The sequence below is a fragment of the Paracidovorax cattleyae genome, assembly GCF_900104515.1.
GTDB classification, from domain to species: domain Bacteria; phylum Pseudomonadota; class Gammaproteobacteria; order Burkholderiales; family Burkholderiaceae_C; genus Paracidovorax; species Paracidovorax cattleyae.
The window spans coordinates 1-55,680 of record NZ_FNJL01000026.1; the positions used below are offsets into that span (position 1 = coordinate 1).

At 70.5% G+C, this 55,680-nt stretch carries 51 protein-coding genes (1 of these 51 only partly in view); 27 read left to right on the forward strand and 24 right to left on the reverse strand.

Translation table 11 applies throughout. The features are described from left to right. Positions 1–1,338 (forward strand): IPTL-CTERM sorting domain-containing protein (locus BLR05_RS18800; protein WP_208606031.1); only part of this gene is annotated, 1,338 nt, incomplete at its 5' end. Between the two features lie 310 nt (positions 1,339–1,648). Here the strand turns inward: BLR05_RS18800 and BLR05_RS18805 are convergent. The 3 genes from BLR05_RS18805 to BLR05_RS18815 form a co-directional block, all read right to left on the reverse strand. Then, on the reverse strand, positions 1,649–2,401 hold the full coding sequence (locus tag BLR05_RS18805; RefSeq protein ID WP_092837276.1) for an OmpW/AlkL family protein: 753 nt from the start codon (positions 2,399–2,401) through the stop codon (positions 1,649–1,651). Between the two features lie 42 nt (positions 2,402–2,443). After that, a complete protein-coding gene (locus BLR05_RS18810; RefSeq protein WP_092837279.1) occupies positions 2,444–3,172 on the reverse strand; it encodes an alpha/beta fold hydrolase in 729 nt (242 codons plus the stop codon). Positions 3,173–3,271: 99 nt separating this feature from the next. Continuing rightward, a complete protein-coding gene (locus tag BLR05_RS18815) occupies positions 3,272–3,904 on the reverse strand; it encodes a helix-turn-helix transcriptional regulator (RefSeq protein WP_092837282.1) in 633 nt (210 codons plus the stop codon). Positions 3,905–4,074: 170 nt separating this feature from the next. On the opposite strand from BLR05_RS18815, the gene BLR05_RS18820 reads away from it, so the two are divergent. Next, a complete protein-coding gene (locus tag BLR05_RS18820) occupies positions 4,075–5,202 on the forward strand; it encodes a threonine synthase (protein ID WP_092837285.1) in 1,128 nt (375 codons plus the stop codon). Further along, positions 5,199–6,182, forward strand: coding sequence for an ornithine cyclodeaminase family protein (locus BLR05_RS18825; RefSeq protein ID WP_092837288.1), 984 nt, complete (start codon positions 5,199–5,201; stop codon positions 6,180–6,182). Before BLR05_RS18820 ends, BLR05_RS18825 begins: the two co-directional genes overlap by 4 nt. Positions 6,183–6,216: 34 nt before the next feature. Here the strand turns inward: BLR05_RS18825 and BLR05_RS18830 are convergent, their stop codons facing one another. The 5 genes from BLR05_RS18830 to gtdA form a co-directional block, all read right to left on the reverse strand. Further along, the gene (locus BLR05_RS18830) at positions 6,217–7,155 is read right to left on the reverse strand and encodes an AraC-like ligand-binding domain-containing protein (RefSeq protein WP_092837291.1); all 939 of its coding nucleotides are present in this window, start codon (positions 7,153–7,155) and stop codon (positions 6,217–6,219) included. A 90-nt stretch (positions 7,156–7,245) separates the two neighbouring features. Continuing rightward, on the reverse strand, positions 7,246–8,571 hold the full coding sequence (locus tag BLR05_RS18835) for an MFS transporter (RefSeq protein WP_092837294.1): 1,326 nt from the start codon (positions 8,569–8,571) through the stop codon (positions 7,246–7,248). Positions 8,572–8,644: 73 nt separating this feature from the next. Then, positions 8,645–9,286: a maleylacetoacetate isomerase gene (maiA, locus tag BLR05_RS18840; RefSeq protein ID WP_092837297.1), complete on the reverse strand. Its 642-nt coding sequence runs from the start codon at positions 9,284–9,286 to the stop codon at positions 8,645–8,647. 19 nt (positions 9,287–9,305) lie between these two features. Continuing rightward, on the reverse strand, positions 9,306–10,004 hold the full coding sequence (locus BLR05_RS18845) for a fumarylacetoacetate hydrolase family protein (RefSeq protein ID WP_092837300.1): 699 nt from the start codon (positions 10,002–10,004) through the stop codon (positions 9,306–9,308). Between the two features lie 160 nt (positions 10,005–10,164). Beyond that, positions 10,165–11,238 carry a gentisate 1,2-dioxygenase gene (gtdA, locus tag BLR05_RS18850; RefSeq protein WP_092837303.1) on the reverse strand — a complete coding sequence of 358 codons (1,074 nt, stop codon included), beginning with the start codon at positions 11,236–11,238 and terminating at the stop codon, positions 10,165–10,167. A 131-nt stretch (positions 11,239–11,369) separates the two neighbouring features. Here gtdA and BLR05_RS18855 point away from each other — a divergent pair, with 131 nt between their 5' ends. The 8 genes from BLR05_RS18855 (at position 11,370) to BLR05_RS18885 (ending at position 24,270) form a co-directional block, all read left to right on the forward strand. Next, a complete protein-coding gene (locus tag BLR05_RS18855; protein WP_092837306.1) occupies positions 11,370–12,293 on the forward strand; it encodes a LysR family transcriptional regulator in 924 nt (307 codons plus the stop codon). An 80-nt stretch (positions 12,294–12,373) separates the two neighbouring features. After that, positions 12,374–14,041 (forward strand): acyl-CoA dehydrogenase family protein, encoded by a 1,668-nt coding sequence (locus BLR05_RS18860; protein WP_092837309.1) that lies wholly within the window; start codon positions 12,374–12,376, stop codon positions 14,039–14,041. Between the two features lie 452 nt (positions 14,042–14,493). After that, positions 14,494–18,096 (forward strand): hypothetical protein, encoded by a 3,603-nt coding sequence (locus BLR05_RS18865; protein WP_092837312.1) that lies wholly within the window; start codon positions 14,494–14,496, stop codon positions 18,094–18,096. A 56-nt stretch (positions 18,097–18,152) separates the two neighbouring features. Further along, entirely contained in the window at positions 18,153–19,352 is a 1,200-nt protein-coding gene (locus BLR05_RS18870; RefSeq protein ID WP_092837466.1) for a threonine ammonia-lyase, read from the forward strand. Between the two features lie 108 nt (positions 19,353–19,460). After that, the gene (locus BLR05_RS18875; RefSeq protein WP_092837315.1) at positions 19,461–21,065 is read left to right on the forward strand and encodes an OpgD/OpgG family glucan biosynthesis protein; all 1,605 of its coding nucleotides are present in this window, start codon (positions 19,461–19,463) and stop codon (positions 21,063–21,065) included. Between the two features lie 120 nt (positions 21,066–21,185). Continuing rightward, on the forward strand, positions 21,186–21,338 hold the full coding sequence (locus BLR05_RS26625) for a hypothetical protein (RefSeq protein WP_013592688.1): 153 nt from the start codon (positions 21,186–21,188) through the stop codon (positions 21,336–21,338). 86 nt (positions 21,339–21,424) lie between these two features. Then, positions 21,425–22,144 carry a 7-cyano-7-deazaguanine synthase QueC gene (gene queC / locus BLR05_RS18880; protein ID WP_092837318.1) on the forward strand — a complete coding sequence of 240 codons (720 nt, stop codon included), beginning with the start codon at positions 21,425–21,427 and terminating at the stop codon, positions 22,142–22,144. Positions 22,145–22,407: 263 nt separating this feature from the next. Then, positions 22,408–24,270, forward strand: coding sequence for a phosphoenolpyruvate carboxykinase (GTP) (locus BLR05_RS18885; protein WP_092837321.1), 1,863 nt, complete (start codon positions 22,408–22,410; stop codon positions 24,268–24,270). Between the two features lie 85 nt (positions 24,271–24,355). On the opposite strand, the gene BLR05_RS18890 is transcribed toward BLR05_RS18885, so the two are convergent. Continuing rightward, positions 24,356–25,264 (reverse strand): LysR substrate-binding domain-containing protein, encoded by a 909-nt coding sequence (locus tag BLR05_RS18890; RefSeq protein WP_092837324.1) that lies wholly within the window; start codon positions 25,262–25,264, stop codon positions 24,356–24,358. Between the two features lie 211 nt (positions 25,265–25,475). Between BLR05_RS18890 and BLR05_RS18895 the strand changes: the two genes are divergently transcribed. The 5 genes from BLR05_RS18895 (at position 25,476) to BLR05_RS18915 (ending at position 29,777) form a co-directional block, all read left to right on the forward strand. After that, the gene (locus BLR05_RS18895; RefSeq protein ID WP_092837469.1) at positions 25,476–26,198 is read left to right on the forward strand and encodes an ABC transporter permease; all 723 of its coding nucleotides are present in this window, start codon (positions 25,476–25,478) and stop codon (positions 26,196–26,198) included. Beyond that, on the forward strand, positions 26,195–27,223 hold the full coding sequence (locus BLR05_RS18900; protein ID WP_092837328.1) for an ABC transporter ATP-binding protein: 1,029 nt from the start codon (positions 26,195–26,197) through the stop codon (positions 27,221–27,223). Before BLR05_RS18895 ends, BLR05_RS18900 begins: the two co-directional genes overlap by 4 nt. A 67-nt stretch (positions 27,224–27,290) precedes the next feature. After that, a complete protein-coding gene (locus BLR05_RS18905) occupies positions 27,291–28,376 on the forward strand; it encodes an extracellular solute-binding protein (protein ID WP_092837331.1) in 1,086 nt (361 codons plus the stop codon). Between the two features lie 8 nt (positions 28,377–28,384). Then, entirely contained in the window at positions 28,385–29,215 is an 831-nt protein-coding gene (locus BLR05_RS18910; RefSeq protein WP_208606032.1) for an ABC transporter permease, read from the forward strand. After that, positions 29,196–29,777: a TIGR00725 family protein gene (locus BLR05_RS18915; protein ID WP_092837334.1), complete on the forward strand. Its 582-nt coding sequence runs from the start codon at positions 29,196–29,198 to the stop codon at positions 29,775–29,777. The genes BLR05_RS18910 and BLR05_RS18915 overlap by 20 nt, the downstream gene beginning before the upstream one ends. Positions 29,778–29,912: 135 nt before the next feature. Here the strand turns inward: BLR05_RS18915 and BLR05_RS18920 are convergent, their stop codons facing one another. Continuing rightward, positions 29,913–30,344 (reverse strand): hypothetical protein, encoded by a 432-nt coding sequence (locus BLR05_RS18920; RefSeq protein ID WP_092837337.1) that lies wholly within the window; start codon positions 30,342–30,344, stop codon positions 29,913–29,915. Between the two features lie 126 nt (positions 30,345–30,470). On the opposite strand from BLR05_RS18920, the gene BLR05_RS18925 reads away from it, so the two are divergent. From BLR05_RS18925 to BLR05_RS18935, 3 genes are all read left to right on the forward strand, one after another. Beyond that, positions 30,471–31,472 (forward strand): LysR family transcriptional regulator, encoded by a 1,002-nt coding sequence (locus BLR05_RS18925; protein ID WP_092837339.1) that lies wholly within the window; start codon positions 30,471–30,473, stop codon positions 31,470–31,472. Beyond that, complete coding sequence (locus BLR05_RS18930; protein WP_092837342.1) at positions 31,469–32,320, forward strand: metallophosphoesterase; 852 nt, start codon at positions 31,469–31,471, stop codon at positions 32,318–32,320. Before BLR05_RS18925 ends, BLR05_RS18930 begins: the two co-directional genes overlap by 4 nt. 124 nt (positions 32,321–32,444) lie before the next feature. After that, on the forward strand, positions 32,445–32,870 hold the full coding sequence (locus BLR05_RS18935) for a universal stress protein (RefSeq protein ID WP_092837345.1): 426 nt from the start codon (positions 32,445–32,447) through the stop codon (positions 32,868–32,870). Between the two features lie 41 nt (positions 32,871–32,911). Here the strand turns inward: BLR05_RS18935 and BLR05_RS18940 are convergent, their stop codons facing one another. Then, the gene (locus tag BLR05_RS18940) at positions 32,912–33,496 is read right to left on the reverse strand and encodes a TetR/AcrR family transcriptional regulator (protein ID WP_196289779.1); all 585 of its coding nucleotides are present in this window, start codon (positions 33,494–33,496) and stop codon (positions 32,912–32,914) included. A 98-nt stretch (positions 33,497–33,594) separates the two neighbouring features. Continuing rightward, positions 33,595–34,509 (reverse strand): LysR family transcriptional regulator ArgP, encoded by a 915-nt coding sequence (locus tag BLR05_RS18945; RefSeq protein ID WP_092837348.1) that lies wholly within the window; start codon positions 34,507–34,509, stop codon positions 33,595–33,597. A gap of 89 nt (positions 34,510–34,598) precedes the next feature. Here BLR05_RS18945 and BLR05_RS18950 point away from each other — a divergent pair, with 89 nt between their 5' ends. Next, on the forward strand, positions 34,599–35,933 hold the full coding sequence (locus BLR05_RS18950) for a D-amino acid dehydrogenase (RefSeq protein ID WP_092837351.1): 1,335 nt from the start codon (positions 34,599–34,601) through the stop codon (positions 35,931–35,933). A gap of 52 nt (positions 35,934–35,985) precedes the next feature. Beyond that, positions 35,986–36,552 (forward strand): flavodoxin family protein, encoded by a 567-nt coding sequence (locus BLR05_RS18955; RefSeq protein ID WP_092837354.1) that lies wholly within the window; start codon positions 35,986–35,988, stop codon positions 36,550–36,552. Between the two features lie 4 nt (positions 36,553–36,556). Here the strand turns inward: BLR05_RS18955 and BLR05_RS18960 are convergent, their stop codons facing one another. Continuing rightward, a complete protein-coding gene (locus tag BLR05_RS18960; protein WP_092837357.1) occupies positions 36,557–37,831 on the reverse strand; it encodes a M14 family zinc carboxypeptidase in 1,275 nt (424 codons plus the stop codon). Continuing rightward, positions 37,831–38,619: an alpha/beta fold hydrolase gene (locus BLR05_RS18965; protein ID WP_092837360.1), complete on the reverse strand. Its 789-nt coding sequence runs from the start codon at positions 38,617–38,619 to the stop codon at positions 37,831–37,833. The genes BLR05_RS18960 and BLR05_RS18965 overlap by 1 nt, the downstream gene beginning before the upstream one ends. A 126-nt stretch (positions 38,620–38,745) precedes the next feature. On the opposite strand from BLR05_RS18965, the gene BLR05_RS18970 reads away from it, so the two are divergent. Further along, the gene (locus tag BLR05_RS18970) at positions 38,746–39,267 is read left to right on the forward strand and encodes a flavin reductase family protein (protein WP_092837363.1); all 522 of its coding nucleotides are present in this window, start codon (positions 38,746–38,748) and stop codon (positions 39,265–39,267) included. A 16-nt stretch (positions 39,268–39,283) separates the two neighbouring features. Here BLR05_RS18970 and minE read toward each other — a convergent pair whose 3' ends face one another. The 5 genes from minE to BLR05_RS18995 all read right to left on the reverse strand — a co-directional run bounded on the left by minE (position 39,284) and on the right by BLR05_RS18995 (position 42,699). Then, the gene (gene minE / locus BLR05_RS18975) at positions 39,284–39,550 is read right to left on the reverse strand and encodes a cell division topological specificity factor MinE (protein ID WP_011793316.1); all 267 of its coding nucleotides are present in this window, start codon (positions 39,548–39,550) and stop codon (positions 39,284–39,286) included. 3 nt (positions 39,551–39,553) lie between these two features. Further along, positions 39,554–40,369, reverse strand: coding sequence for a septum site-determining protein MinD (minD, locus tag BLR05_RS18980; protein ID WP_092837366.1), 816 nt, complete (start codon positions 40,367–40,369; stop codon positions 39,554–39,556). Between the two features lie 40 nt (positions 40,370–40,409). Beyond that, entirely contained in the window at positions 40,410–41,183 is a 774-nt protein-coding gene (minC, locus tag BLR05_RS18985; RefSeq protein WP_092837368.1) for a septum site-determining protein MinC, read from the reverse strand. Between the two features lie 341 nt (positions 41,184–41,524). Next, positions 41,525–42,148 carry a CDP-diacylglycerol--serine O-phosphatidyltransferase gene (gene pssA / locus BLR05_RS18990; protein WP_092837371.1) on the reverse strand — a complete coding sequence of 208 codons (624 nt, stop codon included), beginning with the start codon at positions 42,146–42,148 and terminating at the stop codon, positions 41,525–41,527. Between the two features lie 98 nt (positions 42,149–42,246). Next, positions 42,247–42,699, reverse strand: coding sequence for an Lrp/AsnC family transcriptional regulator (locus BLR05_RS18995; protein WP_092837374.1), 453 nt, complete (start codon positions 42,697–42,699; stop codon positions 42,247–42,249). Between the two features lie 116 nt (positions 42,700–42,815). Here BLR05_RS18995 and ocd point away from each other — a divergent pair, with 116 nt between their 5' ends. Both ocd and rocF read left to right on the forward strand, forming a co-directional pair. After that, positions 42,816–43,964, forward strand: coding sequence for an ornithine cyclodeaminase (ocd, locus tag BLR05_RS19000; protein ID WP_092837376.1), 1,149 nt, complete (start codon positions 42,816–42,818; stop codon positions 43,962–43,964). A gap of 61 nt (positions 43,965–44,025) precedes the next feature. Continuing rightward, positions 44,026–44,985 carry an arginase gene (gene rocF / locus BLR05_RS19005; protein WP_092837379.1) on the forward strand — a complete coding sequence of 320 codons (960 nt, stop codon included), beginning with the start codon at positions 44,026–44,028 and terminating at the stop codon, positions 44,983–44,985. 7 nt (positions 44,986–44,992) lie between these two features. Here the strand turns inward: rocF and BLR05_RS19010 are convergent, their stop codons facing one another. From BLR05_RS19010 to BLR05_RS19025, 4 genes are all read right to left on the reverse strand, one after another. After that, the gene (locus BLR05_RS19010; RefSeq protein WP_092837382.1) at positions 44,993–47,188 is read right to left on the reverse strand and encodes an acetoacetate--CoA ligase; all 2,196 of its coding nucleotides are present in this window, start codon (positions 47,186–47,188) and stop codon (positions 44,993–44,995) included. Positions 47,189–47,263: 75 nt separating this feature from the next. Beyond that, the gene (locus BLR05_RS19015) at positions 47,264–47,503 is read right to left on the reverse strand and encodes a DUF6139 family protein (protein WP_013592665.1); all 240 of its coding nucleotides are present in this window, start codon (positions 47,501–47,503) and stop codon (positions 47,264–47,266) included. A 117-nt stretch (positions 47,504–47,620) separates the two neighbouring features. Beyond that, positions 47,621–48,448, reverse strand: coding sequence for a M48 family metalloprotease (locus BLR05_RS19020; RefSeq protein WP_092837384.1), 828 nt, complete (start codon positions 48,446–48,448; stop codon positions 47,621–47,623). Positions 48,449–48,716: 268 nt separating this feature from the next. Continuing rightward, positions 48,717–50,369 carry an IclR family transcriptional regulator domain-containing protein gene (locus BLR05_RS19025; RefSeq protein WP_092837387.1) on the reverse strand — a complete coding sequence of 551 codons (1,653 nt, stop codon included), beginning with the start codon at positions 50,367–50,369 and terminating at the stop codon, positions 48,717–48,719. Between the two features lie 194 nt (positions 50,370–50,563). Here BLR05_RS19025 and BLR05_RS19030 point away from each other — a divergent pair, with 194 nt between their 5' ends. Further along, positions 50,564–52,051: an aldehyde dehydrogenase (NADP(+)) gene (locus tag BLR05_RS19030; RefSeq protein ID WP_092837390.1), complete on the forward strand. Its 1,488-nt coding sequence runs from the start codon at positions 50,564–50,566 to the stop codon at positions 52,049–52,051. 49 nt (positions 52,052–52,100) lie between these two features. Here BLR05_RS19030 and BLR05_RS19035 read toward each other — a convergent pair whose 3' ends face one another. Beyond that, positions 52,101–53,273, reverse strand: a complete 1,173-nt coding sequence (locus tag BLR05_RS19035) for an MFS transporter (protein ID WP_092837393.1) — start codon at positions 53,271–53,273, stop codon at positions 52,101–52,103. Positions 53,274–53,354: 81 nt separating this feature from the next. Between BLR05_RS19035 and BLR05_RS19040 the strand changes: the two genes are divergently transcribed. After that, positions 53,355–54,236, forward strand: a complete 882-nt coding sequence (locus BLR05_RS19040; protein WP_092837475.1) for a LysR substrate-binding domain-containing protein — start codon at positions 53,355–53,357, stop codon at positions 54,234–54,236. 132 nt (positions 54,237–54,368) lie between these two features. Then, positions 54,369–55,680, forward strand: the 5' portion of a protein-coding gene (ubiM, locus tag BLR05_RS19045) for a 5-demethoxyubiquinol-8 5-hydroxylase UbiM (RefSeq protein ID WP_225979045.1). The gene runs 20 nt beyond the window's last position; the window shows 1,312 of its 1,332 coding nt (coding positions 1–1,312); its start codon is at positions 54,369–54,371; the stop codon falls past the right edge of the window.

The following is a 55,680-nucleotide window of genomic DNA, read 5'->3' on the forward strand; positions in this document are numbered from 1 at the left end:
CAAAGCCTGCAAGCGACCGCCGACGGCAACGGCCTGCGCTGGATGCGCAGCGGCACCGGGCCGGAGGTGAGCGGGGTGCGCTTTGCAATCTCCACCGTGCCGGACGCGCCCGAGTCGGGCTGGACCGATCTGGGCGCAGCCGTGCGCGTGGCCGGCGGCTGGGCCATCGACGGCCTGTCCCTGCAACGCGGCGTGCCGCTGTGGGTGCGCGCGCAGGGCGCGGCCACCGGGGGCATCTACAACGGATCGCAGGCGCTGGTGCGCTCGGTGCTTGGGCTGCAGTTGCCGTCTGTCGCCGGGGCACCAACGGGCGTCAATGCCGTGCCCGGCAACGGCCAGGCGACGGTCTCCTGGACGGCACCGGCCTTCGACGGCGGCAGCCCTGTCACGGGCTACACGGTCACCGGCCACCCCGGCGGCAGCTGTACGCCCGCGCCTGCGACCGCCACCACCTGCACCGTCACAGGGCTGACCAACGGCACGGCCTACACCTTCATGGTGGTGGCTGGCAACGGCGCTGGCCCGAGCGCACCATCGGCGGCATCCAATGCCGTGACGCCCAAGGGTACGCAGACCATCCTCTTCGCACCTCCCGGACCGCAGGACTTTGGCACGTCACCGACCCTGGCAGCAACGGCCGACTCCGGTCTGGCCCCGACCTTCACCTCGGGCTCCCCCAGCGTCTGCGCAATCACCGAGGCCGGGGCCCTGACCTTCCTGACCGCAGGTTCCTGCACTGTCCATGCCGACCAGGCGGGCAGCCCGGCTTATCTGGCGGCGGCGCAGGTCAGCCGCACGTTCGCTGTCGTGGCGCGGCTGTCGGTGGCAGGCGCCGTGCCGGGCATGGCGGGGCTGGCCACGGCCACGCTGTCGGGGGGCGGGGCTGGCTGTACCTTGGCCGCTACGGGTACGGCCTTCGTGACGCCTGGCGGCCTCCCGGCGGGCTACACGCTGCCGCACGGTGGCTTCGCTTTCGTCGCAACGGGGTGCGCCGGCAGCGTCACCCTGGCATTGGTCTATCCTCAGGCATTGCCAGCTGGCGTGCAGTTCTGGAAGTTCGGGCCCGCGGCGCCAGGGGACACCACTTCCACCTGGTTTCAGTGGACGGGCGCGATCCTGAGCCCGGACCACCGTACGGTGACCTACACGGTGGTAGACAACGGCATCGGTGATGCAGACACTGCTGTCGGCACGATTCGTGATCCGTTCGCGCCGATAACTGCAGTAGCAGCCGGCAATGTTTCCCCTATCCCGACGCTGAGCCAATGGGGACTGGTGCTGATGTCGCTTTTGGCGGCCGCTTTGGGCATGACAAGCAGACACCTGCGCGCACCCTGAGGACCTGCCAGCAGAACCATGAAAAGGGGTGAACTTCCTGGGTGGTCAACAGCGCCGTTCAAACAGCGAGCAGACCAGCGCTGCTGGCAGGCGTTGACGCCTGAAGGCATGGCGACGCGCGAGCCACCCAGAGAGGAGAGGCGAGCACCGGGATCCACCACACGGCCGATGCGCCAGGTAACCCGACAGGCTTTCTTCTCATACCGGGCCAGGCCCATGATCTTCAAGGCGCCGATGTTCTGCTCAAGAACACACCCGCACCAGCCGTCATCGCCGACGAGGCTTGCCCGTGCCATTGCCGCCTCTACGCTCAAAACCGATAACTCACCCCCACCATCACCACCAGCGGATCCAGCCGCACCTTCGCATGCGCGGGCGCCCCGCCCAGCGCCGGCAGCGTGCCCGTCGCCGTCGTCTTGAGCCAGATCTTCTTCGCATCGACGAAGAAGCTCCAGCGCCGGTCGATCGGCACCTCGAAGCCAGCCTGCAGCACCGGGCCCGCGCCGTTCTTCACATCCAGGTTCGACACGAAACCGTCGCGGGATTCCAGCACCAAGGTGTAGTTGATGCCCGCGCCGATGTAGGGGCGCACGGGGCCGTCCTCCCACAGGTGGCGGCGCACGGAGAGCACGGCGGGGCCGTATTTCACCTTGCCGAGCGTGCCTGCGCCGGCCAGGGTGTCGGTGCCCTGGAGGGCGGTGGTGGGCGGCAGGCCCAGGGCGATTTCGGCGCTCCAGCCCGGGTGGAAGTCGTAGATGGCGCCGAAGCCGAGGCTGTTGTTGGCGTCGGCGCGGGCGTCGGCGCCGGGCACCAGCTGGCCGCCGGCACGCACTTGGGCCGAGGTGCTGAAGCCGATGTGCGCGGCACCGGCGTAGAGGCGCCAGGGGGATGGCGCAGGCCATTCCGCCGATGGCGTGTGCGCTGCAGCGGGCGGTGTGGATTGTTGCTGCTGCGATTGCGTCTGTGCCTGTGCGGGCAGCGCGGCGATGAGGCTGCCGACGGCGGCAGCGGCTGCGGTGGCAAAGGCAGCGGCGGCGCGTGAATGGCGTGCGATGGCTTGCATGGTGTCGTCTCCTGAATGGTGACCGTGTACTGCTGGTGCGGATCAATCCCGCCCGGCGCGCTCGATGCCGCGCGCGAAGCCTTCGGGGTCGGTGAACAGCGCCTCGTGGCTGCCGCTCGCCTCCACGTAGCGGAACAGGCCCAGCCGCTCCGACAGGCGCGGGTGCCAGGGCAGGCTGTGGGGCAGCGCGGTGTCCTCCCGGCAGTTCAGGTACGACTTGCCCAGCGCCAGCGCGGCGGTGGGTTGCGCCAGGGTGATGGGGTCGGTCAGGCAGCGCAGCGGCTGTGGATGGAGCAGCGCATAGGTGGTGCGCGCCAGCTCCGCATCGGCATCGTTGATGAAGGATTCGCGCCAGACCTCGTAGGGCAGTTGCACCCCGCCGCCGCTGGCGGCAGCGATGCTTTGGAACATCGCCCGGTAGTAGGGCGGCGCCATGTCGCACAGGGCCTCGCCGGGCAGCGGCACGAAGGCGTTCACGTACACCAGCCGCCGGATGCGCTCGGGCACGCGGTCGGCGGTGCCGGACAGCAGCATGCCGCCGTAGCTGTGGCCTACGAGGCGCACGTCCTTCAGGTCGTTCGATGCGAGGAACTGCACCAGCCCGTCGATCGCGTCCTGCAGGCCCAGCGGGGCCGTGCCGTCACCGGGGCGGTTGCCCGGCAGCGTGGGGCAATGCACGGTGTGGCCGCGCGCGCGCAGGTACTTCGCCGTCGCCGCCAGGGTCTCGCCGGTATGCCAGGCGCCGTGGACCAGAACGTAGGTGTCCGCCATGTCGTTGTCTCCTTGTGTGGTGGGAGACCCATGGTGGCCCGGCGGTGGGGCTGCGGATGGCCGCTGCGTGCCAGGCCGGCGGACGGAAGGTGCCAGCGGCTACCGGATGTCGTTGTACACCGTGGCCCGGGACACGCCCAGGTGCTGGGCCACCGTGTCCATGGAGCGCTTGATCTCCAGGAAGCCTTCGCCCTTGAGCGTCTGCAGCAGTTCGCGCCGCTGCTCGGTGCGCAGCGCGCGGGGCGTGGTGGCGAGCGTCATCGCGAAGCGGTCGATACGGTCGCGCAGGGCCTCGGCATTGCCCGTGTCCAGCGTCTCCTTGCGGCCGTCTTCGCCGATGGCGGAGAACTGCTCGATCATGGTGGCGATCCCTCGGAAGACGGTCATGTCCACGTTCAGGCACAGCGCCGCGAAGTAGTGCCCTTCGGAGTCCTTGATGCCGATCGAGGTGCTTTTGGCGCGGCGCCCGTCGGCGAACTGGTTGGCGTAGTTGGCCAGCACCTGGGGGTACTGGTCGTCCGCGATGCGGGCCAGGCCCAGCTCGGTCGCGGGATCGCCGACCTGCCGGCCCGACAGGTTGTTGTGGATCTCCAGGATCGCGTGCCTGGGGGATCGCAGGTCGTGCAGCACGACCTCGGTGAACGGCGCGAACGTCTCTCCCAGCGCGGAGGCGATGTGCTGGACCTGCTCGAGGATGGCCTGCTGCTCCGCGGTATGCGCCTTCTTTTTCATCTGGACATTTTATCCAGCATTGGTCAGTTGCCCAGCGATTCTCCTGCATGTCATGGCCAGCTTCTGTCCAAAATCACACATATTGTCTATTTTTGGATTTATCATCCAATCTCGACGACAGCGTGCGGCCGGCTGCGGCACGCCATGCATTGAAAGCAGGAAACCGAGACATGACGACTTCGCTCTACATCGACCCGGCCAGCGGCCGGACCTATCCCCTGGACGTGCCGCGGTGGTGCTCCGACGACCGCAAGCCGCTGCTGGTCACGCCGCAGCCCGGCATGTCGCGCGACGACATCGACCGCACGTGCCGCTCCCAGTGGCGCTACCGGGCGTCGCTGCCGCTGGACGTCGCGCGTCCGATCTCCATGGGCGAGGGCTGCACGCCCCTCGTGCAGAAGGAATGGGGCGCCCACCGGCCGTATTTCAAGCTGGAGTGGTTCCACCCGACCAGCAGCTTCAAGGACCGCGGCACCACGGTGATGCTCTCCGTGCTGCGCCAGCAGGATATCGACGCGGTGCTGGAGGACAGCTCGGGCAACGGCGGCGCGTCGGTGTCCGCGTACGGCGCCGCGGGCGGCATGCGGGTGAAGATCCTCGCGCCGGCCTATGCCTCGAAACCGAAGATCGCGCAGATGCGTGCCTACGGGGCGGAGGTGCAGCTGGTCGAGGGGCCGCGGCAGGCCTGCGAGGACGAGGCAGTGCGGCAATCGGAACACATCTTCTATTCGAGCCACAACTGGCAGCCCTTCTTCCTCGAAGGCACGAAGGCGATCGGCTACGAAATCTGGGAAGACCTGAACTTCCGCGCGCCGGACAACATCGTCATGCCCGCCGGCGCCGGCAGCAACGTGCTGGGGTGCTTCATGGCGTTTTCCGAGCTGCTGCGCGCGGGCCAGATCGCGAAGATGCCGCGCCTGTTCGTCTGCCAGCCGCTGAACTGCTCGCCGATCGACGCGAGCTTCCAGGCGGGCGTGGCGACGCCGGTGGCGCGCGAGGTGCGCAAGACGGTGGCCGAGGGAACGGCGATTGCGCACCCCCTGCGGCTGCGGGAGCTCGTCTCGGCAGTGCAGGCCACCGGCGGTGCCACCGTGGCGCTGCAGGAGCAGGCCATCGTGGATGCGCTCAAGAAGGCGGCGCGCACGGGCCTTCTGCCCGAACTCACCTCGGCCACGGCGATCGCCGGGCTCGACCACCTGATCCAGGCCGGCACGGTCCGCGAGAGCGAAGAGACGGTGGTGATCCTCACGGCCACCGGCATCAAGAATGCCGATGCCATCGCGGAGATGTTCGCATGACGGCCTCGACCACCCGGGATGCGCGGCTGCTGCTGCTCACCAAGGACCACGTGGAACAGCTGCTGCAGCCGGAGGGCGTGCTGGCCGCCGTGCGCGAGGCTTTCGTCCTGCACAGCGAGCGGGCCGGCCGGGTGTTCCCGGTGGTGCGCGAGCGCCTGGAGACGGGCGGCATCTTCGGCATCAAGTCCGGCGACGTGCCCTCGCAGGGGCTGCTCGGCTTCAAGGCGGCGGGGTTCTGGCCGTCCAACCGCGCGCTCGGCGGCGAGCCGCACCAGGCCACGATCCTGCTGATCGACCCCGCCACCGGCCGGCCCACCTGCCTGATCGACGGCAACGCGATCACCACGGCGCGCACGGGTGCCGCGGGCGGCCACGGCCTGGCGCTGCTGGCGCGCCCGGACAGCCGGCGGCTGTGCCTGTTCGGGACGGGCGTGCAGGCCGGCGTGCAGCTCACCTATGCCCTGCGGCTGCTGCCGCAGCTGCAGGACGTGCGGTACGTGACGGCCGACGGCCGCCCCGACCTGGCGTTCGAGCAGCGGTTCGCAGGGCAATGCCTGCTGCGGCATTCGACCGACCGCAACGCGGACGTGGCAGCGAGCGACGTGGTGATCACCGCGACGCCGGGCGGTGGCCCGCTTTTCGACCTGGACGCCGTGCGCCCCGGCACGCACCTGAACTGCGTGGGTACCGACACCCGCGGCAAGCGGGAAGCGCCGCAGGGCCTGCTGGACAAGGCCCGGATCTACGTCGATGACGAGGCCCAGGCCCGCCAGATCGGCGAGATGCAATGGGCCCCCGGGGCCGCCTGCACGGAAATCGGCGATGTGCTGCGGGGCCGCGTCTGCGTCGGCCGGCAGCCCGAAGACATCACGCTGTTCGACATGACGGGACTGGCCCTGCAGGACCTGACCGTGGCACGGCTGGTACGGCAGCAGGCCGATTCCGCCGGGCTCGGGCTGCCGGTGGCCTGGCCCTGGTGACGCTCACACCCCGCAATGGCATCGCATCGTCCATTCAAGCAGCCCGGGCGCGCTCCTGCGCGGGCGTCCTGCCGCACCACTGCCGGCAGGCGCGGGCGAAGTGCGACGGGTCCAGGAAGCCCGCGCGCCGTCCGATCTCGGCGACGGTCAAATGCCGGTGCGAGGGCGCGTGCAGCATGCGCTGCGCCCCGGCCATGCGCTCGCGCATGAGCAGCACCGCGAAGGTGGTGCCACCCGACGACAGCGCGCGGTGCAAGGTGCGCAGCGACACGCCGGCATCACCGGCCACCTCGGCGGCGGTGAGCCCGGGCTCGCAGAAGCGCTCGCGCACGCATTGCCCGATGCGTTGCAGCAGGCCCGGGTGCGGCGGCTCCCCGTGCACCGAGCCGCAGGCCAGGGACAGCAGGCCGCCCAGGTGCTCGGCCTGCACCGCGGCCAGCCGTTCCGGCCGCTCGGCGCACAGCTGGCACACGTAGGCGCTCAGCACCCTCCCCCAGCCCGTGGCACCGTCCACGCGGCGGCCCAGCCAGCGGTCGGCAGCGGGCAGCCAGGTGTCCAGCCAGCCGATCGGGATCTGGATGGAGACGATGTCCACCGCCTCCGGGAACTCCAGCAGGTAGCGGCGCCGCGAGTCGATCAGCGCCAGGTCGCCGGGCAGCAGGCGCGCGGCGCCGGCATCGTCCTGCGCCACGTGGCAGGGCGCGGAGTCCTTGCAGAGCAGGTAGTAGAAGTTGTCGCCGTCCCCGCGGCGGATGGCCTGCTGCGTGCGGCGCACGCGCTGCCCGCTGCCGCTCACGCGGTTGACGCGCAGGCCGCCGCAGGGCACGGAGGTGAGCGTGGCCGAGAACGCGTGGCGCTGGCCGGGTTCCACCTCCATGTCGAGGAAGCAGTCGCAGACGGCGCCGACCCAGTAGTCGGCACGCTGCGCGGAGGGAACGGCGTCGGTGGTCCAGGTGCGAAGGCCGTCGTGCATGGCATGTCGGGTGCGGTGGGCCGCTGTGGGAATGTCTTTGCCGGGGATGCTGTGTCAGCTCGGCAGTCCGCGGTCTCCGGGCGATCCCTATCAGGCACCGCGCCGCGCGCGCCCCAGCAGCACCACCGCCACGGCCGCCAGCACCGCGGGCACGGCCGCCACCAGGATGATGGAGGACGGCGTCCAGGCCGCGGCCAGCAGCGCGCCGCCGGCCAGCGGGCCGACGATGGCGCCGATGCGGCCCACGCCCAGCGCCCAGCCCACGCCGGTGGCGCGGATGTGGGTGGGGTAGATGGCGGCGGCCAGTGCGTTGCAGCCGATCTGCGCCCCCACCACGCCGAAGCCGGAGAGCGCGGCGCCCACCAGCAGGCCCGTGAGGTTCTGCCCGCTGAAGGCGATGAGGCCGATGAACGCGGCCGAGGCCGCATAGGCGGCTCCCAGCACCGTATAGGCACTGAACCGGTCGATGAGCCGGCCCAGCGCGAGCGCGCCCACGACGCCGCCCAGGTTGAGCATGGCGGTGGAGAGAATGGCTTTTTCCAGCGGCAGGCCGGCGTTCTTGAGCAGCGTGGGCAGCCAGTTGACCAGGAAGTACATGACCAGCAGGTTCATGAAGAACGCCAGCCACAGCAGCACGGTGGTGGGCCGGCGGCCGTGGCGGAACAGCTCGAATACCGAGAAGCCGCCCTGCACACCCGCGGCCTCGCCGCGCAGGCCGGCCATCACCGTGGCGGGGTCCTCACCCGGGTAGGCGCTCTTCACGATGGGTCCGTAGCGCGCGGGCGCCGCGCCGCTGGCGGCCAGGTAGCGCAGCGATTCGGGCAGCAGCGCGGCCAGCACGGGCAGTAGCAGCAGCGGCAGCACGCCGCCCAGCACGAACACCGAGTGCCAGTCGAAATGCGCGATGAGCCAGCTGGAGACCAGCCCGCCCAGCGTGGAGCCCAGCGGAAATCCGCAGAACATCACCGTGACCAGCGTGGCGCGCAGGCGCTGCGGCGCGTATTCGCTGGTCAGCGCGATGATGTTGGGCATGGCCGCGCCCAGGCCCACGCCGGTGATGAAGCGGTAGCCCAGCAGCGCGTTCATGCTCGTGGCCCAGGCGGTGAGCAGCGCGAACAGGCCGAAGATGCAGGTGGACAGCAGGATCACCTTCTTGCGGCCCCAGCGGTCCGCCGCCGGGCTGAGCAGGAAGGCGCCGGCCATGAGGCCGAACAGGCCCGCCGCGAAGATGGGGCCGAACTCGGATGCCTTGAGGCCCCAGTCTTCCGCGATGCGCGGCGCCACGTAGGCGATGGACTGGGTATCGAAGCCATCGAGCATGGCGACGATGGCGCACAGCAGCGTCACGCGCAGCTGCAGCGGCCCGAAGGCGGCGCGGTCTGCCGCCGGGATGCCGGCGGCCATGGATGGGGTCATTTTTGTCTCACTCCGTTCTTATGGATGGAAGCCCGGCCTGCGGCCTGGGCCCGTGGGGTGGCGGCCTGTCAACTCATGGCTGGTAATCCGGTTGCGCCTGCGGCCGCGCCGCGATGAAAGCAGGGTGCTGCTGCGCATGCGCGTGCACGGCCCGCACGCGCTGGTAAGGCGCGAGGTCGCAGCCCGCGCGCAGGGCGTTGGCCACCTGCGGCACCAGGCACACGTCGGCCAGCGTGGGCGCATCGCCGAAGCACCAGGGCCCTTCGCCGCCATGCCGCGCCAGCAGCCGCTCAACGGCCTCGAAACCCTCGGCGGCCCAGTGGGCGTACCACGCGTCCTTCTGCGCCGCGCTCAAGGCCAGCGGGCCCTGCAGGTATTTCAGGATGCGCAGGTTGTTGACCGGGTGCATGTCGCACGCGATCACATTCGCCAGCTCCAGCACGCGGGCGCGCAGGCCGGGTTCCAGCGGGATCAGCCGCGGCTCGGGATGGCGCTGGTCCAGGTAGTCCAGGATGGCCATCGACTGGCCCAGGGCGAAATCGCCGTCCATCAGCGTGGGCACCACGCGCGCGGCGTTCAGCCCGGCATAGTCCGCGGCGCGGTGCTCGCCGGTGCGGATGTTCACGCCGTGGTAGGCGGCCGGCAGCCCCTTGAGCGCCAGCGCGATGCGCACCCGGTACGAGGTGGAGCTGTTGAAGAAGCTGTAGAGCTGCATGGTGCCGCTGTCTGTCGCTTCAGACCACGTCCACCGCCAGCTCGCCCAGGCGATCCACGCCCACTACCATGCGGTCGCCGCGCACCACCGGGCCCACGCCTTCGGGCGTGCCGGTGTAGATCAGGTCGCCGGGCTCCAGGCGGAAGTACGTGGAGAGGTCCGCGATGGTCTCGGCCACCGACCAGATCAGGTGCGACACGTCGCTGCGCTGGCGGTCGGCGCCGTTCACGGTGAGCCAGAGGCCGGCCTGCTCGAAGTGGCCCACGTCGCTCGCGCGGTGGATCGGACCGATCGGCGCGGAGGCGTCGAAGGCCTTGCCGATCTCCCACGGGCGGCCCATCTGGCGCATCTCCATCTGCCGGTCGCGGCGGGTCATGTCCAGGCCAACGGCATAGCCCCAGGCATGCTCCAGCGCGTTCTCGCGGGCGATGTCGCTTCCGGCCTTGCCGATGGCGACGACCAGCTCCGCTTCATAGTGGAAGTTGTCGGTGCGCACCGGATACGGCAGCCGCAGCGTCTCGCCGTAGGCCACCGGAATCACGGCATCGGCCGGCTTGCAGAAGAAGAACGGCGGCTCGCGGTCCGGATCGAACCCCATCTCCCGCGCATGGGCCGCGTAGTTGCGCCCCACGCAATAGACACGGCGCACGGCGAAGGAATCAGAGCTGCCCACGACAGGCACGGCAACGGTGGGAGGAACGGGAAACACGAAAGCCATGGTGTTTTTCTTTCTGGAGTTGAATCATTTGAAAGGGAAGCGGGTCGCGCTCGTGAGCGGTCCACAGAGCCTTTCTGGCAAGGCGCCGCATCGCAGACAGTGGCAACGCCACGGCAAGATGCGGCAACGCCGCCAGGGAGGCTCTGTGGACCGCGCCCCTTCACATGCGGTGTTCGCGGTGGAGGTGGAGTGCGTCCTGCACCGGCCGGTCGGAGTAGCTGAACAGCACAGCGTCCTGCGTGGCGGCCAACTGCACCGGCGCCCACGACGGGGCGACGAAGGTGTCGCGCGGGCCGAACTGGAAGGTGCTGCCGCCGATGCGCGCCGTGCCCTGGCCCTCGACCACGCTGAACACGGTGGCATCGGTGCCGCGGTAGGTGCGGCCCTGGAAGCCCGCAGGCAGCAACTGCAGGAAGGTGGCCATGGTGGGCATGGGCCAGCCGCCGGTGGCGGGGTTCACGTAGCGCAGCTTCACGCCGTCCCACGCGTCGAGTTCGCCCTGGCGGAACAGCCGGTCCAGCGCCTCGCGGCTGCGGTCGTAGGGGTAGCTGAAGATCGGCGAGGTCGGGTCCGCCGCGCGATGGCGCACGGGCGCCATGTTGTGGCCGAAGGTGGCGAAGCTGTGGCCTTCGGCACGGCTCACCGGCTGCACGGCCTCGGGATAGTTCTCGGCAAAGCCGGCGTCCAGGTGGCCGACCAGGGGAATGTCCAGGCCGTCCAGCCACACCACGGGCTCGCCCCCCTCGTCCACCGCGGGGTTGCCGTGGTCGTGCCACGTCCAAGAGGGGGTGATGATGAAGTCGCCCGGGTGCATGGTGGTGCGCTCGCCATTGACGGCCGTGTAGGCCCCCTTGCCTTCCACGATGAAGCGCAGCGCCGATTGCGTGTGGCGGTGGCTGGGCGCCACCTCGCCGGGCAGGATCAGCTGCAGGCCCGCGTACAGGGTGGAGGTAATGCTGGAGCGGCCCGGCAGGCCCGGGTTCTCCAGGATCAGCACGCGGCGCACGGCCTCTTCGGCGCTGATGAGCTCGCCGGCCTGCATGACCAGCGGGCGCACCTCCTCGTAGCGCCAGAAGGCGGGCACGGCCTGCGGGCGCGGCTCGCGCGGCACCAGGCTGTGCAGCGACTCCCACAAAGGCGCCATGCCGTGCCGCGCGATGCGGTCGTAGTAGGCCTGGCGTCCGGACGTCCGGGCGCCGTCCGCGGCGGGCCGGGCGAGGGTAGTGGTGTCCATGCGTTGTCTCCTGTTCTGGCGGGCGGCCATGCCCTGGGTGAAGAAATTATTCGGCGCCAGCGATAATTCGCAAAATCATTTATTGATCTTATTCATAATCTTTTGTATATACCTTCTTCCAGGATACCGCCATGGATTGGACCCACCGATTGCGGCTGCGCCAGCTGCAGATGCTCCTGAGCCTCGCGCAGACCGGCAATATGAGCCAGTCGGCCCAGCAGCTGCACACCGCGCAGCCCGCCCTCTCCAAGTGGCTCAAGGAACTGGAGGACGACCTGGGGCTGGTGCTGTTCGAGCGCCATGCGCGCGGCCTGCGCCCCACGCCGCAGGGCGAGGCGCTGATCGCGCACGCCCGGCGCATCGAGGCCCACCTGGACAGCGCCCGCGACGATATGCAGGCCCTGCGCGACGGCGGCAGCGGCCTGGTGGTGGTGGGCACCTCGGGCGCATCCGCCTCCGACGTGGTGCCCATGGCCGTGCTGCGCCTGCTGGAATGGCTGCCCCGCGCGCAGATCCGCCTGGCCGAGAGCACCATGAACGTGCTCATGCAGCAACTGGCCAACGGCGAGCTGGACGTGGTGGTGGGTCGCTCCGCTCCGGAGCTGCACGACACCCACATCCACGCCGAGACGCTCTATATGGAGCCCATCCACCTGGTGGCGCGCCCGCAGCACCCGCTGCTGCAGCGCCCGGAAGACCCGCCAGACTGGTCCGACCTGATGGCCTACCGCTGGCTGGTCTGGCCGCGCGGCACGCCCATCCGCAACGCGCTGGAGAACGCGCTCGTCGCCGCCGGCCACGCGCTGCCGCCGGGCAGCGTGGAATCCAACTCCGTCACGCTCAACCTCACCCTGCTGGGCCACAGCGACATGATCGGGCTGGCCTCGCACCGTGCGGCGCTGCGCTTCTCGCACATGGGCGCGCTGCGCGTGCTGCCGGTGCGGCTGTCGGGCTTCGGCTCGGTATCGATGTACTGGCGCGAGAACACCACCGACCGCACGGCCGTGGCCACCATGCTGCGCGCCCTGCGCGAAGTCTCCGCGCCGGTGTCCTGAAGGCGCGTGCAGGCCCGGGCGAGTGCGGGCACCATGCGGGTTTTGGCGCACGCCGCCGCATCCCTGTGGAGGAGACACCCATGGCCCAGGCCACCCACGAAGTTTTCAACCAGTTCGCCGAGCTGGCCGACTACGACCTGCTCGCCACCGACGCCGCGCTGCAGGAGGCGCTGCGGCGCGCCGGCGCCGGCCACGCCCTGCCCGCGCTGGGCGACTACGCTCGCCGGCTCGGCAGCGCCGAAACCCATGCCCTGGCCCAGCTGGCCAACCGCCACACGCCCACGCTGCACCGCTTCGACAGCCGCGGCCGGCGCATCGACCGGGTGGAGTTCCACCCCGCCTGGGACGCCCTCATGGCGCTCTACCGCCGCGAAGGGCTGGTCTCCATGCCCTTCGACAGCGACCGGCCCGGCCGCTGGTCCGCCTGGGCTGCCGGCTTCTACCTGCACGGGCAGGTGGAACAGGGCACGCTCTGCCCCGCGACGATGACGCAGGCCGCGATTCCGCTGCTGCGCAAGGAGCCCGCGCTCTGGGCGCAGCTGGGCGACCGGCTCCACAGCCGCACCCATGACCCGCGAGAGTTGCCCGCGCATGAAAAAGCCGGCATCTGGCTGGGCATGGGCATGACGGAAAAACAGGGCGGCTCCGACGTGCGCGCCAACACCACCGCGGCCACGCCGCTCGGCGCGGGCGGGCGCGGCGGCGCATACCGGCTGCGCGGCCACAAGTGGTTCTTCTCCACCCCGCAAAGCGATGCGCACCTCGTGGTGGCGCGCATCGGCGAGGGGGGGCCCTTCGCCTGCTTCTACGTGCCGCGCCGCCTGGAGGACGGCACGCTCAATGGCGTGCATGTGCAGCGCCTGAAGGACAAGGTGGGCAACCGCAGCAATGCCAGCGGCGAGGTCGAGTTCGACGATGCCTGGGGCGTGCTCATGGGCGAAGAGGGCCGCGGCATTCCCACCATCATCGAGATGGCCACCTATACCCGCCTCAACTGCGTGGCCGGCAGCGCCGCCATCCTGCGGCAGGCCACGGTGCAGGCCATCGCGTACGCACGCCGGCGCCACGCCTTCGGCAAGGCCCTGGCCGAGCAGCCCCTCATGCGCACCGTGCTCGCCGACCTGGCGCTGGAGAGCGAAGCCGCGCTCGCCCTGCTGATGCGCCTGGCCGAAGCCTTCGAGCGGGACGACGACGGCACCGCCAGCCCGGCCGACCGCGCCTGGAAGCGCGTGATGACGCCGGCCGCAAAGTTCTGGGTCTGCAAGCGCGGCGTGGAGATGTCGGGCGAGGCGATGGAAGTGTTCGGCGGCAACGGCTACGTGCAGGAAGGAGTGATGGCCCGCCTCTTCCTCGAAGCCCCCGTCAACTCCATCTGGGAGGGGTCGGGCAATGTGATGTGCCTGGACGTGCTGCGGGCGCTGGCCCGCGACCCCGAGGCCGCCCGTGCGCTGCTGGAAGAGCTCTCGCCCACCGCGCAGGGCGAACCGCGCATCGCAGTCGCCCTGCGCGAACTGGATGTCCTGCTGACGCTGCCGCCGCACGAGCTGGAAGCCATGGGCCGCCTCGCCGTCCAGCGCCTCGTGCTGGTCGCCCAGGCCTGCCTGCTGCGCCAGCATGCGCCCGCGGCCGTGGCCGACGCCTTCATCGCCACCCGCCTCGGCGACGCGGGCGGCGGGCGCGTGGCGGGCGCGGTCGATGCGCGCATTCTGGACGTGGACGCCATCCTGCGGCGGTCCTGCCCCGCATAAGCGTGGGCGCGGCCTGCATGTCGGAGGCATGGCAGGGCCATGCCAAGGCCGGGTCCGGGCATCCCTTCGTGCCATCGCGCGGGACTTCGCGGACCCTGCCGCCGGAGGGCCGGTACGGCCCCACCATGGGTGGGAGGCCAGCCGCCAGCCGCACCACCACGCGTCCTCTCCAGCGCTCCATGCATTCCATTTCCGCACGCCCCTCCTCGCCTTACGTACGGCTGGATGTCTCCGGCACCGCCTCACCGCAAGGGACACCACGCGGTGCCCGCTCGCCCTCGCCCTCGTCCCTCCATGCACCAGGTGGCCTGCCCTGCCGTTCTTCACCGCCCGCGCCGGACAGCCCGATGGCACCCCGCCCCCCGTCGCCTTCTGCGTCCACAGCCCATGAAAGGCTGCAAGCGCTGCTGCGGCAACGGGCCGAGGGAGCGGTCGGTCCGGAGCACGCAGGGATGGACCAGGACCCGGACACCGGCTGGGACTCGGACACGGATTCCGAGGCCAGCTTCGATGTCATCGTGGATGATGGCCCGATCCAGGCCGCGCGCCGGGCACGGATCTCGGATATCACGAATGCACTGGCCAACACTCACACAACCGAGGCCCTGAATGCCATGGTGGCCCAGGCCACGGAAATGGCCTGGGCTGCCCAAGGCAGCCCGCTGCCTACCGGAGAGGAAATTTCCCAAGCCCTGCTGCCCACGTACAACCATCGGTCCAGCGGCTTCATGCAGGTAAAGCAGGCCCTGGGGCATATCGAGGCCGCCGCAAACGCCTGGGAAGCCGCAGCGGAGCACCATGAGGCCGCGCTGTCCGCACGCGAAATGCTGCTGCCCCAGGCAGGCCCCGACCCGCTCGACCAGCAACTCTGGCAGCTGCAGACCGTGGCCGGCCGCCTGCGCGCGCAGGAAAAAGCCTTGAAGGGACTGCTCCTGCTGCGGCAGATACCACCCCGCGCTGGAGCGGCAGGCAAAAGCCGGATGCACGAAGAAGCCGCAGCCCGACTGCGCGAGGCCTGCAGTCTGCGGACGAACGAAACGCTGGCAGACCTGCCGACCGCCGTCCTGGATATCGACGCGGCGCTCCACCAGGAACTGGCCGGTATCGGCCCATGGATGAAAGATTTGCTGGACGCGATCGGCCCGGAGGGCAAGTTGCCCGGAGTCCCGTCGCGCCTGCCGCCGCCGGGCAGCGATGCCCGCGACGCCGAAGCCATCGAGGAAGCCTGGCTCACCGCCTACACGCACTCCTGCGCCGCGCTGGAAGACGCTGCACGCGCCTTGCTTGCGGCCTGGTCGCATCCCCCCGATGGCTCCGGCCCCGAGGCTGCCGTGAAAGCAAGCGCCCTCACCCACCCCGAAGCCCGGGAAAGCCGCGCCACTCTGCGGCGGGAAGCGGCACTGCACAAAACCATGGCCCCCCTGCTGGCCGGCCTGCAGCCACCGCAGGAAGGTGCCGCCGCATGGCAAGGCACGCGACAGGACGCGCAGCCCCAGGCGCCCTGGCGGCAGGCGCTGGAGACGTTCGGCGAACAGAGCCTCGTCTTGCAGCGCGCCGAGAATGCCGACCGCACGCTCCAGGCCCACACCGCGCCGTGGAGCCCCGCGCAGCGCGAGGCTTCGCGCGATGCCATCGGCAGCCTGCAGGCGCGCATTGCCGCCGCGCAAGCGAACGCATCGGGCCAGGGCCGAGCAGCGCTTCTCCAATTGCTGGGCCAACTGGCCAGGCAAGGCCTGCACGCAGCGCAGGGAATGCCCCATGACGACCCGGCCACAGCCCGGCACGCGCTGGCCGGCGCGGCCGATGCCGCCCGGCGCGCCCGGGATGCGCTGGAACGTTCAGGAGTGCATGCGAGCATGGCCCCCCTCACCCTGGAGCGGTGCAGTGCGGTATGCGCCGCCATCGCCCAGGCATGCGAAGACATGTCGCACACCCCCCGCACGCAGACGGAGGCGAGAGACCACGCGGCGCGCCTGCAGGCCGCCGGACAACAGGCCCGGGCGGCGGCATGGGGGGACATGGCCCCGGCCATGCACCAGCTGGCGTACCTCTGCGGCACGGCCTGCAACGGCGCGCTGCGCAGCGCTGCGGAAATGGAAGCGGAGGTCGCCACCCAGGCCCGGACCCAGCGCGAAGGCGCATTGCAGACCGCAATGGAGGCCGCGCTCCTGGCGATGGACCGGCCACATCGGCCTACCGCCGGCACCAGCGACGGGCAACCGCCACCGGTACCATGGCCGCTGCCCGGCGATCTTATCGAACCGCTGCGCGAGGAACTGGAGGCCACGCAACAGGCCCGGTCCACGCTCGACGAACACCTCGCCGGCTGGACCGTGGCGCAACGCCAGGAATCCAGCAGGACCATCGGCGCGCTGCAGGAACGCATCGACACTGCCCGTGCCGCCACGCTCGAGAAAGCGCTCTCGGCACTGGAACAGTCCTTCGAGGAGATCTGGAGGGCCGCTGCGCCGGTGCTGTCCGCAGGTACAGAGGCAGGGCCGTTGCCTTCCGGCACAGCAGACCTGGCCGTCCAGGCCCTGGACGCGGCCGGGGAATTCCACCGGTCGCTCCATGGCATCGATGGGCCAGACCTGCCCGAGCGCGCACGCATCGGCGCCATCGCCGGGGCATTCGCCGCCTTGTCCACCACCGGCACCGCCCTGCGCATGCCGCAGGACACCCCCGCGCAAGCCCTGGCACGTGCCGATGTTCTGGACACAGCGGCCCGCCAGGCCCGCGAAACCGCGCCTTCAGACTTCAAGGTTCCATTGCAGGTTTGGGCGCGCTGGTGCGACGGCCTCCGGACGGATGCCATCGGCTTCGCCTTGCTTCACGGCATGAAGGCCATCGAAACCCTGTACGAGGCCAGCGAGGCAGACCTCTACGCCGCGACGTCCCAACTCAGGGACCGGATGCTGTCCATCCATGAGCTGGCCTTCGACCTGCCGCTGCATTTCGCGGCCGACGGGTCGGTCGTGGCATCGGCACAGGCATCACCCGCCCCGGCAGTCCCGCCCGAAGACCTGGAGATGGCAGCACGCGCGGCGGCCATCGCGCAACGCGCCACCGACCTGCGCGCCGACCTGCTGCCGGTGCTGCCGCCCGGCACCTCGCCGGAGATGGCGCGGGACTACCAGACCTCCCGCAACACCCTCAGCGAGACGGCCTATGCCGCACGGGTCGCATCAGGCCTGCTGCAGCTCTTCCACGAAGCCTCGCGGGCCATCGCCCAGGCGCCGGCAGACCAGCAGCCACGGGTGGCGCAGCAGTTCGCCAGCAGGGCCCTCACCTATCACCAGGACGCGGCCGATGCCCTGGGCGACTACCTGGAGGCCAGCATGCAGCTGTCGTCCCGCAGCGGCCGCCAGGTCGCCATGATCGACGGCGCGAACGTCCGCCAGAGCGAACGGCTGGTGACCCTGATGCAGCGGAGCCTCGATGGGCTGGGCCACCTCCTGGAGTGCCGGACGATCGCGATCGGCATCCACGCCCGGGAGGCCAACCGGCCCCGCGAAGTTCGGAATGGCCTGATGACCATCGCGGACCGCTATGAACGCGCGACGCAGAAATTCGAAGACAGCCTGGAGCACATGGAGCAGCGGCTGGACGTGGAAAGCCGGCTCCCGGGCTATGCGGACATCGCGCAGGCCGAGAAGGCCAGCATCGAGGGCGCATTCGGCATGCTGATGTGGCGCGGCCAGTTCGAAAGCACCATCGTCCAGGTCCAGGTGGCCGCGCACTGGCTCGCCAGATACCTGGGGCCGGACCTGCCGCTGCGCACGGCGACGGACCTGAAGGACTGCACCGAAGTCATCCAGCACCTCCACAACGCGCTCTCCGAGAAGAACCGGTTCGCACTCCGCGAGCTACGCGATGACAGCAACGCCCACCTGGTCAGGAAGATGCTCAAGGCATCGCTGGAGTGCATGCAGCGGCTCGAGGCGTTCAAAGCGCCGATCGCCACCCGTGCGCAGGCGCTCGCCGCCGCGGCAGCGACGGCGTCTTCCAGCACGACACCAGTCCCCGCGAAGACGCGCCACCGCCGCAGGCGCTGAAAGCGCGGACCAGGGCCGACCGGAATGCCAGCCCGGCACGCGCGACAATGGCGCCCATGCTCACCCTCCCCGACATCCAGGCCGCCGCCGCCCGCCTCCAGGGCCAGGTGCTCGACACCCCCTGCGTCGAATCCCGCACGCTCTCGCAGATCGTGGGCACGCAGGTGTTCCTCAAATTCGAGAACCTGCAGTTCACCGCCTCCTTCAAGGAGCGCGGCGCCTGCAACAAGCTGAGCCAGCTCTCGCCCGAGGAGCAGCGGCGCGGCGTGATCGCCATGAGCGCCGGCAACCACGCCCAGGGCGTGGCCTACCACGCGCAGCGCCTGGGCCTCGTGGCCGTGATCGTGATGCCGCGCTTCACGCCCGGCGTGAAGGTGGAGCGCACGCGCGGCTTCGGCGCCGAAGTCGTGCTGCACGGAGACACCCTGGAGGAAGCACGCGCGCATGCCTATGTCCTGGCCGAGGAGCGGGGGCTCACTTTCGTGCATCCCTACGACGACGAGGCTGTCGCCGCGGGCCAGGGCACGGTCGGCCTGGAGATGCTCCAGGCGGTGCCGGACCTGGACTGCCTGGCCATCGCCGTGGGCGGGGGCGGCCTCATCGCCGGCATCGCCACCGCCGCCAGGGCCCTGAAACCGGGCATCGAGATCATCGGCGTGCAGACCTCGCGCTTTCCCGCCATGGTCAATGCGGTCAAGGGCACGCGCCACCCGCAGGGCACTTCCACCATTGCCGAGGGGATCGCCGTGGGCACACCCGGCCAGATCACACGCGAGGTGATCGCGCGGCTGGTGGACGACCTGCTGCTCGTGGACGAAGGCGACATCGAGCAGGCGGTGCTGATGCTGCTGGAAATCGAGAAGACCCTCGTCGAGGGCGCCGGAGCCGCCGGCCTGGCGGCACTGCTGCGGCATCCGGAGCGCTTCCGGGGCAAGCGGGTGGGCCTGGTGCTGTGCGGCGGCAATATCGACCCCCTGCTGCTGGCGGCCATCATCGAGCGCGGCATGGTGCGCTCCGGGCGCCTGGCGCGCGTGAAGGTGAGCGCGCGCGACATCCCGGGCGTGCTCGCGCGCATCACCGCCACCGTGGCCGAGGCAGGCGCCAACATCGAGGAAGTCCACCACCAGCGCGCCTTCACCATGCTGGCCGCTCAGAACGTGGAGATCGAACTCGTGCTGCAGACGCGCGGCCGCGAGCATGTGCAGCAGGTGCTGGCCTGCCTGCGTGCAGCGTCCATGGAAGCCGATCTCCTGTGATTCCTCGCCCCGCCGCGTTGTAGGACTGGAGCGGCTTTTGCGGGCAATGCCCACAGAGTCACACGGCGTTGCATCACCGCCGCGTCGTTTTCGGCACACTGCTGCCCCATGCAGAAACCCCAACGACGCCATTTCCTCCGCACCCTCGGCCACGGCGCCGCGCTGGCCACCGCTGGAGGACTGGGCCTGAACTGGACCCAGGCCTTCGCCACCCTCAAGCCCCTGGGCGAGGCCCAGCCCTTCGATTTCGCGGCGCTCAAGGGCCAGGCACGCGCTCTCGCGGCCAAGGCCTACGAACCACCGAAGGACACCATCCCCCCCTCGGTATCCAAGCTCGACTGGGACCAGTACCAGTCCATCCAGTTCCGCGGCGACCACGCCCTCTGGGCCGACGAGAAACTGCGCTTCCAGGCCAAGTTCTTCCACCTGGGCCTGTTCTTCAAGAAGCCGGTGCGCATGTTCGAACTGGCCGACGGCAAGGCCCAGGAACTGGCCTATGACCCCGAGATGTTCAACTACGGCAAGAGCGGTCTGAAGCCCGGCGACCTGCCGCCGGACCTGGGCTTCGCGGGCTTCCGCCTCAACTTCCACACCGACCCGGTGCGCGACGTGGCCGCCTTCCTGGGCGCCAGCTACTTCCGGGCCGTGGGCGGCGAATGGCAGTACGGCCTCTCCGCCCGGGGCCTGGCCATCGATACCGGCATGCAGCGCCCGGAGGAATTCCCGGACTTCACCGCCTTCTACCTGGAGCGCCCCGCGCCCGGCTCCAACACCGTCGTCGTGCTGGCCCTGCTGGATTCGCCCAGCATCGCCGGCGCCTACCGCTTCGCGATCACGCCGGGCGACACGCAGGTGATGGAGATCGATGCCGCCCTCTATCCGCGCAAGGCCATCGAGCGCCTGGGGATCGCGCCCTGCACCAGCATGTTCCAGCACGGCGAGAACGACCGCCGCATGGCCAACGACTGGCGCCCCGAGATTCACGACTCCGACGGCCTGCAGATGTGGCGAGGCAACGGCGAATGGGTCTGGCGGCCGCTCACCAATCCGCCGGCGCTGCAGTTCAACGCCTTCGCAGACCAGGGCCCGCGCGGCTTCGGCCTCGTGCAGCGCGACCGCAATTTCGACCACTACCAGGACGACGGCGTCTTCTACGAGCGCCGGCCCTCGCTCTGGGTGGAGCCGAAGTCCGACTGGGGCGCGGGCTCCGTCCAGCTCGTGGAGATCCCCACCATCGACGAGACCTTCGACAACATCGTCGCCTTCTGGAACCCCGACCGCAAGCCGCAGCCCGGCGAGGAACTGCTGATCGGCTACCGCCTGTTCTGGGGCGCCCACCCGCCGGAGCAGTCCCCGCTGGCGCGCTGCGTGGCCACGTGGACGGGCCTGGGTGGCGTGGTCGGCCAGCCGCGCAAGTACTTCTCCTGGCGTTTCGCGGTCGATTTCGCCGGGGAGAACCTCGTGGCACTGGGCCGCGGCGCCAAGGTCGAGCCCGTGATCACCGCGAGCCGCGGCACGATCGAGATCACCTCCGCCCGGCCGCAGGACGCCATCCAGGGCTGGCGCGCCATGTTCGACATCAAGCCCGAGGACGACAGCACCGCGCCCATCACCATCCGCATGTTCCTGCGCGGCGAGAACGGCGCGCCGCTCACCGAGACATGGCTCTACCAGTGGGTGCCGCCCGCCCCGGCGGACCGGAAGCTGACCTGAGCCCGTGAACACGTGTTGCGTCAATACTGAGGTTTGTACCGAGGGCAAGGCGGGCCGGTTGCGGGAAAGCCGTGGCTAGAATGGTCCATCCCATCCGCAACCCCGCACAAGGAGACTGCCATGGCCCATGACACCACCACCACACCGCACGCCGGCGAGCAGCACGCACCCGACGGCGTGGAGGCCGTGGTGCCCTACATGCCCATCGTGCTGCCCATCGCGGGCGGCATCCTGATGCTGCTGCTGGCGTTCATCGCCATCTACATGGCCTGAAATCCTCCCGACCGTCCGGCAGCCGGCCCCGCGCATGCGGGGCTTTTTCTTTCCGCTCCCCTCTTTTTTCCTCAAGGACCCATCCCATGCGAGCCGGCCACGCCCTCGTCCTCTTCTCCGGTGGCCAGGACTCCACCACCTGCCTGGCCTGGGCGCTCGAGCGCTTCGAACGTGTGGAGACCATCGGCTTCGACTACGGCCAGCGCCACCATGTGGAGCTGGAGGCTCGCACCGCAGTGCTGGCCGCGCTGCGCGAGCATTTTCCGCAGTGGCGCGAACGGCTGGGCGAGGACCACATGGTCGACCTCGCCGTGCTCGGGCAGATCAGCGACACGGCGCTCACCCGCGACACCGCCATCCAGATGACCGAGGCCGGCCTGCCCAACACCTTCGTGCCCGGCCGCAACCTGCTGTTCTTCCAGCTGGCCGCGGCCGTGGGCTGCCGGCGCGGCCTGCACACGCTCGTGGGCGGCATGTGCGAGACGGACTTCTCCGGCTACCCCGACTGCCGCGACGACACGCTCAAGGCCCTGCAGGTGGCGCTCTCGCTGGGCATGGGCCAGCGCTTCACGATCGATACGCCGCTCATGTGGATCGACAAGGCCGCCACCTGGGAAATGGCCCGCCAGCTCGGCGGCAACGACCTGGTGCGTATCATCGTCGAGGACACCCACACCTGCTACCACGGCGAGCGCGGCGCCCTGTACGCCTGGGGCCACGGTTGCGGCGAATGCCCGGCTTGCGAACTGCGGCGCGCCGGTTTCGAGCGCTGGACCGCTGGAGCCAACGCCCGACCATACGCATAACCCCATGCATCTTTTGCATGAATTTCCCCCCTGTCTGACAGACAGGAGGGGGGTGGATTCATAAAATCGTCATCCCAGCCGACCTGCGGATGACGGATCGCCACCAGTTGCGCCGCATCCTTCGCGCCCACCGCGCCGCCCTTCCGCCCGCCGACTGAGCCGCAAGACGTTTTTTCAAAGACAGCGCTCAGGAGCCAGCGCGGCATTGCCGCATCCCGGCCGCTTCCTTTGAAAAGACCGTTTTCAACTTCAGGAAGCCCGCGATGAACGCACCCACCATGCAAGGCCTCGACCTCCAGGCCCCCGCATACGTCAAGAACGCCCGCCTGCTCGCCTGGGTGGCCGACATGGCCGCCCTCTGCAAGCCCGACCGCATCCACTGGTGCGACGGTTCGCAGGAAGAGTACGACCACCTCTGCCAGCAGCTGGTGGACACCGGCACCTTCAAGAAGCTCAACCCCGCCAAGCGCCCCGGCAGCTACCTGGCCTGGTCCGATCCGTCGGACGTGGCCCGCGTGGAAGACCGCACCTACATCTGCTGCGAGAAGAAGGAAGACGCCGGCCCGACCAACAACTGGATGGCCCCGGCCGAGATGCGCAGCACGCTGCAGCCCCTGTTCGACGGCTGCATGAAGGGCCGCACGATGTACGTCGTGCCGTTCAGCATGGGCCCGCTGGGCTCGCCCATCGCCCACATCGGCATCGAGCTCTCCGACAGCCCCTACGTGGCCGTCAACATGAAGATCATGACCCGCATGGGCCGCGCCGTGTACGACGTGCTGGGCGTGCAAGGCGACTTCGTGCCCTGCGTGCACACCGTGGGCGCGCCGCTGCAGGCCGGCCAGCAGGATGTGTCCTGGCCCTGCAACAAGACCAAGTACATCGTGCACTACCCCGAGACGCGCGAGATCTGGTCGTACGGCTCCGGCTACGGCGGCAACGCGCTGCTGGGCAAGAAGTGCTTCGCGCTGCGCATCGCCTCCACGATGGGCCGCGACCAGGGCTGGCTGGCCGAGCACATGCTGATCCTGGGCGTGAGCAATCCCGAGGGCAAGAAGTACCACGTGGCCGCCGCCTTCCCGAGCGCCTGCGGCAAGACCAACTTTTCGATGCTGGTGCCACCGAAGGCCTTCGAAGGCTGGAAGGTCACCACCATCGGCGACGACATCGCCTGGATCAAGCCCCAGGCCGACGGCTCGCTGCGCGCCATCAACCCCGAGGCCGGCTACTTCGGCGTGGCCCCCGGCACCAACTACCACACCAACCCCAACTGCATGGCCAGCCTGGACCGTGACGTGATCTTCACGAACGTCGCGCTGACCGACGACGGCGATGTGTGGTGGGAAGGCATGGAGAAGGATACCGGCAGGCTGCCGGACCACCTGATCGACTGGCAGGGCAAGGACTGGACGCCCCAGATCGCCAGGGAAACCGGCGCCAAGGCCGCCCACCCCAATGCCCGCTTCACCGTGGCCGCCACCAACAACCCCGCACTGGACGAAGCCTGGGACGACCCCAAGGGCGTGAAGATCGATGCCTTCATCTTCGGCGGCCGCCGCTCCACCACCGTGCCGCTGGTGACCGAAGCCCGCGACTGGACCGAGGGCGTGTACATGGCCGCCACCATGGGCTCCGAGACCACCGCCGCCGCCTTCGGCGCGCAGGGCGTGGTGCGCCGCGACCCGTTCGCCATGCTGCCCTTCATGGGCTACAACATGAGCGACTACTTCCAGCACTGGCTGGATCTGGGCGAGAAGCTCGCTGCCTCCGGCGCCACGCTGCCGCGCATCTATACGACCAACTGGTTCCGCAAGGACGAGGCCGGCAAGTTCGTCTGGCCCGGCTACGGCGAGAACATGCGCGTGCTCAAGTGGATGATCGACCGCATCGAAGGCCGCGCCACCGGCCGCGAGACCGCCTTCGGCGTGGCGCCGCAGTACGGCGAGATCAACTGGACGGGCCTGGACTTCTCGGGCGAGCAGTTCGACACCGTGACCCGCATCGACCAGGCCGCCTGGGCGGACGAGCTGAAGCTGCACACCGCGCACTTCGACCAGCTGGCCTACCACCTGCCGGCGCAGATGCTCAAGACCAAGGCTGCGCTGGAAGAACGCCTGGGCGCCTGACCCCGGACCACCCCGCCCGCCAGGGCGGGCAGCCCCCTGAAAGCCCCGCACCACGCCCGTGGCCGGGGCTTTTTGCTGCGCGTCCCTACCCCAGCGGCCCGCGCGACCGCACTGCCTCGTCCAGCAGCCAGGCGCGGAAGGCCGCGAAGGCCGGCAGGTGCATGCGGTCGGGCCGGTAGCAGAGATAGTGGCCCTGCTCCACCGCCACCGGCTCGCCGCAGGGCACGCGGAGCGAGCCTTCTGCCAGCTCGTCCTCCACCAGGATGCGCGGCACCAGGGCCAGGCCCAGGCCGCTGCGCGCCGCCTGGACCAGCGCCGAGTACTGGGCGAAGCGCGGCCCGGCCGCCACCCAGCTCCCGGCCACGCCGTGCTGGCCCGCCCAGCGCGGCCAGGCGGTGGCCGCCTCCTCGTGGTGCAGCAGGGTGTGGCCCAGCAGGTCGGCGGGTGCGTGGATGCGGTGCGGCCCCTCCAGCAGCGCAGGCGAGGCGACGGGCACGAATTCGCGCCCGGCGAGGTATTCGGCCACCACGCCGGGCAGCTCGGCCGGGCTGTAGCGGATGGCGGCATCCACCTGCGGCGGCAGGCTTTCGGTGGGTGCAAGGTGCCGGCTGAAACCCAGCGTCACCTGCGGATGGCGGCGGCTGAAGGCCGGCAGGCGCGGGATCAGCCAGCGCGTGAGGAAAGTGGGCACGCTCGCCAGCGTGACCACGCCCGCATCGCCGCCGCCCGCACGCGCCTCGAAGCTCGCGGCCTCCAGCGCGCGCAGCGGCCCGGCGATCTTCTGCCAGTATGCACGCCCCTGCGGCGTGAGCTGCACGCCGCGCCCCTGCTTGCGCAGCAGCGGCACACCCAGGAAGGCCTCCAGCCCGGAGACCTGCTTGCTGACCGCGCTCACCGTAAGGCACAGCGTTTGCGCCGCGCGGGTCAGGCCCTCGTGCCGGACCACGGCATCGAAGGCCAGCAGTTCCTGGATGGTGGGGCAATCGCGCTTCATGGGGCGAATGATACTTTCCAAAAGCTCAAACTTTGTCACGGAAGCTTCACGCAAGCCCGCGCCACGATTTCTAGAATTCCGGCATATTCCCCGCCGCCCAGTCGTATCCGGAAAACATCCGGGCCATCCGTGCGGTCCTCCTTCCTGCACGAAAGCGGCGCCCTTGGTTCGCGGCATCACCCTCTTCTACGGTCTCTACCTGCTGCTGCCCATGGGCCTGCTGGTGCTCGGCAGCTTCGGCCAGGGCTGGACCAACACCCTGCTGCCCACCGGCACCACCGGCCGGTGGTATGCCGAGCTGTGGCAGGACCCGTCCTTCCGCAAGGCCTTCGGCAGCAGCCTGGTGGTGGCACTCTCGGCCTGCGCCATCGACGCGCTGCTGGCGCTGCCGCTGGCCTGTGCGCTCTACCACGGCGCGCGTCGCGGGGGCGGCATGGCAGCGCGGCTGGTGTCGGCCATGCCGGTGGCGGTGCCGGCCATCACGCTGGGCTTCGGCTACCTGCTGGTCTTCAACACCGACACCCTGCCCTGGCTGGGCAGCACGCCGCTGCTGGTGGCCGCCCACGCCATCGCCACCCTGCCCTACCTCACCAACACCCTGCTGACCGACCTGCGCCACCTGAGCCTGGAACGGCTGGAACAGGCCGCCGCCACCCTGGGCGCCAGCGAATGGCAGCGCTTCACGGGCATCGTGCTGCCCAGCCTGCGGCAGAGCCTGCTGTCGGGCCTGGTAATGGTCGCGGCGCTCTCGATCGGCGAATTCAACCTCTCCAACCTGCTGGCGGGCTTCCAGAACCGCACCTATCCGGTGGTGCTGCTGCAGGCCTTCTACGGCGCCACGGGCTTCGCCTGCGCCGCCACCGTGGTGCTGCTGCTGCTCGCGGGCATCGCTGCGCTGCTGTCCTCCACCGTTTTCCGCAAGCCGTCCCCATGAGCCTCGTTTTCGATCAGGTCAGCTACCGCTATCCCGGCACCACGCAGGGGCTGCACGCGGTGTCGTTCGATGTCGCCGCCGGCGAGCTGGTGGCCGTCATCGGGCCCAGCGGCTCGGGCAAGTCCACCCTGCTCAAACTGGTGGCGGGGCTGGAGACGGGACATGCCGGCCGCATCGTGCTGGGCGGGCAGGACATGGCGGGCACGTCCGTCCACCAGCGCGGCATCGGCATGGTGTTCCAGAGCTATGCCCTCTTTCCGCACCTGAGCGTGCAGGACAACGTGGCCTACGGCCTCACGCTGCGCAAGGTGCCCGCGGCCGAACGGCGCCGCCGCGCGCTGGAATTGCTGGAGGTGGTGGGCCTGGCCGGGCACGCCCAGCGCGCCGTCACGCAGCTGTCGGGCGGACAGCAGCAGCGCGTGGCGCTGGCGCGGGCCCTGGCCATCGACCCGCGCGCGCTGCTGCTCGATGAACCCCTCTCCGCCCTGGACGCCAGCGTGCGCGGCCACCTGCGCGACCAGATCCGCAGCCTGCAGCAGCGCTTCGGCGCCACCACGCTGCTGGTCACGCACGACCAGGAAGAGGCCCTGGCCATGGCCGACCGCGTGGCGGTGCTCAAGGACGGCCGCCTGCTGCAGATGGCCGCACCCCGCGCGCTGTACGAACGGCCGGCCTGCCGCGCGGTGGCCGAATTCGTGGGCCTTTCCACCCTGCTTCCCGCCCGCGTGAACGCCGAAGGCCGCGTGGACACGGGCTTTGCCGAACTGGCCGTGTCCACCGCCGGCCGCACCGTCGGCCAGGCCGTGCATGTGCTGGTGCGCCCCGAACACGTGCAGGCCGATCCGCCTGCCGGCGCCCCCAACCGCCTGGCCGGCCAGGCCGGCGCGCAGCGCTACCTGGGTGCGGTCACCCGCTACGACTTCGCCGTGGCCGGCGCACCCTGCCCCCTGCTGTGCGAAGGCGCAAGGCCAGCCCGCGAGGCCGTCGCCATCGCGCCCGAGCACCTGCAGCTGCTGGACGAGTGACCGGCTCCCGCCTTCCGCTGCCTTGCTTTCATTCATCCGCCTTCTCCCTTCCTCCAGGAGCCTTTCCATGCACCGCAGACATCTCCTCCAGGCCGCCGGCACCCTGCCCCTGACCTCCCTGCTCACGACCCGCGCCGCCTTCGCCTTCGAAGGTGCCGAGCTCTACGCCGGCGAGCGCGCCCTCTACGACGAGGCGAAAAAGGAGGGCCTGTGCGTCTCCTTCGACACCGGCCCCGAATGGGCGAACTGGAAATCGCTGTTCCGCGACTTCAAGAAGCGCTACCCCGAGATCGAGCTGACCTACAACGACCTGGGCTCGGCCGCCACCGTGGTCGCGCTGGAGAAGATGCGCCGCCGCCCGCAGGCCGACACCGCCTATTACTTCGCCGCCTCGGCCGTCGATGCGGTGAAGAAGGACGTGGTCGCCCCCTTCAAGCCGCTGCACTTCGACAAGCTCCCCGACGTCTTCCGCGACGCCGAAGGCCGCTGGTTCACCATCCACACCCTGAACATCGCCTTCCTGGTCAACAGGAAGCTGGTCAGGAACGTGCCCGCCGGCTGGGCCGACCTGCTCAAGCCCGAATACAAGGGCGCCGTCACGTACCTCGACCCGCGCAGCACCGGCGTGGGCCAGGTGATGGCCTTCGCCGCCGCCTATGCCAACGGCGGCAGCGTGGACGACATCAAGCCCGGCATCGACTACCTGGGCCGCCTGCATGCGGCCGGCAACGTGCAGCGCGTGGAAGGCACCACGCCTTACGCCAAGTTCCTCAAGGGCGAGATCCCCGTCTGGATCGGCTACGAGAACGACGGCCTCAAGGCCAAGTTCAGCGACGGCATGGGCGACGACTGCGCCGTGGTCATCCCCCGGGAGGCCAGCGTGGCCGCGCCCTACGCCATCAGCCTGGTCAAAAACGGCCCCAACCCCAACGCCGGCAAGCTGTGGCTCAACTTCATCATGAGCACTGCCGGCCAGCAACTCTTCGCCCAGGGCTTCGTGCGCCCGGCCGTGCCCGGCACGCCGCTGCCCGCCGACATCGCCGCCAGGATGCCCGCCGCACCGCAGATCCGCCCGCTGGACGTGGTCAAGGCCGCCGCCCGCAAGGCCGAGGTGGACCAGCTCTGGGCCCAGGTGGCGCTGGCCGCCAAGTAAGTCCATCCATGATCCGCCGCTTCGGTGCCTGGCCCGCCTGGGCCTTCATGGCGCTCTTCTTCGCGCTGCCGCTGGCCGCGCTGGTGCCCGAGGCGTTTGCCGAACGCGGCAGCGCCTTCGGCCGGCTCTTCGCGAACCCGCTGCTGCCCGCCGCGCTGCGCAACACGCTGGCGCTGGGGCTGACGGCCGGCAGCGTGTCGGCCCTGGTGGGCACGGCAGTGGCCATCGAGCTGGCGCGCCAGCCGGCCGCGCGCCGGCGCTGGATGATGGCCCTGCTGGGCCTGCCGCTGGCGTTCTCGGGCCTGGTAATCGCCTACGGCTTCATCCTGGCCTTCGGCCGTGCAGGCTTCGTCACCCAGCTGCTGGCCCGGCTGGGCGCCGACCCGGCGCAGGTGGGCGGCTGGATCTACGGTGCGGGCGGCCTGGGGCTGGCCTATGCCTATTACCTGGTGCCGCGGGTGGCGCTGTCGCTCTACCCCGTGTTCGCCAACCTCGACCTGCGCCCCATGCTGGCAGCGCGCACCCTGGGCGCCACGCGCTGGCGCGCCTTCAACGACACGGTGGTGGCCGAGGTCGCGCCCTCGGTGCTGTCCAACGCCTGCCTGGTGGCGGCCATCGCCATGGGCACCTATGGCACGGCCCTGGCCCTGGCGGGAACGCAACTCAACATCCTGCCGCTGATGCTCTATGCCCAGGTGGGCGACGGCGGATCGGACTTCGGCGTGGCCGCGGCCCTGTCGCTGCTGCTGATGGCGCTGTGCGTCATCGTGATGGGCGCGGGCGACGCGCTGGCGCGCAGGCGCGAGCGGAATACGACACATGCAAGCACGACGCACTGACACCCAGCAAGGCAGCGAAGACGGCGGCCCGGCCCCCACCACCCTGCCGCCCGCAGTGCGCACGGCCCTGCAACAGCTGGCCGGGCACCAGCGCGGCCCCCGGCGTCACCGGCGGCCGGTGGGCATCATCGGCCCGGGCGACGGCGGCGAGCGCGAATGCAGTGCCGCCCGGCAAGTGGCCCGGGCGCTGGCCGGCGCGGGCATCGCCATCGTGTGTGGCGGGCGCGGCGGTGTGATGGCCGCCGCATCGCAGGGCGCGGCCGAGGCCGGGGGCCTCGCCATCGGCATCCTGCCCGAAGAGGACGAGCGCAATGCCAACGACTGGCTGGGCGTGGCGCTGCCCACCGGCATGGGGGAAATGCGCAACGCCCTCATCGCCCGCAGCGCCGTCTGCCTGGTCGCCATCGGCGGCAACATGGGCACGCTGTCGGAAATGGCGCTGGGCCTGAAATGGGGCACACCCGTCTTCGTGATGCACGGCGACGTGGCCCTGCCGGGCGCCGTGCCCGTGGCGGACGTGGCGGAGATGCTGGCCCGCGTGGCGGCATGCCTGCTGGAATGAGGCGCCGGCGCGGCGGGGCAGCAGCGCACACCCGCGTGCCGCGCGCGCACGAAAAAGGGCACCTTGCGGTGCCCTGAAAAAGGTGCCGGGTCGCGGCCCCGGCCGGCCGGTCCCGGCCGATGGCCCGGAGCCTGATCAGTAGTAGCGGCGGATGTTGTCCACGGCGATACCGTTCATGGCGCGGCTCAGATCGGCCATGATGCGGGCATCGTGCAGGGCGGCATTCCAGGTCTTTTCGTCCTCGGCCTCACGGCGGCGGGCTTCCTTCCAGGCGTGGAAGCCGGCGCGCAGCATGGACGCGGTGCGGCGGACGGGGCCGGCCAGCAGGGCCAGAGCGGCGAAGGCGATCAGCCAGAGCACCATCCAGGCGGCGAGCGTGTGGCCTTCGCCCCACATGTCGATGACCTGGTTGGCCACCACCAGCACGGCAGCCACGATGGCGGCCAGCAGCAGGGAGGAGGCGCCGCGTGCGCCGTCGAAGGCGCTCTTCAGGGTGGCGGCAGCCTGTTCGGCGCGTGCCACGCCGGGATGTTCGGTACGGTAGTCGATGTGTACAAAGTTCGTCATGATGCAGACCCTCTCAAACGCTTGTGGCGAAGTTGCCGGGCGAATGGAGGTATCTTAGGGTTTACCCCAGGGTTGTTCCACTTTATATTTTGAATCCCAGACATTCACAACGATGATGGTTCAGGCATGCAGCCCGTCAATTTCCGCTCGCTCGACCTGAACCTCCTGCGTGTATTCGACGAGATCATGGCCGAGCGCAACCTCACCCGCGCCGCCGCCAAGCTCGCCCTGACCCAGCCCGCGGTGAGCAATGCCCTGCGCCGCCTGCGCGAAGTGCTGGGCGACGACCTCGTGGTGCGCAGCGGACAGGGGGTGGAGCCCACGCCCCGCGCTCTGGCCCTCTGGCCCCCGGTACGGCAGGCGCTCGCCCAGCTGCAGCAGTCGCTCGCCCCCGGCGCCTTCGATCCGGGGTCGGCCAACTCCACCTTCGTGCTCGCCATGGCCGACGCCACGGGCGCCACGCTGATCCCCCCGCTGGTGGAGATCGTGGAGCGCGAGGCGCCCGGCGTGTCGCTGCGGGTGGTGCCGCTCACCACGCGCGACCCGCGCGGCCTGCTGGACGATGAATCCACCGACATGGCCGTGGGCTACTTCCCCGCCGTGATGGCCGACCTCACGGCACGGGCGCAGACCGACAGCGTCATCGCCTATGAAAGCCTGCGGCTCTACGACGGCGAATATGTCTGCGTGATGCGCCAGGGCCATCCCCTCGCCCGCGAGCCGCTCACGCTGGACCAATACTGCGCGGCGCGCCATCTGCTGGTGAGCTTTTCGGGCAAGCCCTACGGCTTCATCGACGAGGCCCTGGCCGCGCTCGGCCGCGAACGGCGCATCGTGCTCACGGTGAACCAGTTTTTCACTGCCGGCCGGGTGGTGGCGACCACCGACCTGCTTACCGTGCTGCCGCGCCACTTCGTCGGCGTGGCGAGCCTGGGCGGGGAACTCGTCTGGCGTCCGCTGCCCATGCCGCTGCCCACCGTGCATGTGGATGCGCTCTGGCACCGCCGCAAGCTCCACGATGCCGCCCACCTCTGGCTGCGGGGCGCCATGGCGCGGTCGGCCCAGCACACGGCGGCGCGCCCTCCGGCAGCCGCGGCAGCGTCCGCACCGGAGAATCCGGGGGCATGAAGATCCAATTGCTGTCCGACCTGCACCTGGAGGCCCATCCCGCATTTCAGCCCAGCCCCGCACCGGGGGCCGACCTGCTCGTCCTGGCCGGGGACATCGGCTCCTACCAGACCGGCTCCCGCCTCGCGGACGACGACGTCGGACTGGCGCGCTTTTCCCCGCTGCCGCAGCATGCGGGCTGGCCGGTGCCGGTGCTGTTCGTGCCGGGCAACCATGAATACGACCTGCACGACTTCGACGCGGCGCGGGACCGCCTGCGCGCCACCTGCGAACGGCTGGGCCTGCAATGGCTCGACCGCGAGACGATGGTGCTGCAGGGCGTGCGCTTCGTGGGCACCACGCTCTGGAGCGACTTCGATGCACTGGCCCTGGACAAGAGCGACGGGGGCGCCGACATGGCGCGGCTGCTGCGCCACCGGGACAAGGCCTTCCGCGCCGCCAACTTCTACCTGAGCAAGACCGGAGGCACGCGCGGCGGCGAGCCCTTCCTGGCCGAGACGATGCGCGAAGAGGCGCTGCACTGCCAGGACTGGCTGCGCAGCGCCCTGCAGGCCCCCTTCGACGGACCCACGGCAGTGGTCACCCACTTCGCCCCCAGCCTGCGCAGCGCCGACCCCCGCTATGGCCTGGTACCCGGCACGGCAGGCTTTTGCAACGCGCTGGACGACCTGCTGCCCCTGGCGCAGGTCTGGATGCACGGCCACCTGCATGCCCCCAGCGACTACACCGCGCAGGGCACCCGCCCGGACGGCAGCGCCTGGGCCTGCCGCGTGGTCGCCAACCCGCTGGGCTATGCGGGCAAGGGCGAGCAGGAGACTTTCCGGCCACATTTCACCGTGACCGTATGATGGCGCCACGGGGAGCACCCACCCCGGCCCGCACGCGCACGGCAGCACAAAGATGACCCAGGTCAAGACAACAGGCACAGGCGCGCTTTAGCCTTTCCACCCCCTTTGTGAAGTCATCCCAAGCATGAAAATCCTCCTCGCCGTCGACGGCAGCGCCTACACCAAGAAGATGCTGGCCTACCTCGCCACGCATGACGAACTGCTCGCGGGCGGTGCGCACGACGTGACCGCCATCACCGTGCAATCGCCGCTGCCGCCCCGGGCCCGCGCGGCGCTGGGCAAGGACGTGGTCGAGAAGTACTACGCCGACGAGGCCGAGAAGGTCATCGGCCCCGTCGCCAAGTTCCTCTCCCGCCACGGCATCACCGCCAAGCGCCTCGTGAAGACCGGCCCCGTGGGCGAGACCATCGCCAAGGCCGCCGATGCGGGCAAGTTCGACCTGCTGGTCATGGGCTCCCACGGCCACGGCGCCCTGGGCCAGCTCGTCATGGGCTCGGTCAGCACCCAGGTGCTGGCCAGCAGCCGCGTCCCCGTGCTGCTGGTGCGCTGAAGCAGCGGCTTGCCATCAGAAGGCCGCGGAGCAGGCCGCGCTCAGGGGGATGCCCTGCTTTTCAATCCGTCGAAGCAGGTCTGCACCGCCCAGTCCACGATCTGTTCATCGGTATAGCCGCCCTGCTCCCGCAGCATGGACAGCAGCGGATCGGCGCTGCGGGCATAGATGGAGTAGAGAATCACCTCGGCCGGCAGCACCCGGCTCAGCAGGCCTTCGCCCTGCGCGGCGGTGATCCATTCCATGACCCGTGCACTCACGCATTGCAGGGCGCTCTGGTAGGCCGCGCATTCCTTGAGCGGCCGCTGCAGGCCCGAATTGCGGCTGAGCAGCAGCGGCAGCTCGTCGGTGAGCTGCAGCGAGAGCAGCCAGCGCAGCAGCCGCTGGAGGCAGTCGAGCGGCGGAAGGCCCGGAGGCAGCCCTTCGAGGAACTCGCTCAGGCGCTCGACCGCGCGCGCCATGGCCGTCGCGCAGAGATCTTCCTTGCCGGCGAAATGCTTGTAGAGACTGGCCTTGGCCACGCCCACCTCGGCGGCGACCTCGTCGAGCGTCATGGCCTCGAAGCCCTTTTCGCCCAGCAGCCGGCCTGCGGCGGCGACGATGGCCTGGGCGCGGGCCTCGTGCATCTGTGCCCTGAAGGAGCGGCGGGGTGGCGGGGAAGGCGTATTCATGTACACATCTTAGGGCCTGCGTCAAGGCTCCATCACCACGGTCGAGTTGCCGGTCACGCGGCGGCGAGCGAGCGCGCGGCGGTGGCCATCAGCGCGTCGGTGAGCGAGTCCAGCACTTCGGACTCCAGGTTCCAGCAATGCCAGTAAAGCTGGATCGGCAGGGCGTGGCCGGGCGCGAGATCCACCAGCGCCCCGCTGGCGAGGGCGGGACGCGCGAGCAGCTCGGGAACCACTCCAGCCCCCCAGCCGGCGATGACCGCGCGCACCTGGCCTTCGGAACTGGGCACGAAGAGGTGGTGCAGCGCCACGCGCTTGAGACCGAACGTCCGCATGATGAACTCCGACTGCATGTCGTCCTTGCGGTTGAACGACAGGAACGGCACGTCGCGGAAGTTGTGCGGCGTCAGGCCCTGGGGCAGGTGCCGGGCCGCCAGGCCCGGGGAGGCCACCGCCACGTAGCGCATGGCGCCCAGCGGCACGACCTTGCAGCCCCGCAGCGCCTGCTTGAGCGTGGTCACGCAGCCCAGCACCTGGCCCGAGCGCAGCCACTCCTGGGTGAAGTCCTGGTCGTCCACGATGATTTCGATGGGCAGGCGCTGGCGGGCCAGGTCGTGCAGCGCGTCCAGCGCCCAGGTGGCGATGCTGTCGGCATTGATGGCGATGGCGATGCGCTCGTCCTCGCGGGCGCCGCCGGGCGCGCTGGGGGCGAGCTCCTGCAGGTCGCGCTCCAGGTCGGCGCGCAGCAGGCGCAGCTGCTTGGTGTGCTTGAGCAGCAGCTGCCCTGCGCTGGTGGGCTTGAGGGGCCGGCTGCGCACGATCAGCACGGAGCCCACCTGCGCCTCCAGCGCCCGCAGGCGCTGCGAGACGGCCGACTGGGTGACGTTCAGGCGCTGCGCCGCACGCTCGAAGCCCCCCTCTTCCACGATGGCGGCCAGGCATTCCAGGGCGGCAGGATCGAAGGTGCTCATGGCGGGTGGCCCATTAGACGAACTGATGAATTTGGAGGAAGTTTAATTCCTCTTCAAAAAAACCAGGCGCCGCAGCACACTGCGGAGCCATGAAAACCATCGTCCTCGGAGCCGGCATCATCGGCATCAGCACCGCGTGGCACCTGCTCGAGCGCGGACATGAAGTCATCGTCGTCGATCGCCAGCCCGATGCGTCGCTGGAGACCAGCTACGCCAATGCGGCGCAGATCTCGGTGAGCTATTGCGAGCCCTGGGCGAACCGCGAGGCGCCCTGGAAGGCGCTCAAGTGGATGTTCGACAAGGAGGCTCCGCTGCTGTTGCGCCCCCAGCTGGACTGGGAGCAGTGGCGCTGGAGCCTGAAGTTCCTCGCGCAGTGCAACGACGCCGCCTTCGCCCGCAACGTGCAGCAGATCGTGGCACTGGGGGCGTACAGCCATGCCGCGCTCAAGGACATGGTGCGCGCCACCGGCATCGGGTACCACCGGCTCGAGCGCGGCATCGCCCACTTCTACACCGACCAGAAATCCTTCGATGCGGCCGGCAAGGCCGTGGACCTGATGCGCCAGTACGGCGTGCAGCGCCGCATCGTGAGCCGCGACGAACTGCTGCAGATCGAGCCGGCGTTCCGCGCCTATGGCGACCGCATCACCGGCGGCACCTACACCAGCACCGACGAGAGCGGCGATGCCCGGGTGTTCACCCAGGCGCTGGCACGCCGCTGCGCAGAGCGGGGCGCCCGGTTCCTCTTCGGGCACGACGTGCTGCGGCTGCAGCGCACGGGCGACGCGATCGACGCCGTCACGGTGCGCTCCCGCGAGCCCGGCTCGGCCGCGCAGGAACTGCGTGCCGACGCGTTCGTGGTGGCCTGCGGCTCCTACACGGCGCCGCTGCTGCGCACGGTGGGCGTGGACCTGCCCATCTACCCCGGCAAGGGCTACAGCGCCACCTTCCCGCTGCTCAAGCCCGAGGGCGCGCCCATGGTCTCCACCATCGACGACGGCAAGAAGATCGCTATGAGCCGCCTTGGCAATTTCCTGCGCGTGGCCGGCACGATCGAACTGGGGGGCTATGACCTCTCCCTGGACAGCCCCGTGGCCCGCGCGCGCTGCCACATGCTCTCGCGCCGCATCGCCGAGATCCTGCCCGGCGTGTGCGACACGCGCACGCCCGAGGAAGGCGGCAATCCGCAATACTGGACCGGGCTGCGCCCTGCCACGCCGACCAACATCCCGTTCATCGGCCGCACGCGCGTGGGCAAGCTCTGGGTGAACGCAGGCCACGGCACGCTGGGCTGGACGCACGGCGCGGGCTCGGGCAAGGCGATGGCCGAGCTGCTGAGCGGCGAGCGGCCCGCGATGGATTTCGGCTTCCTCGGCTGCGGCGCGCAGGGCCGCCAGGCGAGCGGCACCCCCGTCGCCGCCTGACACGGGCGGCCCCAGGCCCGGCTGGCGGGCGTGCAGCGCTACCATCTCGCGCATGCCGTCCTCCTCCCATCTTCTCTTCCTGAACGCCTCCACCCGCGAGCCGGGCCACATCGGCAACACCGAGTGGCTGGCGCAGCAGGCCGCGGCCGCGCTGCCTGCAGACACCGCCCGAAGCTGGCTGCACCTCGCCCGCCTCGATCTGCCGCCCTTCGTGGACCTGCGCCACACCACCGGCACGTACCCCGCGCCCGAAGACGATCTGCGCACGCTGCTGGACGCCACGCTCGCGGCCACCGAAATCGTGTTCGTGTCGCCCGTGTACTGGTTCAGCATTCCCTCGACGCTCAAGACCTACCTGGACCACTGGAGCGCCTGGATGCGCGTGCCGGGCCTGGGGTTCAAGGAGCGCATGGCCGGCAAGGCGCTCAGCCTGGTCACGACCAGCGGCGACCGCGCCAAGGCCCAGCCGATGATCGATTCGGTGCAGCTGTGCGCTCAGTTCCTGGGCATGCGCTTCCGGGGCGCGCTCTGGGGCAAGGGCGGGCCACCGGGCGCGGTGCAGGCGGATGCGGCAGCCCTGCGGGAGGCTGCGGGCTTCCTGGCCGCACCTCTCTCCTGAGGCCCTACCGCCCGGGAGTGCCGGCGGCCGGCGTATCGGTGGCGGCCAGGTGGGTGTCCATCCACCGCAGCAGGTCCACCCACATCTGGCGCACCTGGCTGTCTTCGGGCATGCGCAGTTCGTGCTGCAGCTCGATGGTGACGACGGGCATGCCCTGGCGCACGCTGCCATAGTGGCCGAGCGAGCCCGGGAAGATGCCGAGCTGGTCGAGCCGCAGGCGGCCCAGCCGGCTGGGCGGCGGCAGCGGGCCATCGTAGTCGAGCACCCCGTACGGGGCGTGGATGCTCACCACCAGGTCGGGCCGGAAGCCGTCCATCTGCTCGTGCAGGAAGCGCGACTCGGGCTCGGACAGGGGCGTGGGGCCCGGCCAGCGGCGCGGATCGCGGTGGGTGCGCTTTTCCCAGTACACCGGGGCATCGCGCTCCCAGTTCGGCGTGGGGAAGTTGCGATTCAGGTCCACGCCCCGTGCATTCACGCGCGTCGCCGGACGGGCCAGCATGCCGTCGGGGTTGAGCGCCGGAATGAAGCGCCAGTGCACGGGCTGCCGCAGCGCCGGCTGCGGCTGGGCCGCGAAACCGATCCAGCGCATGGCCAGCGACGCAGAGGTGGGCTCGTCGCCATGGATTGCACCCAGCACCAGCACGCGCAGGGGCTCCGGCCCCGCGGCACCACCGGCCGCCGGTGCAGGAGGCACGTCCCGCCAGTAGATCGGCACCCCCTTGCGGGAATGCGCGCCGCTTTCGGACAGGCGCGTGGATTCGCAGAGCGGCCGGTCCACCGTGGGCAGGCGCGGCAGCAACAGCTTGCAGGCGGCCACCGATTCCGCCGCGCCGGGCGACGGCAAGGGTATGGGGACCTGGGCGGGCGCCACGGCACGGTCAGCCATGGCGCCGGCTGCGGACGCTGCGCCTCCATCGCCACGCCCCGGTGCGGATGCGGCCCCTCTTCGGAGCAGGGCCGTGCCGGACGCCCGGGGCAGGGCCGGGATGGCTGCGGCGTCACCCGAGCGCTCGGCAGGCGCGCCGAGCACGACCACCGAGTGGTAGCCTGCACCGGCTTCCCCCGTGCCCAGGTGCCCCCGCCCGACGGCGACCACCGCGTCGGAGGCCGTGCCCGCGCCAGCCTGTCCGCCGGCCTGGAAGGCACGGGGATCCCACAGGGAAGCACCGAACAGCGCCAGCGCCAGCGCGGCCGCCGGAGGCATCAGCCATGGGGACGGGAAACCCGGACGGCGCGGGATGGCGGGCACCCCGGGAGTGCCGTTCGTGCGCGCCGCCATCAGTGGATGGTCCGCGGAGCGGAGGAGCCGAGGAAGTCCAGCAGCGCGCCATCGAAGCCGTCCGGGTCTTCCAGCTGCGGCCAGTGCCCCACGTTCGGCAGGCTCAGGTGCCGCGCATCGGGCAGCACGTGGGCCAGGGCCTGCAGGGCCTCGGGCGGCATGCAGCGGTCCTGGGCACCGCTCACGAGCAGAGTGGGCATCGACAGGTGGGCGAGATCCGCGGCATCGCGCGCGAACGCGGGCAGCAGCTCCAGCGCGCGGCGAAAGGCGGAACGGTGGACCTGGCCCATGGCATGGCCCGCCAGGCGCGCGCCTTCGGGCAGCGCACCGGTACCGGTCTGGCGCGGCACCAGCAGTTCGGCCACGCGCTCCATGGCCTGGTCGCCCTCCAGTGCGGCGACGCGGGGCGCCACCCAGGTGTCCAGGCCTTCGCCGTCCAGGGCGGGGCCGCCCGCGCAGAGCACCAACCGGCCCACGCGGCGGGGTGCCCGCACGGCGACCTCCACCGCCACCATGGCGCCCAGCCCGTGGCCGACGAGGGTGGTGCCCTGCGTGCACTGCAGGGCATCGAGCAGGGCGATGCAGCTCTGCGCCAGGCCCTTGAAGCTGTAGGGCTCGATGGGCGCGCTGCGGCCGTAGCCCGGCATGTCCCAGGCCACGGCACGGTAGCCGGCGCCCGCGAGGGTCTCGACCTGGGGAGCGAAAGTCAGGTGGCCGCCGTCCGCATCGTGCAGCATGAGCACGGTGGGGCCGGCGCCGAGGGTGGTGAAAGTGGGAAGCAGGACCATGGAAGGGAGGGGCAACGACAACGCGCCGGGTGAGGATTCGGCCCCTGGCGGCAGTGGGGGCGCGGGTACCGGACCATAATAGCCGACCCCTTCCTCCGCCCGGCGCGCGCCGCGCCTCCGCCTTCCGTGACACGACCCCTGCCCCGGCCCGCACTGGCCAGTCCGCCGAGCTTTTCCCCCCGCGAGTTCCGCGACGCGCTCGGCATGTTCGCCACCGGCGTGACCATCGTCACCGCGCAGGACGCCGCCGGCGGCCTCGTGGGCCTCACGGCCAGTTCGTTCAATTCAGTGTCGCTCGCGCCGCCGCTGGTGCTCTGGAGCCTGGGGCGCTCGGCCGGCTCGATGGGAGCGCTGGCCGCCGGTTCGCACTATGCGATCAACGTGCTGGCGGCCGACCAGAAGGCGCTGGCCGAGCGCTTCGCAAGCCGTGGCGTGGACCGCTTCGCGGGCGTCGCCTACACGCCGGGCGTGGCGGGCGCGCCGCTGATCGAGGGCGCGGTGGCCACGTTCGAATGCTTCAACCGCAGCCGCTACGACGAGGGCGACCACGTCATCTTCGTCGGAGAGGTGGAGCGCTGCGCGCACCGCCCGGGCGTCCCGCCGCTGCTCTACCACGGCGGGCGCTTCTATACCGAACACCCCCTCTGAGCAGCCGCCGGACCGGTCAGCGCACCGTGTCGGGCAACTCGATCTTGACCTCGAGCACCTCGAGGTTGTCCTGGCGTTCCAGCTGCACCTTCAGGTCCTCGGGGCTGATCTTGACGTACTTGGAGATCACGGCGACGAGTTCGCGCTGGAGCGCGGGCAGGTAGTCCGGTTCGGAGGCGTTGCGGCCGTTGCGCTCGTGCGCGAGGATGATCTGCAGCCGCTCCTTGGCGACGCTGGCGGTCTTCTTCTTTTCGCCGAGCAGGAATGAGAGAAAGGATGCCATGCGTTACCTCCCGCCGAAGATGCGCTTGAAGAAGCCGGGCTTCTGCGCGTCGATGAAACGCAGGGGCTTGTCCTCGCCCAGGAAGCGCGCCACCACGTCCTTGTAGGCCTCGGACACGTCCGTGCCCTGCAGGTGGATGGCGGGCGTGCCCTGGTTGGACGCCTGCAGCACACTCTCGGACTCCGGCACCACGCCGATGAGTTCGATGCGCAGGATGTCCTGGATGTCCTCCAGGCTCAGCATCTGCCCGTCCTGCACGCGGCCGGGGTTGTAGCGCGTGATGAGCAGGTGTTCCTTGATGGGTTCCTTGCCCTCGATCGCACGCTTGGTCTTGCTGCCCAGCATGCCCAGGATGCGGTCCGAATCGCGCACCGAGGAGACCTCGGGGTTGGTCACCAGCAGCGCTTCGTCGGCGAAGTGCATGGCCATAAGCGCGCCGCTCTCGATGCCGGCGGGCGAGTCGCAGACGATGTATTCGAAGTCCATCGCAGCGAGGTCGTTCAGCACCTTCTCGACGCCTTCCTGCGTAAGCGCATCCTTGTCGCGCGTCTGGCTGGCGGCCAGCACGAACAGGTTCTCGCACTGCTTGTCCTTGATGAGGGCCTGGTTCAGATTGGCCTCGCCATGGATCACGTTGATGAGGTCATACACGACGCGGCGCTCGCAGCCCATGATGAGGTCGAGGTTGCGCAGGCCGACGTCGAAGTCGATCACGGCGGTCTTGTGGCCGCGCAGCGCGAGGCCCGATGCGAAGCTGGCGCTGGTGGTGGTCTTTCCCACGCCTCCCTTGCCGGAGGTCACGACGACGATTTTGGCCATTTCTGCAAATTCCTTGGGGCGTTGGTCTGGTGTTCTGGGGTCAGGCGAGCGGCTCGATGATCAGCTTCTCGCCGTCGAGCCGCACCTGCGCGGGCTTGCCGCGCACGTTGTCGGGCAGCTCGGTGTCGGTGGTGCGGTAGATGCCGGCCACCGAGACGAGCTGCGGTTCCAGGCAGGTACTGAAGATGCGGGCAGAGGTATCGCCCCGCGCACCGGCGATGGCGCGGCCGCGCAGCGGCGCATAGACGTGGATGTTGCCGTCGGCGATCACTTCGGCGCCGAAGCTCACGACGGCCATCACCACGAGGTCGGAGCCGCGCGCATAGACCTGCTGGCCCGAGCGCAGCGGTTTGTCCACCACGACGGTGCCGGGCGCGGGAGCGGGCACTTCGCGCACCACCTCGACCTCGCGCACGACTTCGCGGACGACCTCCTGCGCGGGCGATTCGGCCGCGGCGGGCGGCTGGGCAGCGCGGGCAGGCGGGGCTTCCGGCGCGGCCACGAGCCCGGCGGCGAGCGCGGCCTCCATCTGCGCGGGGCTGCCGCCGCGCACGGCCACGGGCTGGGTGCGGTGCTGGCGCAGCAGGGCCATGAGGGCGGGGAAATCGATGGGCGCAGCCTCTTCGCGCACGGCGGCGAGGTCGATCAGCACCGGATCGTTATCGAAGAAACCGGGATCCTCCCCGAGGCGCGCGGCCAGATCGGCGGCGAACGCGTCGGCGTCGGTGGTCCGCAGCGCCACGGCCACCACGGGCAGTTGGGCGCTCTTGAGGTCAAAGCTGGTGCGGGCCTGGCCCACCGTGTCAACGGCCATGGAAGGAAGGAGTGCGAACGACGCGGCTCAAAGCGGCGGAGTTTACCGTTACCGGGGCCAGCGCATGTATCGCGCGGGGATTCCGCAGGGGAAACGTACCGGCCCTCCACGCCAGTGCAGGGCGCGCCCCATCAAAAGGCCGCGGAGCAGGCCACGCCAGCAGACGCCGTGGAACCGGCTCCGCCGGGCCACCGGCGTCGTCCCCCTGGGGGCTGAAGGCCGCGGCTCCGGGCCTGCCTGCGCAGGCCTGGACGTGCCTGAAGGGCTGCCGACTCTGGCGGCTGCACGGAGGCGCCGAAGGCGACTCAGGGGGACAGCATGTTCTGCGACTCAGGGGAGGATCAGAACTTCGGTATGCGGATCCGGCTGATCATGAGCGAGCCGGACACCGCGAACAGCAGCACGAAGGGGTGCAGCGTGAAGCCCCCCACCAGCAGCTTGCCGAACCACAGGTTCTCGCGCACGGCGCCGAGCGATGCGGCCAGCGCCATGAGCCCCACGAGCACGATGGACGTGGGGATCGGCGTGCCCTCGAAGTACTTCACCTTGCCCGAGCCTTCGGAGAGCGTTTCCGCCGTGACGTTGTAGCGCGCCAGGCGCGAGACGCCGCAGGCCACGAAGAAGGCCAGCACGATGCGGTCGTAGAGGCCCTGCATGCCGCAGGCGTAGGCGATGATGGCCGGCGCCACGCCGAAGGAGATCACGTCGGCCAGCGAATCCAGCTCGCGGCCCATGGCGGAAGACTTCTGCCGCCAGCGCGCGACGCGGCCGTCGAGCACGTCGAAGATCAGCGCTGCCAATACCAGCGCGGCGGCGAAGTACACGTGGCGCACGTCGCCCGTCTCCATGAACGTCATGGAGGAGAACAGTGCCCCCACGCCGCACACGGCATTGCCCAGCGTGAACCAGTCGGCCAGGTGGAACTCGCGGATCATCGAAAAACGCTTGGGGGCTTGCGGGGTCATGGGCGGTCTTTCCTTCCTGGCGGTTCCTGCGGATGCTGCGGCGCGGGGCCGTCGGCCGATTATGGGACGGGGCCGGCGCCGGCCTCGTCAGGTATGTCCTACCGGCGTGCACCCGGACCCTGCTGGGGCGGCGAGCGCAAGGTCTCCAGATGGATGCTCGTTTCCGTATTGCGGATGCCCTTGATGAGCCGGATGCGCTCCAGCGCCTGTGCCAGCTCGGCCAGGGACGCGACCTGCAGCTCGGCCAGCAGATCCCACTGGCCGTTGGTGGCGTGCAGGGACAGCACGCTCGGCTCGCCCAGCAGGGAGGCCGTGACGCGGCGTGCGTCGTTGCCCTCGATGGAAATGCTCATCCAGGCCTGCAGCCCGCCGGTCTCGCCCTCCGGCCGCAATCGCACCGTGTAGCCGACGATCGTTCCCGCGTCTTCCAGCTTGCGGATGCGGTTGGTGACGGTGCCGCGCGACACGCCCAGGCGCGTTGCCAGCGTCGCCACGCTGGCGCGGGCGTTGTGGCGCAGGGCAGCGATGAGTTGCTGGTCGATATTGTCCATAGTGGCAACAGATGCTGCCATAACGGCAGCTTTCTGTGCAATTGCGGTCAATCCTGGCGATTTGGATTGATGCGCGCCTGTGGGAACCTCGGATATCCGCACCGAGGAGATCTGCCATGGACCGCAACCACGCCTTCCGATCCACCCTGCGCCGCGCCGGATCCACCGAATTCCTGGACGCGCCGCGTGCCGCCGAACTGGTGGGCCGCACGGGCGTCATCGCCTGCCTGCGCGCCATCGCCCAGGCCATCGAGGCCGACTTCGCGCGGTGGAACGATTTCGACAAGACCGCCCGCACGGCCGCCCATTCGCCGCGCGGCGTGATCGAGCTCATGCCCGTGGCCGACACCCGCCCCGGCGGCGGCTACGCCTTCAAGTACGTCAACGGCCACCCGGCCAACACGCAGGACGGGCTGCCCACGGTGATGGCCTTCGGCGCCCTGGCGGACGTGGACACGGGTCTGCCGGTGTTCCTGGGGGAACTCACCCTGACGACCGCGCTGCGCACGGCCGCCACCTCTGCCGTGGCGGCCCGGCGGCTGGCCCGGCCGGACAGCCGCCGCATGGCGCTGATCGGCAACGGCTCGCAGGCCGAGTTCCAGGCACTGGCGTTCTTCGGGCTGCTGGGCGTGCGTGAACTGCGGCTATACGACACCGACCCCGCGGCCACGCGCAAGCTGGTGCGTAACCTCGGGCCCTATGCCCGCGAGGGGCTGCGCTGCGTGCCCTGCGCGAGCGCGCGCGAAGCGGTGCGCGGCGCCGACATCGTGACCACGGCGACGGCCGACAAGGCCCGCGCCGCCATCGTGCAGGCCGACATGCTGGAGCCGGGCATGCACCTGAACGCCGTGGGCGGCGACTGCCCGGGCAAGACCGAGCTGGCGCCGGAGGTGCTGCGGGCCGGTGCGGTCTTCGTGGAATACGAGCCGCAGACCCGCGTCGAGGGCGACCTGCAGCAGATGCCGGAGGATTTCCCCGTCACCGAGCTCTGGCGCGTGCTGGCAGGCACGGCGCCGGGGCGCGTGTCGCCCGGGCAGGTGACGGTGTTCGATTCGGTGGGCTTCGCGCTGGAGGATTACGCCGCCCTGCGCACCATGCGGACCCTGGGCCAGGCGGCGGGCCTGCTGGACCGCATCGCCCTGGTGCCGGACCTGGCCGACCCGAAGGACCTGTACGCGCAACTGCGCCCCTGGCTGCCGGAAGGTACCCCCGGCGCGGACGCGTCGGCGCCGCACGCACCCACGTTCTTGCACGAGGCGGCCTGATCTCCGGCACCCGCGCACCGGCCCGCACCGCACAATGCCCGCACCAAGAGAGCCACCCACCATGGACAACGCCCCCTTTCCACGCCCGGTCACGCTGATCGGCGTTCCTACCGATGTCGGCGCAGCCCGCCTGGGCGCGGCCATGGGCCCGGACGCACTGCGCGTCGCCCAGCTCGGCCCGGCGCTCGAGCGGCTGGGCCTGGAGGTCGAGGACCTGGGCAACCTGCACGGACCGCCGAATCCGCGCGGCGAGCGCACGGCCGAGGGCCTGCGCAACCTGGCCGAATGCGAGGCCTGGAACCGGTCCACCCACGATGCGGTGTTCGCCCAGCTGCAGACCGGGCGCCTGCCGGTGATGCTGGGCGGCGACCACAACCTCGCCATCGGATCGATCAGCGCCGTGGCGCGCCACTGCCGCGATACCGGCAAGCGGCTGCGCGTGCTCTGGCTGGACGCGCACTCCGACAGCAATACGCCGGAAATCTCGCCCAGCGGCAATGTGCATGGCGTGCCGGTGGCCAGCCTCTGCGGGCTGGGCCCGCCCGCGCTCGCAGAGCTCGGCGGCCCCGGGCCGGCACTGCGCGGCGCGCAGATGTGCCAGATCGGGCTGCGCAGCGTCGATGCGGCCGAGAAGCGCATGATCCATGAGCTCGGGCTGGAGGTGTATGACATGCGCGCGATCGACGAACTGGGCATGCGAGAAGTCATGCACCGTGCGCTCGCCGGGCTGGAGGACGACGCCGACGCGCACCTGCACCTGAGCTTCGACGTGGACTTTCTCGACCCGGAGATCGCGCCCGGCACGGGCACCACGGTGCGCGGCGGGCCGAACTACCGCGAGGCGCAGCTGTGCATGGAGATGATCGCTGACACAGGGCGCCTCGCCTCGCTCGACATCGTGGAACTCAACCCCGCGCTCGACATCCGCAACCAGACCGCCGAACTCGTGGTGGATCTGGTGGAAAGCCTGTTCGGCAAGAGCACGCTGGTGCGCACGCCGGCCCCGGCCGGGCGGCGCTAGCCGCCGTTCACGCCCCCGGGGCGGCGGCGATGGCCGCAGTGCGCGCCAAGTGCCTCCGCGCGAAATCCTCGTACCAGGGAAGGCAGCCCGGGTTGGCCATGGCGTCGCGGTTCACCACCTTCTCCAGCGGCTGGCCGAGCAGCAGCTTCTTGATGGGCAGCTCCTGCTTCTTGCCCGTGAGGGTCCGCGGCACCTCGGCCACCTGCACGATCTCGTCAGGCACGAAGCGCGGCGAGAGCGCGGTGCGGATGGCACCCGCGATGCGCTCGCGCAGCGCGTCGTCCAGCACGGCGCCCTCGCGCAGCGCCACGAAGAGCGGCATGTGGCTTTCCCGGCCCAGGTATTCCAGGTCCACCACCAGGCTGTCGAGCACCTCGGGCAAGGCCTCCACTGCGCGGTAGAGCTCGCTGGTGCCCATGCGCAGGCCGTGGCGGTTGATGGTGGCGTCGCTGCGGCCATAGATCACGCATCGGCCTTCCGGGCCGACACGCAGCCAGTCGCCATGGCGCCAGACCGCACCCATGGAGGCCGGGCCGTCGCCGCCGCCGGGACGGCGGCCGTGGCCGGGCGGATACATGTCGAAGTAGCTCGCGAGGTAGCGCGGGCCCTGCGGATCGCCGGGCAGTGCCGGCACCCCTGCCGGTGCATCGCCCCAGAAGTAGAGCGGCATGGAGGGAATGGGCTGCGTGCAGACCAGCTCGCCCACCGAGCCGGTGACGGGCCGGCCCTCCTCGTCCCAGGCTTCGACGGCCGCGCCCAGCATGCGGCATTGCATCTCGCCGGGCACCTGGGGCAGCTCGCGGTGGCCGCCGATGAAGGCGCCGCAGAAATCGGTGCCGCCGGAGATGTTGTCCCACCAGACCGGCTCGCTCCCGTTCCCGCCCCCTGCATCCCGGCCCGTACCGGCCTGCGCACGGATGCGGGCAAACTGCGCCGTACCCCACTCCTGCACCTCCGGCGAGAGCGGCGAACCGGTGGCGCCCAGGGCGCGGATGCGCGAGAGGTCGCCGCAGGCCGCCAGATCGAGCCCCGCCTTCATGCAGTTGGCGTAGAACGCGGCGCCGGCACCGAAGAAGGTCACGCCGGTCTCGGCGGCGAAGCGCCAGAGCGTGCCCCAGTCGGGGCGCTCCCGGCTGCCGCCCGGGTTGCCGTCGTAGATGACGCAGGTCGTGCCGGAGAGCAGCCCGCTGGCCTGTGCGTTCCACATGACCCAGCCGGTGGAGCTGTACCAGTGGTAGCGCTCGCCAAAGGAGTTGGGCACGTGGCTCGGACCGATGTCGTTGTGCAGCCCCTTGAGCAGCAGTGCCACCAGCACCATGCCGCCGTGGCCGTGCACGATGGGCTTGGGCAGGCCGGTGGTGCCGCTGGAATACACGATCCAGAGCGGATGGTCGAACGGCAGCCAGAGCGGCTCGAAGGACGCCACCCCGGCATCGTCGCGCGCAGCGGCCTGGGCGTATTCCACGCAGCCCGCGATGCCGCCGGCCGTGCCGAGCTGGTCCACGACGACCACGTGCTCCAGCGTGGGCAGGGCCGCACGCAGTTCGGCGAGCACGCCGCGGCGGTCGAGGTTTCGGCCGCCGTAGGTCACGCCGTCCACGGCGATCAGCGCCTTCGGTTCGATCTGCCGGAACCGGTCCAGCACCGCGGCCGTGCCCATGTCGGGCGCGCACACGCTCCAGATGGCACCCAGGCTGGCCGTGGCCAGCAGGGCCACCATCGCCTCGGGGATGTTGGGCAGGTAGGCCGCGACGCGGTCGCCCGGCCCCACGCCCTGCGCGCGCAGGTGCAGCGCCAGCGCGGCCACCTGCCGGCGCAGTTCGGGCCAGGACAATTCACGGTGCTCGCCGCGCTCGTTGCGGCTGATGATGGCCGGCTGACCGGCCGCGTGCGCGGCGTCGGCGTGCCGCAGTGCCTGGTGCGCGTAATTCACCTGGGCACCGGGGAACCATTCGGCGCCCGGCATGGCGTTGCGTGCCAGCACGGCCGTGTGCGGGGTGGGCGATTCGAGGCCGAAGTAATCCCAGAGGCTCTGCCAGAAGGCGTCCAGCTCCGTCACGGACCAGCGCCACAGGGCGTCGTAATCGTCGAAATGCAGGCCGCGCGTGTCGCGCAGCCAGTCCTGGTAGAGCCGGATCTGCGGAACGAAGGGGGTGTGCGCTCCGGCAGCCGCGTTGCGCGGCGAAAGGGTGGTTGTCTCCATGGCCACGCAGCGTACTGCGTGGGGCCCCGGCGTGTCACCGCCGGGGCGTCCCGGGCTTGACAGGCAGGCGCCCGGTCAGTCTTCCTTGAGTTCCTTCACGCTGGTGATCGCGTAGCGCTTCTCGCTCAGCTGCCGGGCCGGTTCGGGAATGCCGTAGTCGTTCCAGTGCGCGGCGCTCTCGTCCAGTTCGTGGCCCCGCTCCTGGCAGCTCCAGTCGGTGTTGATGGCCTCCTGCGGAATGGGACGGCCTTCGGGAACCACGAGATAGGAATGCTTGCCGTCAGCTTCGGGCCGGCGGTAGATGTCGACGCGCATGGGAGGGATCCTTTGCTGTGGGAAGAGAAGTCCCCACTCTAGCCAACGCTCCGCAGCACTCCCGTAGGAAAAATCCCCCGCCCCTGGCGGGAACGGAGGGAGGTCTCCGAAGCGCGATTACTTCGCGGCCATGTCGCGCATGCGGTCGGCGCGGCCGGCCGGGTCCGGATGGGACGAGAGCATCTCGTCGAGCGCGCCGCCCTTGCCGCCGCCCTGGGCCGCCAGCTTGCGGAAGGCCGACTCCATCGCGCTCACCTTGTACTTGTGCTTCTTCATGAAGGCCAGGCCGTAGTCGTCGGCGGCCGTCTCCTGGCTCTGCGAGAACTGGCTGTTGACCAGTTTTTCCCCCAAAGCGCCCAGGTCGCTGTCGGCCAGGGCGCCGACGCCGCCCGCAGCGGAGGCGGCCTTGCGGCCGGCGGAGGCGAGATAGGCCGTGCGCATGGCGGACAGCGAATGCTGCAGCTTGACATGGCCGATCTCGTGCCCGATGACGCCCAGCAGTTCCTGGTCGTTCATCATGTCCATCAGGCCGCTGTACACGCGGATCGAACCGTCGGCCGTCGCGTCGGCATTGACCTCGTTGGCGAGATAGACCTTGAAGTTGAGCTTCATGCCGTCTTCGTTGACGTGCTTTTTCGTGAGGCGGGCCAGGCGCTGCGCGTACTTGTTGCCGGCCGGCGCGACCTTCTCCGTGCGCTCCTCGTAGGCACGCAGTTGCTGCGATACGGACTTGAGCTCGTCGTCCGAGACCGTGGCCGCCTTGAACACGTCCGCGGCCGCGCCGATCTTGCTGTCGGTGCCGGAGCCGGCGCCGCCGGCGCCCGCGGCTCCCAGCACGGAACCGAGCGCTGAACCGGCCGACGATGGAGACCCCGTGGAGCCATTGGTGGCGCAACCGGCCAGGATCAGGGAGAGCGCAAGCGCGCCCAGGCGGAACGTATTCATGGTTTTTTACCCTCGTTGGAATGATGCGCCGCCCGGAACAGGCCGGGCGGGACCCGGCCCGATACCGTCGCAAGGCTGCGACGTCGGGACGGCGGGCGCATTCTCTCCAGGGACGGGGCGCCGTGCGCCGGTGGCCCGCACGCACTTGCATCCATTTGTATTTACCGCTTCATGACAGTAACACCCGGCATCCCGGGGAACTTTTTGCTATTTCACCGCGCACCAGCTACCCACCAGATGCCACATCTTGTTGCAAAAAACCGCCTGTTCAGAGCGGAAGCGCGAACAGGCGGCCGGACAGGGGCGCGTTCGCCAGCATGTCCAGCGCCACAGGCTGGCGCGCAGTGGTCACGAACAGCGTGCGGCCGTCCGGTCCGCCGACCGCCACGTCGGTAGGGCAGGGCACGGGCAAAGCGGCCACGCGGTCGAGGCTGCCATCCGGCAGGAAACGCATCACGCTCCAGCCGTCGCGCAACGCGGTCCACACGCCGCCCTCGGCGTCGAAGGCGAGCCCGCTCACGCGCCCCGAACCCTTGGGTACGGTGACCAGCCTGCGCACCACGCCGGGGCTGCCGGGGTGCATGTGCAGGATGGCACCGGTGTCGGGCGCGGTGGCCAGCAGGGCGCCGTCCCCCGCGCGCCAGCGCAGGCACTGCAGGGCTTCGGCCAGGCGCCAGAGCACCTCGACATGCCCCGTGGCCTGCAGGCGCCCCACCGCGCTGCCACCCTCGGCGGTCTCCACAGCGATCCAGACGCCGTCGTCGCCGCTGGCGGACGCACCCAGGCACACGGTCCGCACGGCGGTGCCCTCCGGCCAGACGGGCCATGGCTCGGGATCGGCGGCGCCCGGGCGCCAGCGCACGGCGCCCCGCAAGCTGACGAGCGACACATCCTGGGGGCCGTGCACGAGCACGCCGGCAATGGGCTCTTCGCAACCCACCAGGGCCTGGTCGGTACCGACCGGCAGTGCAGCCGCTTCGGCCTCGCGCGGCTCTGCATCCTGGGCCGCCTGCGGCGACCAGGCGCGCAGCGCCGGGGCGAGGCTGTCCGCCCAGTACAGCAGGCCGGCGTCCGCGCACCAATGGGGATGCGCGCCATGGAACGCCCAGGGCCCGGCCAGGGCGCGCGCCACGGTATCGGACACGGGGGCGCGGGTGCGTCCGAGCTGGGCGCCCACGCGCCGGGCGGCTTCGGCCACCTCGGGCCCGAGCAGTTCCAGCCGCTCGGGCGTGAGGCGCCAGGCAGGGCCGGCCACGCTGAGCGCTCCCCGCACCTCGCCCTGGCCGTCCACGATGGGCGCGCCGACACAGCGCACGCCGGGCACGATCTCTTCATCGTCGATGGCGTAGCCACGCGCTGCCGTCACGCGCAGTTCCGCCTGCAGCCGGCGCCGGTCGGTGATGGTGCGCGGCGTGGCGGCCTTCAGGGAGAGCCCCTTCAACAGGTTGTCCCGCCCGGACTCGGGCAGCACCGACAGGATGGCCTTGCCCTGGCTGGTGCAATGCACCGGCTTGCGCTGGCCCAGCGCGCTGGAGGAGCGCTCGCTGTGCGCTCCGTCGCAGCGCTCGAGCGACACGACCTCACGGCCGTCGAGGGCCGCGAGGTAGGAGGTTTCGCCCGTCAGGTCGCGCAGCGCCCGCAGTTCCAGCGCCGCGGCCGCGGCGAGATCGGGCATGGCGTAGGCCTGCCGCGCCATCTCGAAGCAGCGCATGCCCAGGCAATAGGCCTTGCGCAGCGGATCGCGCCGCAGCAACCCGCGCGCCACCAGGGTTGCGAGCAGGCGGTAAGCGGTGGTGCGCGGCAGCCCGAAGCGCTGGGCCAGTTCGGCCTGGCTCAGTCCGTCGGATGCGGAGCCGACCGCCTCCAGGAGATCGAGGGCCTTGTCGAGGGCCGCAGTGCCTTCGGCGGAAGACGAGGCCATGGTTTGTCTCAGATAGTGGTAATGCCTGCGACTGTACCGGCCGCCCCGGTATGGTGGTGTCGCGGGTGCTCGCTACGATCGGGCAGGCAGGACGCCGGGGGCCGTCGGCGGAAAGCATCGGCCCGGCGGGCCGGACCGATGATCCGGCTTTCCACGCCTTGAGACAGCCCGGCCCCATTTCTCAGGAGACATTCATGACCACGTCCGACACCCTGCAATCCATCGACGCGCGCACCGGCCAGCCCCAGGGCGAGGCCTGGAACGCCTCCACCCCAGCGGCCATCGACGCCGCCGTGGCTACCGCCGCACAGGCGGCAGACGCCTTCGCCGCCCGTAGCGCCGCAGACCGCGCGGGCCTGCTTCGCGCCCTGGCCGACGCGCTGGAATCGCAGCGCGAGACCCTGGTACCCATCGCCGACCGCGAAACCGCCCTGGGTCCGGTCCGCCTGAACGGGGAACTGGACCGCACCGCCTTCCAGCTGCGCGGCTTTGCCGCCGAGCTGGAGCGGGGCGCGGCGCACGCGGTGGTGGACGATCCCGCGGCGCCCGGCGCGCCGCCGGCCGGCCGGCCGCACCTCACCCGCGTGCGCGTGCCCGTGGGGCCGGTCGCCATGTTCTCGGCCAGCAATTTCCCGTTCGCGTTCTCGGTGCTGGGCGGGGACACCGCTTCGGCGCTGGCGGCCGGCTGCCCCGTGGTCGTGAAGGCGCACCCGGCCCATCCGGAGCTGTCCCGCCAGACGGCGCGCCTCGCGCAGCAGGTCGTGGCAGCGCAGGGCCTGCCCGAAGGCGTCTTCCAGTTCGTGGAGGGCGGATCGGTGGCGACCGGCGTGCAACTGGTGCAGGCCCCGGCCATCGCCGCCGTGGCCTTCACCGGCTCGTTCAAGGGCGGCACCGCCCTGGCCCGGGTGGCGGCGGAGCGCTCCCGGCCCATCCCCTTCTACGGCGAGCTGGGCTCGGTGAATCCGCTCATCGCCCTGCCTGCGGCACTGCAGGCCCAGGGCGCCGCGCTGGCGGAAACCCTGGCCGGCTCGATCTGCCTCGGCGCGGGCCAGTTCTGCACCAGCCCCGGTGTGATCGTGGTACGCCGGGACGCCTCGGGCGATGCGTTCGTGCAGACGCTGGCGGACAAGCTCCAGGCGCTCGCGCCGCACGCCATGCTCTCGGCCGGCATCCGCGCGCACTTCGACCACGGGGTGGGCGCGTGGAGGGCCCACGGCAAGGTCAGGCCGCTGGTGGACGGCGCGGCCGCGCCCGGCGCTACGCCGCGGCCCTTCCTGGCCGAGGTGCAGGCGGCGAATTTCATCGCCGACGCTGCGCTGCACGAGGAAGTCTTCGGATCCGCCGCGCTGGTTGTGCGCACGGGCTCGGCCCAGGAAACGATCGACGTTCTGCGCGCCGTCGGCGGATCCCTCACGGTCACGCTCTGGGGCGCGGGCGACGACACGGAGGACAACCGCGCACTGGTGCGCACCGCCACCCAGGTGGCGGGCCGCGTGCTCTTCGCCGGCGTGCCCACCGGCGTGGCCGTCACGGCCGCCCAGCACCATGGCGGCCCCTACCCCGCCAGCACTGCGCCCTTCACCACGTCGGTGGGCTACGCGGCGATGGACCGCTTCCTGCGCCCCGTGGCGCTGCAGGATGCGCCCGGATGGCTGGCCGCGCGCAACGGCGTTCCTTGCTGAGAGAAAGAGGGGCGGCCCCGACTGGCGGCTCCAGGATGCGGTAGCGGGATCAGGACCGGCCGCCGTCGGATCGGATGGCGGCACTTCGTCCACAAGCCAGGGCCGCAGCCGCCAATACCACGGCGGGAATACCGTAGAGCCAGGGCGTCGGCAGCACCGGCAGCAACAGCCCGGCGGCCAGCGGCCCGAGCCCTGCACCGATGTCTCGCCAGACGGATCGGGCCGCCAGGGCACGGACGCGATCGGCCCCGGGATGGTGCATGGCGACGATGGGTGCCAGCAGCGGCAGTTGCAGGGCTCGCAGCAAGACGATGGCCGCGGCACAGGTCCACAGCCACCCTGTTCCGAAGCCGACGAGGGCCACGGCCGTCATGAGCGAGAAGACGACGAGCAGCCGTTCCGCACCCCACCGGTCGGCCCAGCGGCCACCGACCGGACCGAGAACGATCTCGGAGCCATACCGGACAGCCAGCAGCACGGCTGCGGCCGTCAGCGCACTGGAAGGCCACAACGCCTGGCCCAGCACGGTCAGGCCGATGAGAAACAGGCCGTCCAGCGCGAATCCCTCCACGAAGGACCATGTGTCCAGGGCATTCGGACGCGACGGCCGGGTGCGCACCGCGCCCATGCCGGGGTGAGGCTGTGCAGGCAGCATGCGGGCAGCCCACAAGCCGCCCAGGGCCACGAGGGTCAGCGCCCCCAGAACCCAGCGCGGTCCTGCCAGCTCGCTCAGCACGGCGGCCGCCGGCAAGGCGATCACGGGCCCCAGGGCGATGAAGGCGCGCGATCTTCCGGATCGCGCCGATGCACCGGCCGCCGACGATGTGGCCAGGACCTGGGTGGAAAGGTTTAACGCAGCGAACGCCATGCCCCAGAGCAATCGCAGCGGCAACAGCAGCCAGAAGCCACCCAGGGTGGCATTGCCCAATGCACAGACAGCCGCCGCCGCGACAGCCAGGGTGCAGACCCTGCGGTCGCCGTATCGGGCATAGAAGCGTGCGACCCAGCCGTACCCGGCAATGCGCACCAGGCGGTTGGCTGCCAGCAGGATCCCCGCCTCCACCAGGGTGATGCCCCATGCAGCGCCGTGGACGGGAAACAGCAGATACAGCACCACGTCCGAGGGCAGCGTGGTGGCCAGCGCTATCGCGGCGTTTCTGGAGTCGCGGTCAGCGGCTTCGGGCGTGTGGGAGGCCGTTGCTGCGGCACTGGTCGTTTGCATGACCGCATCGTGGACGCTGCGGAACGCGTCGACAAACGAGTTTGTTGACGGCACATGTGTGCAAAAATCTCACACATGGCCATGGCGCTTCCCCCCCTCAATGCGGTACGGGCCTTCGTGGCCGCAGCCAGGCACCAGAGTTTTTCGCGGGCAGCGCAAGAGCTCCACGTGACCCACGGCGCCGTGAGCCGGCAGATCAAGGGGCTGGAAGAAGACCTGGGTGTCGCCCTCTTCGAACGCCGGGTGCGGCAGGTGGTGCTCACGGTGGAAGGCCAGGCGTTCTACTCGCAGGCCGAGGCGGGCCTGGCCCTGATCGGCCATGCGGCCACCGCCCTCAGGACAGGGGTGGCGAGCCGTGCCGTGCGGATCAATGTGAGGCCGTCGTTCGCCGTGCGCTGGCTGATCCCCCGACTGCCGGACTTCGTGGCCAGGCACCCCGGCATCGAGCCGGAGGTCATCACCAGCATCGCCGCCCCCTCCCACGCTTCCGAGGAATTCGACGTGGCCGTGCGGCGCGGGCTCCAGGGGTGGCCGGTGTCATTGCGGGTGGCACCGTTCCTGGAGGACGAGGCATTGGCCGTGGCCTCGCCGGCCCTGCTGCAGAGCGCCAGCCGCCCTGTCGAATCCCCGCGCGACCTGGCGGCGTTCGTGTTGCTCTGCGCCCGTTCCAGGAAGGGTGACTGGGACGACTGGTGCCGGCGGGCAGGCACAGGCCGGCTGAAGGCCGCCGGACGGCTGCACCTGGACCACCTGCACCTGATCTTCCAGGCCGCCGTCGACGGGCTGGGCGTGGCCATGGCACCGCGCTCGCTGTGGGGCAACGATCTCAAGCAGAAACGGCTGGTGCCGCTGCTTCCCGGGTACGCCCTGCCGCTGGAGCGCTACTACTATGGCATTGCACCGGGCGCCTCCGAAGAAGCCCGCTGCTTCGTGGCATGGCTGGAGGAGGCGCAGCGCATCTAGCCGCCGGCGACCGGCGCGAAGGCGGCGCGCGCAGCGAACATGGCGCTTGATGCACGGCAATGGCGGGCCCCCGCCGCCGCGCCCACAATGGGCAGGCTCCCACTTTTTCGCGCCCTGCGCGTTCCGCCCGCCATGCCCGAGATGCCCGCGCCTGCTTCCGCCTCCGCCCTCTTGCCGCAACCGGCCGCGACTGCGGCTGTGCACGACTGCGATGTCCTGATCGTGGGCGGCGGCCCCGCAGGCCTGTCGCTGGCGGTCTCGCTGGCGCAGGCGGGCTTCACCGCCACGGTGGTGGAGCGGCAGTCCGAAGCCGCTCTGGCCGCCCCCGCGCCCGACGGCCGCGAGATCGCGCTCACGCATCCGGGTGCGGACACGCTGCGGCGACTGGGCTCCTGGCAGCACCTGCTGCCGCACGAGATCGGGCGCATCCACGCGGCCCAGGTGCACGACGGCCCTGTGGGCGGCGCGCAGCCGCTGCACCTGCAGACAGCGCACGGCCCGGGCCACCTGGGCTGGATCGTTCCCAACCACGCCCTGCGGCGCACGGCGCACGCTGCGGCCCTGGCCACGCCAGGCGTGCAAATGCTGGCTGGCCGGCAGGTGGCGCATGTGGCCGTGTCGGAGGACACGGCGGAACTCGAATGCGCACCCGCCAGCGGCGGGCCGGACGGCGCCGCGCCCCTGCGGCTGCGCGCGCGCCTGCTGGTGGCAGCGGACAGCCGCTTTTCCGCCACGCGGCGGCAGCTGGGCATCGGTGCGGCGAGCACCGATTTCGGGCGCACGGTCATCGTCTGCCGCATGCACCACGCACTGGCGGGAGACGGCACCGCGCACGAGTGCTTCGGCTATGCCCGCACGCTGGCCATCCTGCCGCTGCCCCCCGACCCCGGCACGGGCGAGCCCCTGTGCTCGGTGGTGGTCACCACCCGCACCGACGACGCCACCGCGCTGCTCGCGCTGCCGCCGGACGGCTTCGCCGCCCAGGTGCAGGCGCAGTTCGGCGACCGCTTCGGCGCGATGCGCCTGATCGGCGAACGCCATGCCTATCCGCTGGTCGCCGTCTATGCCCGGCGCTTCAGCGGGCACCGTTGCGCACTCCTGGGCGATGCGGCCGTGGGCATGCATCCGGTGACCGCGCATGGCTACAACCTGGGCCTCGCGGGCGTGGAGCGGCTGACCGCCGCGCTGGTGCACGCGCGTGATACGGACCGCGACATCGGTGACGCCGATCTGCTGGAGCGGCACTATGCGCGGCCGCACCACCGCCATGCCTGGCCGCTGTACGAGGGCACGAATGCCATCGTGCGGCTCTATACCGACGACCGCCGGCTGCCGCGCCTGCTGCGGCGCGTGGTGCTGCAGGGCGCCCGCCGGCTCGCCCCCGTGCAGGCGGCGATCGTGGGACAGCTGATGGGAACGGCGCCCAGGTCCGGCGCCCGTGCGC

What these genes read in the sequence shown, in the direction of transcription:
- BLR05_RS18960 (WP_092837357.1), bottom strand. Translation starts at nt 37,831, where the DNA reads ATGGCGGCGCGCACGAACGGCACTCCCGGGGTGCCCGCCATCCCGCGC.
- BLR05_RS18900 (WP_092837328.1), top strand. Translation starts at nt 26,195, where the DNA reads ATGAGCCTCGTTTTCGATCAGGTCAGCTACCGCTATCCCGGCACCACG.
- BLR05_RS18870 (WP_092837466.1), top strand. Translation starts at nt 18,153, where the DNA reads ATGCTCACCCTCCCCGACATCCAGGCCGCCGCCGCCCGCCTCCAGGGC.
- BLR05_RS18930 (WP_092837342.1), top strand. Translation starts at nt 31,469, where the DNA reads ATGAAGATCCAATTGCTGTCCGACCTGCACCTGGAGGCCCATCCCGCA.
- BLR05_RS18995 (WP_092837374.1), bottom strand. Translation starts at nt 42,699, where the DNA reads ATGGACAATATCGACCAGCAACTCATCGCTGCCCTGCGCCACAACGCC.
- BLR05_RS18895 (WP_092837469.1), top strand. Translation starts at nt 25,476, where the DNA reads ATGGGCCTGCTGGTGCTCGGCAGCTTCGGCCAGGGCTGGACCAACACC.
- BLR05_RS18810 (WP_092837279.1), bottom strand. Translation starts at nt 3,172, where the DNA reads ATGGCGGACACCTACGTTCTGGTCCACGGCGCCTGGCATACCGGCGAG.
- BLR05_RS18820 (WP_092837285.1), top strand. Translation starts at nt 4,075, where the DNA reads ATGACGACTTCGCTCTACATCGACCCGGCCAGCGGCCGGACCTATCCC.
- BLR05_RS19035 (WP_092837393.1), bottom strand. Translation starts at nt 53,273, where the DNA reads ATGCAAACGACCAGTGCCGCAGCAACGGCCTCCCACACGCCCGAAGCC.
- BLR05_RS18910 (WP_208606032.1), top strand. Translation starts at nt 28,385, where the DNA reads ATGATCCGCCGCTTCGGTGCCTGGCCCGCCTGGGCCTTCATGGCGCTC.
- BLR05_RS18965 (WP_092837360.1), bottom strand. Translation starts at nt 38,619, where the DNA reads ATGGTCCTGCTTCCCACTTTCACCACCCTCGGCGCCGGCCCCACCGTG.
- BLR05_RS18865 (WP_092837312.1), top strand. Translation starts at nt 14,494, where the DNA reads ATGGACCAGGACCCGGACACCGGCTGGGACTCGGACACGGATTCCGAG.
- pssA (WP_092837371.1), bottom strand. Translation starts at nt 42,148, where the DNA reads ATGACCCCGCAAGCCCCCAAGCGTTTTTCGATGATCCGCGAGTTCCAC.
- BLR05_RS18815 (WP_092837282.1), bottom strand. Translation starts at nt 3,904, where the DNA reads ATGAAAAAGAAGGCGCATACCGCGGAGCAGCAGGCCATCCTCGAGCAG.
- BLR05_RS18875 (WP_092837315.1), top strand. Translation starts at nt 19,461, where the DNA reads ATGCAGAAACCCCAACGACGCCATTTCCTCCGCACCCTCGGCCACGGC.
- BLR05_RS18830 (WP_092837291.1), bottom strand. Translation starts at nt 7,155, where the DNA reads ATGCACGACGGCCTTCGCACCTGGACCACCGACGCCGTTCCCTCCGCG.
- BLR05_RS18890 (WP_092837324.1), bottom strand. Translation starts at nt 25,264, where the DNA reads ATGAAGCGCGATTGCCCCACCATCCAGGAACTGCTGGCCTTCGATGCC.
- rocF (WP_092837379.1), top strand. Translation starts at nt 44,026, where the DNA reads ATGGACAACGCCCCCTTTCCACGCCCGGTCACGCTGATCGGCGTTCCT.
- BLR05_RS19010 (WP_092837382.1), bottom strand. Translation starts at nt 47,188, where the DNA reads ATGGAGACAACCACCCTTTCGCCGCGCAACGCGGCTGCCGGAGCGCAC.
- minE (WP_011793316.1), bottom strand. Translation starts at nt 39,550, where the DNA reads ATGGCATCCTTTCTCTCATTCCTGCTCGGCGAAAAGAAGAAGACCGCC.
- BLR05_RS18845 (WP_092837300.1), bottom strand. Translation starts at nt 10,004, where the DNA reads ATGGCTTTCGTGTTTCCCGTTCCTCCCACCGTTGCCGTGCCTGTCGTG.
- BLR05_RS19015 (WP_013592665.1), bottom strand. Translation starts at nt 47,503, where the DNA reads ATGCGCGTCGACATCTACCGCCGGCCCGAAGCTGACGGCAAGCATTCC.
- BLR05_RS18885 (WP_092837321.1), top strand. Translation starts at nt 22,408, where the DNA reads ATGAACGCACCCACCATGCAAGGCCTCGACCTCCAGGCCCCCGCATAC.
- minD (WP_092837366.1), bottom strand. Translation starts at nt 40,369, where the DNA reads ATGGCCAAAATCGTCGTCGTGACCTCCGGCAAGGGAGGCGTGGGAAAG.
- BLR05_RS18805 (WP_092837276.1), bottom strand. Translation starts at nt 2,401, where the DNA reads ATGCAAGCCATCGCACGCCATTCACGCGCCGCCGCTGCCTTTGCCACC.
- BLR05_RS18835 (WP_092837294.1), bottom strand. Translation starts at nt 8,571, where the DNA reads ATGACCCCATCCATGGCCGCCGGCATCCCGGCGGCAGACCGCGCCGCC.
- gtdA (WP_092837303.1), bottom strand. Translation starts at nt 11,238, where the DNA reads ATGGACACCACTACCCTCGCCCGGCCCGCCGCGGACGGCGCCCGGACG.
- BLR05_RS19030 (WP_092837390.1), top strand. Translation starts at nt 50,564, where the DNA reads ATGACCACGTCCGACACCCTGCAATCCATCGACGCGCGCACCGGCCAG.
- BLR05_RS18940 (WP_196289779.1), bottom strand. Translation starts at nt 33,496, where the DNA reads ATGCACGAGGCCCGCGCCCAGGCCATCGTCGCCGCCGCAGGCCGGCTG.
- BLR05_RS18825 (WP_092837288.1), top strand. Translation starts at nt 5,199, where the DNA reads ATGACGGCCTCGACCACCCGGGATGCGCGGCTGCTGCTGCTCACCAAG.
- BLR05_RS18905 (WP_092837331.1), top strand. Translation starts at nt 27,291, where the DNA reads ATGCACCGCAGACATCTCCTCCAGGCCGCCGGCACCCTGCCCCTGACC.
- BLR05_RS18925 (WP_092837339.1), top strand. Translation starts at nt 30,471, where the DNA reads ATGCAGCCCGTCAATTTCCGCTCGCTCGACCTGAACCTCCTGCGTGTA.
- BLR05_RS19020 (WP_092837384.1), bottom strand. Translation starts at nt 48,448, where the DNA reads ATGAATACGTTCCGCCTGGGCGCGCTTGCGCTCTCCCTGATCCTGGCC.
- BLR05_RS19040 (WP_092837475.1), top strand. Translation starts at nt 53,355, where the DNA reads ATGGCGCTTCCCCCCCTCAATGCGGTACGGGCCTTCGTGGCCGCAGCC.
- BLR05_RS18935 (WP_092837345.1), top strand. Translation starts at nt 32,445, where the DNA reads ATGAAAATCCTCCTCGCCGTCGACGGCAGCGCCTACACCAAGAAGATG.
- BLR05_RS18915 (WP_092837334.1), top strand. Translation starts at nt 29,196, where the DNA reads ATGCAAGCACGACGCACTGACACCCAGCAAGGCAGCGAAGACGGCGGC.
- BLR05_RS19025 (WP_092837387.1), bottom strand. Translation starts at nt 50,369, where the DNA reads ATGGCCTCGTCTTCCGCCGAAGGCACTGCGGCCCTCGACAAGGCCCTC.
- ocd (WP_092837376.1), top strand. Translation starts at nt 42,816, where the DNA reads ATGGACCGCAACCACGCCTTCCGATCCACCCTGCGCCGCGCCGGATCC.
- maiA (WP_092837297.1), bottom strand. Translation starts at nt 9,286, where the DNA reads ATGCAGCTCTACAGCTTCTTCAACAGCTCCACCTCGTACCGGGTGCGC.
- BLR05_RS18955 (WP_092837354.1), top strand. Translation starts at nt 35,986, where the DNA reads ATGCCGTCCTCCTCCCATCTTCTCTTCCTGAACGCCTCCACCCGCGAG.
- BLR05_RS18855 (WP_092837306.1), top strand. Translation starts at nt 11,370, where the DNA reads ATGGATTGGACCCACCGATTGCGGCTGCGCCAGCTGCAGATGCTCCTG.
- BLR05_RS18950 (WP_092837351.1), top strand. Translation starts at nt 34,599, where the DNA reads ATGAAAACCATCGTCCTCGGAGCCGGCATCATCGGCATCAGCACCGCG.
- minC (WP_092837368.1), bottom strand. Translation starts at nt 41,183, where the DNA reads ATGGCCGTTGACACGGTGGGCCAGGCCCGCACCAGCTTTGACCTCAAG.
- BLR05_RS18945 (WP_092837348.1), bottom strand. Translation starts at nt 34,509, where the DNA reads ATGAGCACCTTCGATCCTGCCGCCCTGGAATGCCTGGCCGCCATCGTG.
- BLR05_RS26625 (WP_013592688.1), top strand. Translation starts at nt 21,186, where the DNA reads ATGGCCCATGACACCACCACCACACCGCACGCCGGCGAGCAGCACGCA.
- BLR05_RS18860 (WP_092837309.1), top strand. Translation starts at nt 12,374, where the DNA reads ATGGCCCAGGCCACCCACGAAGTTTTCAACCAGTTCGCCGAGCTGGCC.
- BLR05_RS18920 (WP_092837337.1), bottom strand. Translation starts at nt 30,344, where the DNA reads ATGACGAACTTTGTACACATCGACTACCGTACCGAACATCCCGGCGTG.
- queC (WP_092837318.1), top strand. Translation starts at nt 21,425, where the DNA reads ATGCGAGCCGGCCACGCCCTCGTCCTCTTCTCCGGTGGCCAGGACTCC.